This window comes from Methanofollis ethanolicus (genome assembly GCF_001571385.1).
GTDB classification, from domain to species: Archaea; Halobacteriota; Methanomicrobia; order Methanomicrobiales; family Methanofollaceae; genus Methanofollis; species Methanofollis ethanolicus.
In genome coordinates this window covers 388,047-441,289 of sequence record NZ_BCNW01000001.1, presented here as the reverse complement: position 1 = coordinate 441,289, position 53,243 = coordinate 388,047, and the positions used below count along the sequence as shown (strand labels likewise).

Genomic DNA, 53,243 nt, shown 5'->3' with positions numbered 1-53,243 from the left:
ATATAGTAATTAAGAGCATTCACGGTGTACCCGCAACCCCATTCCCGCGGGCGAGATGAAAACATGCCCTGCCAGAGGGAAAAATCCCCACAAACATCTCCTGCTTCCGCTTCAGCGTACGGCGCCTGCGAAAGGGTCCATGACCAGAACAGAGGAGAAGAAAAAGACCCGGACAGACACTGCCCCAACCGTGCGAACCCGGAAAGCCTTCTCATGTCCGTAGCCGGGACAGAGAACCTGCACACCTTTCTTCGGTCGGCCCTGACGTCGGCCCTCAGCACACTGGACCTCTCGATGGGATGGGTCTCCCTCATCAATGGAGAGGAGAGTACGGTCAGGGTGGTCTGCAGTTCCGGCATCCCGGCGACATGGCTCAGGGACGTCGAAGAGATCGAAACCGACAACCCGGTTTATACTGCCACAGTCAGCGAAGGAAGGCCGATCTTCACCACGGACTGTGCCATGACATGCCCGGAAAAGGTCCAAACATCCGGGTTCGCCTCCCTTGCCAGCATCCCCCTTTGCATGGGGGACCGGGTGATCGGGGCGCTCAATCTGGCCAGCACGGAAAGGCATGAATTCACACAGGAAGAACGTTCAGTCCTCATAACCATCGGAAAGGGGATGGACGGCACCATCAGGGAGATGACCGCTGAGATCATCTCCCTCGGTCCCGCCGGGCGCGGACCTGGCAACGAGACATCAGAATACCAGACATCTGTCGAAACATATGGGCACACCCCGACAATATCCGTCATTCCAGGCTGCGGTGCTGCAGGGCGAGGCGGCAAGGGAGAGTCCCCCGCCCCGGCATGCAGGACACGGGGAGACGCCGCGGAAATGGCACTGATAAGGAGAGAACAGATACTGGAAGCGGTCAACTATGCCGCGGAAAGGTTCCTGGGCGCTTCGGCATGGGAAGACGAGATACCGGGCGTCCTCAGGCGACTTGGCCAGGCAACCGGAGCAAGCAGGGTCTATATATTCAAGAACACAATCGACCCGGTCACCGGCGAGGTTCTGATGAACCAGTGGCAGGAGTGGACAGGAGAGAGGACGTCACGAGAGATCGAAAACCCTGCCCTGCAGGGGTTGCCGTATCGCACCGAGGCCCCGCGGTGGCAGGAGGTCCTCTCAGGCGGGGGCGTCGTCGCCGGGCCTGTCCGGACCTTCCCCGCAATCGAACGTGCATATCTTGAGCCGCAGGGGATCCTCTCCCTTGTGGCGGCGCCGATCTTTGTGGAGAGGCAATGGTGGGGATTCATCGGCATGGACTACTGCACCGAAGAAAATCTCTGGTCACCTGCAGAACTGGATGCAATCCCTGCAGTGGGACGGCTTATCGGGGCGGCCATCCAGAGGACGAGAGCAGAGGAGATATACCGCAAGCCTGTCGAGAAATCTCTTGCAGGAGTCTTTGTTGTCCAGGACGACCTCCTGAAACGGGTCAACCCACGCTTCTGCGAGATCTTCGGTTTTAGAGGAGAAGAACTCGTTGAAAATATCAGGCTCAGTTCTTTCCTCTCCTTGAAGGGCAGGGGGGAGTGGGACCTCCTGATGAAGGATCCGGACGCGTCTATTCATGCAGAACTCCCAGGAAAGACACACGATGGGTGTCCTATCATCGTCGAGGTCTTCTGCTCGTCCCATCTCTACGAGGGGAAACCGGCAGTGGTCGGCACCCTCGTCGACATCACCGCACGGAAACAGGCAGAATACACCCTGGCAAAGAGCGAGGAAAAGTACAGGGAGTTCTTCAAAAACGTGACCGACGCGATCATCGTCACCGAGATACCGACACCGGAGAGAGAGGTCAGGATCCTTGAGGCAAACGACGCCGCCGTCGCGATGCTCGGGTATCCCTACGACGAACTGCTCCGGGTTCCCCTCACGAACATCGTTGACGCCGACATACGGGAACGTGTCGGCGAGATAACCCGGACCCTCCTCTCCACCAGACACTTCAGGGTCGAGGGGACGTACCTCAGCAGGGACGGGCGGGCCGTTCCCGTTGAGGTCAACCTCCACCTCTTCGCCCAGGACGGCCAGGACGTCATCCTCTCCATCGCACGGGAGATCACCGAGAGGAAGAGAATAGAGGAGGAGGCGCGGGAGGCCTATCAACAGATCGAAAAGAACATGGGGCAGTTCGCCGTCCTGAACGACGAGATCAGGAACCCCCTCCAGGGGATCATCGGAATTGCCGCACTTGAGGAATCGCCGATGTCCCCGAAGATCATCGAACTCGCGCGCGAGATCGACAGGATCGTCTCCGAACTCGACCGGGGATGGATCGAGTCTGACAAGGTGAGGGACGTGCTCAAAAGGCAATATGGCCTCTTCGATGAGGGGAGGGGACGGTGAGAGGGGAGAGGGGCATCACTCCCTGATCTCCATCTCGATCCCGCCGATCCACCCGGCGGTGAGATTGTAGAGCCAGGCAAAGAGCCCGCCGAAGACGAAGCCGATGACACCGTAGAAGACGGCGATGAAGAGCGCCATGATCAGGATGGCGACCCCTTCAAAACCTGCCGTGGCCATGCCGGCACCGGCGGGTGCGGCCAGGTTGAGGAGGGAGAGCAGGGCGACGAAAAGGCCGGCGATCAACCCGATGATCAGGTAGAGTACGCCGGAGACCTTAGCAACAGAGAAGACACCGAGATGTTTTAGTTCTGCCATTGCAGGACGATGGTTCGCGTCAGCGGAAAAAGGTTGTTTTTCGACTCTGGAAAAGTCCGCGCCTGAACGTGGCGGTGGGGGGACCGATAATTATCCTCGATGTGAGGAATATCTCACAAAGTCTATATGCGAAGTAGGGGATACCTAACATAAAGTGTGGTATTTCACACAAGGTCGTTGCATGAAAAGACGATACCTCCTCCAGATATATGCCGGCGCCGTGGTGGCGGCGGCAGGCATCGCCCTCCCCATCACCGGCGCCGTCACTGACACAACCATCGCCTCCGCTCTTGTCGCAGTCGGGGCGGTGATGATCACTCTCGGCATCCTCAGGCACCGCCGCTTCGGCGACGGGATCGAGTCTGACGAGATGACGGAGAGCATCGGCGCAAAGGCCGCGGCGAGGTCGTGGTTCGTCACCCTCCTCTTCCTCTGCGTCCTCTTCTGGGTCGACGAACTCAACCTCATCGCCCTCGATATCAGGGGCGCCATTCTCGCGACGGTCCTCGTCATGGCCCTCTCGATGACGTTCTTCTCCTGGCACCTCGCCGGAGGGGCCGATGCCTGAGGTGATGGAGATGAAGAACAGAACGCGCTATTTCCTCTGGACCGCCTTCGGCGTCCTCTTTCTCATCCTCGGGATCGCCAGGGCGGTCCGCGGAGAGGGGAGCAACGACACGACGGCCGGGATGTTCATCACCTCCGGGATCATCGTCCTCCTCTTCGCGGGTACGCGGGCGATGCGGCAGGAGGAGGGGCCGGAGCAGGACGAAAGGACGAGGAAGATCGGGGCCTACGGGATCACGTACGCCTGGTTCCTCACCCTGGTGTACCTCTTCGCCCTCTTCTGGCTGGAGAACATGGGGATCCTTGCGCTCTCGTCGACGGACGTGATCCTCTCCACGATCCTGTTGACGACGATCCCGGCGAAGGTCTTCCAGTGGTGGCTCTTCAGGAAGGGTGACGTGGAATGAAAAAAGCTGACGTTCTCATTCTCTTCGGCGGGATCATGCTGGCAGCCGGACTCCTGATCCTCGGAACCTGGCAGGGGTCCGAGAAGTCGTGGCCGTCCATACTGATGATCATCGTCGCCGGCGCAGGATTTCTGGCGGCAGGGCTGTTCATGAATCAGAAAAAAAACGATGAGCCCGAACAGGACGAAAGAACCGAAAAGATCACCAGCCTGGGATTCAGGTACTCCTGGTATTGCACCTTTGCAGGGATGCTCGTCCTCGCATATATCACGCCTTTCATCCCGCTTAATCCCGGACTGAATCTCTACATCGCCCTATGCTGGATGGTGGCAACTGCCATTCTCTTCCAGGGATATTATTCGCTGCGGGGGGATGCCGAATGACCCTCACGCGAAAGGACTTCATCGTCACTCTCGCCAGCCTCTTTGTGGCATGGCTCGGTCTCACCCTGGTCTGGCTCGGCGTCGTCGACGAGACGAGCCCGGTCGCTCTGGTCCTGGTCCTCGGCGGCATGATCGGGATCTTTTTCCCGGCACTGCAACAGACGTACCAGGATGATCTGGCGACGTTCCCAGCAGACATCGTCAGGAGGGCATGGTACGTGGGGGTTGTCACGGGAGCGGTGACAATCGTCGTCTTCGTCGCCCTGAGGGAGGCAATGGCAGGCGACCCGAAACTGCATGCCCTCCTCTCCCTCCCTGTCGCGGTGATCGCCGGCATTTTCGTTCTTATGGTGACGGAAAAGGGCGTGCTCAGAATCTCCCGAAAAAAGAATAGATCGTAGTGACTGAACACACCATCAAAAAGGGAGCACTATGAGTATCATTGACGTTAAAAACCTGAAAAAGACCTTCAACGGGAGAGAAGTCCTGACAGGGATCACCTTCTCCGTGGAGAAGGGCGAGGTCTTCGGTTTCCTCGGCCCGAACGGCGCCGGGAAGACGACGACCATGCGGTGCATCCTCGGCCTCCTGCGGCCGACGGATGGAGAGGCGCTCGTCTTCGGCGAGTCCCTCGCCGTGAACGACCGGACACGCGGGCGGGTCGGAGTCCTCCTCGACAAAAACGGGATCTCCGACAGCCTCAGCGCACGGGAGAACCTGGAGTACTATGCACGCCTGTACGGCGTCCCCGACCCCGCGGGGCGGGCGACGGAGATCCTGGAGTTCACCGGACTTGCAGAGAGACAGAACAGTCTCGTCGGCACCTTCTCGACAGGCATGAAGCGGAAACTCGGCCTCGGGCGGGCGATCCTCCACGACCCGGAGGTGCTCTTCCTCGACGAACCCTCGGCAGGCCTCGACCCCGAGGCGCAGAGGATGGTCAGGGACCTGATCCTGGACCTCTCCCGCAAGGAGGGGATGACCGTCTTCGTCAACTCCCACAACCTGGACGAGGTCCAGAGGGTCTGCTCGAAGGTCGCCATCCTCCATCAGGGGAAGGTCAGGGCCTTCGACACCGTCGAGAGGCTGCGGGGCGGCAGGGAGGGGACGCACCTCCGGGTCGTCCTCTCGGACGCCGCCTCGGCGGATCGGGCCGTCGCGGCCCTCGGGAGGGTGGCCGGGATAGGCGGTCTCTCCCGCGAGGGGGAGGCCGTCAGCGCCACCCTTGCAGGTGAGAGCGCCGCGGAGGTCGTCCGCATGCTCGTCGGCGCCGGGTGCGGCATCGAGGAGGTCACGCGGGAGCGCCGGTCTCTGGAAGATATCTATCTTGCCGCGGTGCGGCAGGCGGAGGGGTCGGCATGAACAGCGTCCTCACTGTCGCGAGAAAGGAGGCAGGCCAGATCCTCAGGTCGCGCCAGCTTCTGGTCTCGGCGGCCCTGGTCACCCTCGTCTTCTCCGCGACCGCAATCCCGGCCGTGCTCGCCACCGGCGGCTATGCCGCCCTCGACCGCGTCGGGTTCATGCTCCTCGTCGTGATCGGGATCTTCATCGGCTACATCTTCTCGGGACAGGCCTTCCTGCGGGAGAAGACAGAGGGGACGATCGAGACCCTCCTCTGTTCGCCCCTCTCCCTGCGGGAGATCTGGCTCGGCAAGGTGATCGGCGTCACCCTCCCGGCCTATGCCCTCACCCTCGGCGGTGCAGCTGTCCTCGTCGCCGGGCCCTCGGCCGTGACAGGGGCGCTGATTCTCCCGTCCGGCCCCATGGTCTTCCATCTCCTCGTCGTCGTCCCGGCCTTCATCGCCGTGGCCGTCGGCATGCTCGGGCTTGTCCAGCTCCTTCTCGGGATGCGGGAGAACCAGATCATCAACATGGCCGTGGTCTTCCTGGTCATCTTCTTCTTCTCGGCCTCGGCCGGGCTGATGGGGGCCGACTTCCAGGTGACCTGGACGGTGGAGGGGATGTTCCTTGCCGTCGCCCTCTTCCTCCTCCTCCTCCTCAGGGGGGCGACGCGGTTCCTGGACCGCGAGCGGATCGTGACCACCATCCCCTGAGGCCCCATGCAGACGAAAATGCGCGAATACCGGGCAAAGACCGGGCTCACCCAGGAGGAACTCGCCACACGGGTCGGCGTCAGGAGGGAGACGATCGTCTTCCTGGAGAAGGGGAAGTACAACCCCTCCCTCAGGCTTGCCTGGCGGGTCGCCCGCGAACTCGGCGCCGGGATCGAGGAGGTCTTCATCTTCGGTGAGGAGGACCTGGAGAAATGAATATTTGATGTGGCCGTGCCGGGAGACGACAGCGAAACCTTCGGTCTCTTGACCTCACTGCGTTCGGACCTCGAAGACTTCGGTCCGCGGCAGATCTCAGATGTGCACGCACAGGAAAATCTCCGATTTTCCATACTTGACAGATGAAACATTTGCCTGCCCGGAAGATCGCTGGTCTCCTCCTCTCACTTCCCCCGTCCAATCCTGGGATCAAAGATCATGATCGGGTCGATATCTTCCTGAATTCCCTGAAGAATCATGCGAAACCACCGCCTTCCCCAACCTCTTCGCCGGGGGACTACCTCGAAAACCCACAGTTTTCTCGACTCCCTCCGGTCGTTCCCCCGGACCCCGAAACAGGATAGGGTCAGGGAAGAGAGAGATCCTGATGAAGGAGATTGCCCTCCACCCCTATCGCAATGAGAGGGGGATCGGGGGGTGAAACCCCCCGGACAAGACGCCAGAACAGGATTTTTCAGAACAAAATGTGCGTCCTTTCATCGGCGTGCATGAAGGTTCGGATCCGTTTTGGGATGACCTCCATGAAAACCGCCGGGTGGTTTTCAAAGAACCGCCTGAAACTTCGTTTCATGAGCGATTCTACAGAACCGACAAAATCGGACATCGACCCCGGGGAACTCTCATCCCCGAAGAACGATCACCATATCCCGAGCGCGTACGCCGCCGCACCGAGGAGGGGCGCCCTGCCCCCGAGGGGACTGACCGCAAGCCGCGGGAGGGGGAGGTAGCGGTCGACATGCGGGAGCATGTGCCTGATCAGGAGGTCGCCGTGGTGCTGCGCCAGGGGACCGTCGAGGACGACCACCTCGGGTTCGTAGGCGACGACGATGTCGGAGAGGGCGCGGGCGTTGATCCTGCCGAGGGCGTCCATGAAGGAGAGGGCGAGGGTTTCGCCCCTCTCCGCGGCACCGAGGATGCCGGCGCTCGTCGCTGCGTCGAAGGACGGCGCCGACCCCTGCCCTTCCAGCCAGGCCGAAAAGAAACGGGGCATCCCTGTCCCCGAAGCATAGGCCTCCCAGTGGCCGGGGTGGCCGCAGCCGCAGACGCAGCCGTAGGCCGTGTCCACGAAGAGGTGGCCGACCTCCCCCGCGTTCCCCGACCGCCCGAGGAGCAGGCGGCCGTTCACCACCGCACCGCCGCCGACCCCTGTCGAGAGGGTGACATAGACGAGGTTCTCGACACCCCGCCCGGCCCCCTGCCACCTCTCACCGAGGGCTCCGGCCCGGCAGTCGTTGAGAAGAAAGACAGGGAGACCGAAACGCCCCTCCAGGGGTCCGCGGAGCGGCACCTCGGGGAAGGCCATGTTCGGCGAGCGGACGATCACGCCCGCGGCACAGTCGAGGGGACCTGCCGAGGCGATCCCGATCGCCGACGGCGAGGCGTCGCCGGTCACCGCCTCGACCGCGTCCGCGACCGCACGGGTCACAACCAGTCCCGACTCCCCGACCCGCGGCGTGTCCCCGGTTTCAAGCCTGACAATAGACCCGTCATCCGCCACAAGCCCGGCCCGGTAGTGGGTGGCGCCGATATCGACGGCGACCACTGTCCTCCTCTCCATCACCCACCCGGTCGGTGCGGCGGCATATGGGCCTTGCCCTCGCCAGCAAGGGACGCCGCCTCCAGGCGGAGCACAGGCAGCAGGGCGTCCCTGTTCGCCTCCGTCACGGCGACAAGGCGCACGTCCGGCCTCTCCTTCAACCCCTCGATAAAAGAGTCGCCCCTGAGGGCGACCGTCGCCACCACCGGGAGGGGGCCGTCGAGGAGAGTGACCATCAGGTCCCTGAAGCAAGGGGAGAGGCACTCCATCTTCCCTATCTCGTCGACGACGACAAGACGCACCCCTTCGCCCGAAAATCGGGTGGCGGCAAGGAAGGCCTCGAACGCGGCGACGTCCACGCCATACCTCCCCACGCGATGCCGGCCCCGGATCCCGGTATGCGCAAGCAGGGCCCGCCTGCCGTCGAAACCCACCAGTTCAAAACCTGTCCGTCTCCCCTGCTCCCGGATCTCGGCCGTGTAAAAACCGGCGACGCTGGCCATCCCCTCAGCGACCCGGCGGATGAGAGTCGTCTTCCCTGTCCCCGGCGCCCCGGTGATCAGGATGTTCCCGGCCGTCAGGACTCCTCCCCCCCCTCCTTCCTCCGGACCGTCATCTCGCACTGTGCCTCGCCCATACACCGGGCGCGGACAAAACGGAGGGTGAAGGCCGGGTTGAGGTGCTCGACCGCCGATATGGCAAAGGGGAGACACCAGGAAAAAGCGGTGTCGGCGTCGCACCCGGCCCCGGCCAGATACCGGGTGTACGGGCATCCCTTCAGCACGATCGTCGCCGAATCAGGCGAGGTGGCAAGGATGGAGAACCTGAAGTCAGGGCCGAAGAGCACGACAGACCCCGCCCTGAAGACCTCGCAGATCTCCTCCGCGGTCTCTATCGGGAATCCGAAGGCCTCCGCGATCCCCCGCACCTCGCGGCCGACCTCGTACCAGACCGCCTGCTCCCTCTCCTCGGGCGTGCCCTCGCCCTCCCGCAGGGCCCGCGAGTACAAGGCCGGGAGGAGGGAGGCCGCCCGCGTCGCAAACCGCCACCTGGCCAGGGGTGGGATCTCCTCGATCAGGTCTTTCGGCATGACACCACACACTCCAGAAAAAGGGATGTGGCCGGTGAGAGAAAACCTTACCTCTTCGGCTCGACCCTCATCCGGCACGTCTCCCCGCCCAGGCACATCCGGTCCTCGAACACGATGCCGTAGGCAGGGTTGAGACTCTCGACCGCCGCGGTGCAGTAGGCCCTGCACTCCGGGCAGACGGTCTCCAGGCCCTCCTCCATCTCCCTCGCCCGCGAGAGATACGGGCAGGACGTCGTGACCACGCGGGCAGAGTCGCGGTCCCGCTCGACCTGCACCTCCCCTTTCAGTTCGGGCCCGAGCACCACCGTCGAGAGGGTGCTGAAGGCCCGGGTCACGTCCTCCGCAGTCTTCAGGGGCATGTTGAAGGCGCGGGCCAGCGCCCCCTGCGTCTTTCCGGCCTCGGTCCAGATCGCCCCCGAGATCTCGCCGAGTTCGCCCCCATGCCTCTCGCGGTACACCTTTGCGTACGCCAGGGGGAGAGCACTCGCCCCCCGCGTCGCCAGACTCCACCGCACCTCGGCAGGGATGTCATTGATCTCCACCATCTTTTCTCTCCTTACGGCACCCTCGCGGTGCCGGGCAGAAATATGCGGGAACGCATATAAAAAGTGTCCGCGCAGAGAGATATGGGAGACCATGAGAGAGATCAGGGGCGTCCTCCTCGACATCGACGGCGTCCTCTATGTCGGCGGGCAGGCGGTTGCAGGGGGGAGGGAGGCAGTCGCATGGCTCAGGGACAACGGCATCCCCTTCAGGTGCGTCTCGAACACGACAAGCAGGTCGCGCCGCTCGATCGCGGAAAAGTTGCAGGGCTATGGCTACGAGATCGACGAAAGCCTCGTCTTCAACCCGCCGGTCGCCGCGATCCATCATATTGCAGGAAAAAGGACCTTCCTCCTCACGCGGGGCAGTGTCAGGGATGACTTTGAGGCGGCAGGCATACCCATCGTCGAGGACGGCGCGGATGCCGTCGTCGTCGGCGACGCGGGAGACGGGTTCTCCTATGCCGCGATGAACCGGACCTTCAGGATGGTCCTGGACGGCGCCGCGATCATCGCCCTCGAAAAGGACAGGTACTGGATGGGCGACGGCGGCCTGATGCTCTCCGCAGGCCCCTTCGTCGCCGCCCTCGAATATGCCACAGGGAAGACGGCGACGGTCGTCGGAAAACCCTCGGCCGCATTCTTCTCCCTTGCCCTCGCCGACATGGGAGTGTCCCCTGCACAGGCGCTGATGGTCGGCGACGACATCAGGACCGACATCGGCGGGGCGCAAGGAGCAGGGATGAAGACAGCCCTCGTCATGACAGGAAAGTTCAGAAAAGATATTTTTGACACCTCGCCGTACAGGCCCGACCACCTCCTCGATTCTGTCGCTGACCTGCCGGGGACCATCGAAGCAACATATATATAGAGGCAACTGCGACTCTCGCCGGGACTGCGGGGAAAGGAGAGAATGAGCGAACAGATACGGAGGGCATTCTTCATCGGGATCACGATAGTGTGCGCATGCATCATCGTGGCATCAGGAGTCATGCCGTTTCTGAGGCCCGCGGCAATCTATCCGTCCATCACACCGGCCTCGGAGACCGACGAAACCGGAGACTCGGAGTTTCTTTTCTCCTTCGAGGACAGCACCTACCGCCTCTGCATGCCTGTGGACATGGCCGTCTACAGCGGCGCCCGCGGAGGATCGAAGAACGCCATTCTCTACGAAAACCTCTCCGACGATATCTGGATGACAGGGTATTACCGCGCCTTCATCGACGACCCCCACCAGGAGGCCCTGTACGGCAAACTCCTCCACGCCTTCTCTGACCTCAGGGACAAAAAAGCCCTCGACTCGGACCGTTATGTCGAACTGGTCACCGCCTTCGTGCAGGCGATCCCGTACGAACACCACCCGAACGGCACGCCCCCAAAGTTTCCGGTCGAGACCGTCGCCGAAGGCACGGGGGACTGCGACGACAAGAGCCTCCTCCTTGCCGCCCTCCTCTCTCAGGCAGGATATGACGTCGCCCTCCTCAACTTCGTGAACGACTCCCACATGGCCGCCGGCATCGCAGGCGACCACAACACCTTCGGGTCGACCGGCTACATCTACATCGAGACGACAGAGATCGGGTTCGTCGGATCTGTCCCCGAAGTCCTTGCAAACGGTGCAAGGCTCTCCGAAGAACCGCTGGTCATCAGCATCGGCAACGGCACGGCGAGGTACACGAGCGGGGACGAGACCGCATATATCAAGATGCGGGAGAAGGAGGCGGAGGAGATCACTGCACGTCTCGGCATGACCCTCGATCAAGAGATGACGGCGTTGCGGGCCGAAGAGTTGAGGCTTATCGAGACCAGGGATCACCTGGAAGAGATGCTCGGAGGAGGGGAGACCGCAGGCTACAATGCCGGCATCCTCTCGTTCAACGACGATGCCGCAGCCTACAACGCCGCCCTGCAGGCCCACGACAGGGAGAGAAAACGGTTCGACGAGGCCCGGGAGGTCTCGGCCTATATTCTCGGCCACCGATCTGATCGGGCCGCGACCTACCGCTGGCTCCGCGACCATCCCCTGACTCAGACCACGATGCAGACAGGGGAGGGGACTGAAGACGGCATATCCTGAGAGAGGGTCTTCCTCGCCAGAAAGGCAGCCTTTGAGATCTGGTTCCTCCTCTGGACGGCCGGATAGGCCTGTGCACGCTCGGCGATCGCGGAGAAGGTTATGTCTGTCATGATCATGGGGTCGGCAGGGAGGTATTCAATGGCAGGCCGTGCGGGGGGTGAAAGTGATGGCCATGCCGATAACTGTTTATCCCCATTTTCTGATATACTCTGGAGGGTTATTCATGCTCAAGATTGAGAACCTGAAGGTCAGGATCGGGGACCGCGAGGTCCTGCACGGGATAGACCTCCAGATCAACGACGGGGAGACGCATGTCCTGATGGGCCCGAATGGTTCAGGCAAGAGCACCCTGCTGATGACGATCATGGGGTTTGGCAACTACCAGGTGACCGAGGGACGTATCCTTTACAATAACAGGGACATCACCCACATGCCCATCGACGAGCGTGCAAAACTCGGGATCGGCATGCTCTTCCAGCGGCCTCCGACGATCTCCGGTCTCAAGCTCGGCAAACTCCTCACCGCCGTTGCAGGCGGCAAGACCGGTGACATACCGGGGTACGCCAGGTCTGTGAACATGGAAGGGTTCCTTGAGCGGGACATCAACAAGGGCTTTTCCGGCGGGGAGATCAAGCGGAGCGAGGTACTCCAGTTGATGGTCCAGAGGCCCGACTTCGTCATGGCCGACGAGCCTGAAAGCGGCGTCGACCTGGAGAACATCTCCCTGATGGGCAACGCTATCGCCCGTCTTCTCCAGAAGGATCTGCATATCATGAACCGCCAGAAGAGCGGGCTTATCATCACCCACACCGGCCATATCCTCAATTATCTTGAGGCCGATTCTGGTCACGTCATGATCGACGGGCTGATCCGGTGCCACGGCAACCCCCGCGAGATCCTCAACGTGATCAAGGAGAAAGGATACAAGGAGTGCCTCGCATGCCAGCAGATATGAACGAGTTCTATACCCTCCCGGAGGCTGAACAGGAGCGTCTCACCCAGACCGGCCTCGACGTCGGCATGGAGAACAGGTGCGGGAGTTTCTTCCAGATGGACCAGAAGATCCTCCAGACCACCTGCTCGGCCCAGGGAGTCGAAGTCCTCTCCCTTCAGGAGGCCCTCGAGAAATACGACTGGATGGCCGACAGGTACTGGAACGCCGTCAGGAAGGACAAGGACAAGTACACGACGTTCGTCGCGAAGCAGGAGCAGCCGAAGGGGGTCGTCGTCATCGCCCACAAGGGCACCCGCGCCGTCTTCCCGGTGCAGGCCTGCCTGTACCTCTCCGCGGCGCCTGTCCAGACGGTGCACAACATCATGATCGCCGAGGAAGGGGCAGAACTCCACGTCATATCCGGTTGCGCCAGCGCCGAAGGGGCAAAGAGGGGCTCGCACCTCGGTGTCACCGAGTTCTATGTCGGTAAGAACGCCCACCTCACCTCGACGATGATCCACAACTGGAACCCGCACATCTCGGTCTATCCGCGGAGCGCCGCGATCGTCGAGGAGAACGGCGTCTTCATCTCCAACTATGTCTGCATGCACCCTGTCTCCCGCGTCCAGATGTACCCCGAGGCGACCCTTGCCGAAAATGCGACGGCACGTTTCTCCTCCATTGTCGTCGCCCACCCGGGTGCCCACCTTGACCTCGGCTCCCGCGCGGTCCTCCAGGGGAAGGGGAGCAGTGCCGAACTCGTGACCCGCGCCATCACCCGGGGCGGGACCATCATCTCCCGCGGCCAGATCGTCGGTGCCACCGAGGGGACAAAGGGGCACATCGAGTGCCGGGGCCTCATCCTCACCGACGGCAGGATCCACGCGATCCCCGAGATCGACGGACGGGTCACCGGCACCGAACTCTCCCACGAGGCAGCGGTCGGTAAGATCGCACAGGACGAGATCGAGTACCTGATGGCCCGCGGCCTCTCCGAGGAGGAGGCGACATCGACGATCATCCGCGGCTTCCTTGACGTGAAGATCGAGGGCCTGCCGCCGGTGCTCCAGAAACAGATCGACGCGGCGATCGACGCCTCAGAAGCAGGCTACTGAGAGATGGAGAGGGACTATACAGAGGAGCGCCGCCGCATGGTGGACCAGCAGATCCGGGCGCGGGGTGTCAGGAGCGCCCGGGTCGCCGCCGCGATGCTCGATGTCCCCCGCCACCTGTTTGTCCCGCCCGGACTGCAGGGTGCGGCCTATGGCGACCATCCTCTCCCTATCGGGAGCGGGCAGACGATCTCCCAGCCCTATATCGTCGCGGTGATGACCGAACTCCTGGCGGTGGAGGCCGGCGACCGCATCCTTGAGATCGGGGCGGGGAGCGGATACCAGGCGGCGATCCTGGGCCGTCTTGCCGCGGAGGTCTGGACTATCGAGCGCCTGCCAGAACTTGCCGACCTGGCGGAGAGGAACCTTGCCGGCATCGGGGCGGAGAACGTCCATGTCGTCACCGCGGACGGCACCCTCGGCCTGCCCGAGCACGCTCCCTACGACGGGATCATCGTGACCGCGGCGACCCCCTCCGTCCCGCAGCCCCTCTTCGACCAGCTCGCCGACGGCGGGAGGCTTGTCGCACCGGTCGGCAGCCGGGGACTCCAGTACCTGATGTGCTACACCCGCAAGGGCGACGAGATCGTCCCGGCTTCGTGGGGGGCGGTCTGCTTCGTCCCCCTGATCGGGGAGCACGGCTGGGAGGAGTGAGGGCCATGTTCCATGACATCACGCGTGAGCTCTCCGAAGAGATCCTCGTCTTTCCCGGCGGCGACCCGGCGCCGTCGTTCACGAGAGAGGAGCATGAGGACTATGTCATCACCCTTCTCTCCCTCTGCACCCACACAGGCACGCACATCGACGCCCCTTCCCACTACCGGAAGGATGCGGGAGGAACGGTCGACGCCATCTCCCTTGAAAGGCTCGTCGGGAGGTGCCGGGTCGTCGACCTCGGGACACAAACCGCAATCACGCGGGAAGATCTCGAAGAGCGGATCGGCGATGCAAAAAAAGTTCTCCTGAAGACGTGGTTCTCCGAAAAGACTGCGTTCGATCCTGGTTACCCGCACCTGACCGCGGACGCCGCGGCCTTCCTCGCGGACGCCGGAGTCGCCTGCATCGGGATCGATTCCCCCTCCATCGAGGCCTTCGACGGCGACGGCACCGTCCACCGCACCCTCCTCGGGAACGGGATCGCCATCGTCGAACTCCTCGACCTTTCGGCTGTGAGGGAGGGTGACTATTATATGATCGCCCTCCCTCTCCGTCTCAAAGGGCTCGACGGGGCACCGGCGAGGGTGATCCTCTCGGACAGGCCCATATCCTGAGGTGACCATGAACCTGATTGCAACTGCCGTACAGCGGCTCGAAGAGATTATGAAAGACGGAGGCTGCGAGGAGGGGACCGTCTCGCTCGCGCAGAACCCGAAACTCCCTCTCTGCCCGTACCCGCGGGGGGTCTGCACCGATGCCTGCTTCGGCGATAGGCACGGCCATGTGGTGACGGCCGATCCCATCCAGGCCTGCACGAAGGTCTCGTTCATGTTCGGCGCTCCGCTCAAAAGCCCGGTGGAGAGGACGGCGGCCTGCGCGATCATCAACGCGGTCACCGGCTTTTTCTGCATCAATAGAAAGTTGAACGCCTGCGACGGGGCGCATCATGCCCCCTGCCTCGGGGATCTCATGGCAGAGGTCGCGGGAAAGAAGGTCGCCGTCGTCGGCGAGGCAAAGAATCTTCCCGCCGCCCTTGGCGCGGCCCTTGTCTCAGACCCGGCCGACGCCGACGTCCTCCTGGTCACCGGCCCCGGTCTCGTCTCCGACGAAGGACTTGCCGCAATCGAGGCCGCCCTCGGCACAAAGAGGGTGATCTTCCTCGGTCCCTCCACCGCGGGCGTCGCCCTCCTCCAGAAGATCGAGCACTGGTGCCCGTACGGGCATTGAAAGGATCGGCCCTCCTTTTTTTATCCACACGCGAGAAGAAGACTTTCAAAACAGGCAGTATCCAATTTTTCGGCTCTGGAGAAACTCTCGCGGGCCGATGTCGCCCCCGGTTTCCATGACGAGTGGTGTGGATCAAATGCCTTCCCCCACCTCTCCGCCGGGGGACTACTCGAAGACCTGACGGTCTTCTCCTGCTCACTTCGTTCGCATCTCGAAAGCCCGAGGGCTTTCTCGTTGCCCCCCGAAATTAGGATAGGGCCGGGGAAGTCCGAAGAGGAGATCTGGAGGAAGATTGCCCTATCCACGCCTATCCTGCACCGGGGGGCCGGGGGCGGTAGTCCCCCGGCATGAAATACAGATCAATCGGCTTTGTTGAAACCCTCATACCATGTTTGATGTCTCCCCTGTGATCCCGGGGAGGGAGCACAGATCCCTCGCCTTCCCTCGCCTTCCCTCTCCTTTCTGCCGGGGGTTCCATCGAAAATCAAAGATTTTCTCAAGTTCCCTTTGGTCGCATTCCCCGGACCCCTATTACGATGGGCTCGGGAAGAGTGAACAGGACATTCAGAGGGGGAGAGCACCATATCCCCACCTATCCTGAGCGGGGGTCCGGGGGCAACGAGCGATAGCGAGTTCGAGAAAGCCGTAGGTTTTCGAGGAGCCCCCGGCAAAATGCATGGGGAAGGCAGTGGATCTATACGCCACATGAGATTACGGGGGAGAGACCATCCTCGGTGAAAAACCCTCCAATCTCTGTCATGAATAGGAATGGGGAGACAAAGTAGGAAATTCCGAAGAGAAAATTACCATCCCCCTCGATCCGGAGCAGGGACACAAGAGAGTCGAAGACCTTCGAAGGCGGCGAATGAGATCTCGGCAAAGAGCCCCATCACACACTCTCCCCCAACCAGAGACCAGTACCTCCCGGACCGACATCTCCGGGGCGGCCGCACACATCGCGATTATAATAATCCTGATACCTTGAAAAGATCCCCGCGGCCCAATCCCCAAACCTCATATCCTGTGAGGGTGCAGACGTACTCATGCTTTTCGGCTCTTCAGGGATCAGAAGAGAATATTCCGGAGGATTCGCCGACCTGGCCATCCGTGTCGGGGCTGCGGCCGCATCCCGCGGCGGGAATGCGGTCGTCGGCAGGGACGCCCGGACGACCGGGCAGGTCCTCGCGGACAGCGTCAGTGCCGGCCTCCTCTCGGTCGGATGCGACGTCTATAGTTGCGGCATCGCCCCCACCCCGACGGTCGCCTGTGCCGCACGGGTCCACGACCTCGGCGTGATGATCACCGCCTCGCACAACCCGGAGGAGTACAATGGGATCAAACTCCTCAACCCGGACGGTTCCTCCTTCACCGCGGCCCAGCAGACCGCCATGGAAGAGGCGCTCGCACAGGACCACTGGGCCGGGTGGGAATCCCAGGGGCATGTCCACGATCTCGACGCCGTTTCCATCCACAAAGACGTCATCCTCAGCACCCTCACCCTCCCGGAAGGACTCGATGTCGTCGTGGACTGCGGGAACGGCGCCGGGAGCATGATCACCCCATCCCTCCTTGCCGACGGGGGCGTGCGCCCCCTCGCCCTCAATGCCAACCCGAATGGCCGCTTTGTCCGGCCTTCCGAACCCCTGGAAACAAACCTCCCGTACATGCCCGCAATGGTGCGGAAGGCAAACGCCGCCTGCGGGATCGTCCACGACGGCGACGCCGACAGGATGATGGCCTTCGACGGGAAGGGTCGGTACATCGGCGGGGACCACCTGTTGATGCTCTTTGCGAAATATCTCGGCGCACGCCGCGTCGTCACGACCGCAGACGCCTCGATGGCGATCGAGGAGGTCGCGGAGGTGAGACGAACACCAGTCGGAGACACCTACGTCTCCGAGGAACTCCTCCGCTGGGGAGACTTCGGCGGAGAACCATCAGGGGCATGGATCTTCCCGAAAAATTCCCTCTGTCCTGACGGCATCTATGCCGCCGCCCTCCTCTGTGAGATCGCCGGGGAATGGGACATCGCCGACGAGGTGGCACTGATGCCCACCTACCCGATCCTGAGAGACTCGGTCCGCCTCGAGAATGCCCGCGACCTGATGGACGCACTCGGCGCCGCCGTCCCGACAGACGGCATCAGGATCGAGGAGGAGGATGGGTGGTGCCTGATCCGTGCAAGCGGGACAGAGCCGAAGATCCGTTTCACCGCCGAGGGGAAGGACGCCGCCGCCGCACAGAAGATGATGGAGCAGGGAAAGGCGCGTGTATCCGCGGCCCGCCACGGGAGGGATCTCGCATGAAGTGCGTGATCCTTGCCGCGGGCGAGGGAAAGAGGATGCGCCCTCTCACCGCGGAGAGGCCGAAGGTGATGCTCCCCGTCGCCAACAGGCCGATGCTCGAACACCTGATCGCCGCCGTGCGGGACGCCGGGATCACCGAGATCATTCTTGTCGTCGGCTATGGCGAGAGAGAGGTGCGGGAGTGGTTCGGCGACGGCGAGCGCCTCGGCGTCTCCATCAGGTACGTGCCGCAGCGCCACCAGCTCGGCACGGCCGACGCCCTCAGGTCCACAAAAGGGCTCGTGACCGGGAGGTTCCTGATGCTCAACGGCGACATGATCGTGGAGACCCGCGACCTTGCCGCCCTCTGCCGGATGGACGCCCCCGCCATGGCAGTCTATGAGTCGGAACATCCCCAGGACTACGGCGTCGTCACCACGGACGGCGACCGCATCACCGGCCTCGAAGAGAAATCGCCGAACCCGAAGAGCAGAACCATCAACGCGGGAGTGTACCTCTTCGACGCCGGGATCTACGACCTCCTCGAAGAGGTCTCCCTCTCGGGCCGCGGCGAGTACGAACTGACCGACGCCCTCGCCGAGTACATCGGAGAGGGACGACTGCGGGCATACCGCCTGGCGACCTGGATGGACGTCGGGTCCCCCTGGGACCTCCTCGACGCCAGCGCCACCCTCCTTGCCGCGATGAAGCCGACCTCGGAAGGCGAGATCGAAGACGGCGTCGTCATCCACGGGAAACTCATCCTCGGGAAGGGATCGGTCATCAAGGCCGGCACATACATCGAAGGGGACTGCATCATCGGGGAGGGGTGCACCATCGGCCCCCACGCCTACCTCCGCGGCTCGACCGCGATCGGCGACCGCTGCCACATCGGCCACGCCGTCGAGATCAAAAACTCGATCATCTTCCCTGAAACCAAAGTCCCGCACTTCAACTATATCGGCGACTCGGTCATCGGGAGCGGCTGCAACTTCGGCGCCGGCACCAAGATCGCGAACCTCCGGCACGACCACGGCACCGTCACGGCCAGCGGCAGGTCAACGGGCAGAAAGAAGTTCGGGGCGATCGTCGGCGACCACGTCCTCTTCGGGATCAACTGCTCCGTCAACGTGGGGAGCGTCATCGGGAGTTACTCCCTCATCGGCCCCCACTGTCTCGTCGAAGGGACCGTTGCCGAGAGGACCATCATCAGGTAGGTGAAGAGAAATGCAGGCAGTCATTCTCGCAGCAGGCGAAGGAAAAAGGCTCAGGCCTCTCACTCACGCAATGCCCAAGGCGATGGTGCCGGTGGCGAACCGGCCGATCCTGGAGCACATCATCAGGGCCCTGGAGAAGAACGGGATCAGGGAGATCATCGTCGTCGTCGGGTACAAGAAGGAGCACGTGATCCGCCACCTCAACACCCTGGACATCCCGGTCAGGGTCGTCGTGCAGGAGAAACAACTCGGCACCGCCCATGCCCTGGCATGCGCCGCACCCCTGATCACCGGCGACTTCCTCCTCCTGCCGGGCGACAACTATGTCGACACCGCCTCCATCGCCAGGATCATGCGGGAGAAGAACGCGGTGCTCACCTGGGAGCACCCGCACCCCTCGAACTTCGGCGTCCTGGTCATCAAGGACGGTCTGGTGAAGGAGGTGATCGAGAAACCCCAGGACGCTCCGGGATTCACCGTCTCGACCGGTATCTTTTCCTTCGACCCATCTTTCCTCCGGTACCTCGAGGAGACGGAGATCCCGGACGCAGTCAACAGGATGATCCGGGCAGGCACGCCCCTGAAGGCCGTCGCCGCCGCGGACTGGCAGGACGCGGTCTACCCCTGGGACCTCCTCAAACTGAACGCCGCCCTGCTCCGGGACGTCAGGCAGGAGCGGGCAGGCAGGAGCGGCCCCGGCGTCGTGATCCGGGGCAGAGTCTCGATCGGGAAGGGAACGACCATCGGCCCGAACACCTCCATCCTCGGCCCTGCGATCATCGGGGACGACTGCGACATCGGCGCAAACTGTGTCATCACGTCCGAGACGAGCATCGGGGCCAGGGCACGGGTCGAACCCTTCACCATGATCGGCCAGTCTGTCCTCCTCGACGACGTGAGCATCGGGTCCCATTCCCGGATCGTCGAGGCAGTCGTCGGGACAGGGTCGCACCTCGGCGACCACGCCACCACCTTCCCCACAAAGACGATCTTCTCGATAGAGAGGGAGATGATCGGGGCGAAATTCGGGGCGGTCATCGGCGACCACATCTGTTCGGCCCCGTTCTGTATCTTCAGGAACTGCATCGTCGGGAACGACGTGGTCATCGATGACGGGAAAACCATTTACGGGGAGATCCCCGATGGTGCAAAACTATTATAGGATCACAGGAGATTAGCAGAGTTAGCCGGATTTGTGAAGACCATGTGCGGGATAGTAGGATATATCGGCTGGAGGGACGCGGCGCCCCTGATCGTCGAAGGCCTCAAGCGCCTGGAGTACCGGGGCTATGACTCCTTCGGTGTCGCAACAGAGAACGGGGACATCAGGGTCGTCAAAAGAAACGGGAGGATCTCGGATAACCACCTCGACCTCTCGGCGCTCAGCGGGACCATCGGCATCGGCCACACCCGGTGGGCGACGCACGGCGTCCCCAACGAGCAGAACGCCCACCCCCACACCGACTGTAGCGGTTCGATCGCCGTCGTCCACAACGGCATCATCGAGAACTACGCGTTGCTCAGGAGAAAACTCACCGAGAAAGGGCACCACTTCAGGAGCGAGACCGACACCGAGGTGATCGCACACCTGATCGAGGAGTATTACACAGGCGACCTCCTCGCCGCGGTCACGGAGACCGTCCGTCACCTCGAAGGGTCGTACGCGATCCTGGCCCTCGCAAAGAATGACCCCCGGATCGTCGCCGCCCGCAGAAGCAGTCCCCTTGTCCTCGGCATCGGTGACGGCGAGATGCTCTGCGCCTCAGACATCACCCCCCTTCTCGACCACACAGAAAGGGCCGTCTACCTGGAAGACGGGGACATCGCCGCCCTCACGCCCGCACGGATCGACGTCTACCATGACGGAATGCCTGTCGAGAGGCAGGTCGATCATATCACCTGGAGCGTGGACGACGCGAAGAAAGGAGGGTTCCCCCATTATATGCTCAAGGAGATCTACGAGCAGCCCCAGGCCTTCTACAACACCATCAAGGGCCTCGAAGGGGACAGTCGCCTTGCCATGGTCAGGGTCGCACCCGAACTGACAGTGGCGGCCTGCGGGACGTCATACCACGCCGCCCTCATCTTCCGCTATCTTGCCGAGGACTACGGGAAAAAGAGGGTCAATGTCGAACTCGCCTCCGAGTTCAAATATTATGCCCCGCCCATCCGCGAACTCGTCATCGCCGTCTCCCAGTCTGGAGAGACCGCGGACACCCTTGCGGCGATCGACCAGGCAAAGGCCCACAACTGCCCGGCCCTTGCGATCACGAACATTCTCGGGAGTTCGATCACACGGAAGGCGGACTGGACCCTCTTCATGTGCGCCGGCCCCGAGATCAGCGTCGCCGCCACCAAGTCGTTCACCGCGCAACTCGCGGTCTTCATGGCGATGGTGAACGCAATGTGCGACAGGGAGTTCGATGACGTCCTCGCCCATGCCAACTGCTCTATCGAGCGTGTGCTCTCCTGCACCCTCGGAAAAGCGGTCGCATTAATATCTGAGGCGCAGGAGATGTTCTATGTCGGGCGGGGCGTCTTCTACCCGGTCGCCCTCGAAGGGGCGCTGAAGATGAAGGAGATCTCGTACATCCATGCCGAGGGTTATGCCGCAGGCGAACTCAAGCACGGGCCTTTCGCGCTGCTCTCGCCGGAAACGCCGGTCGTCGCCATCTGCGTGCCGGGCAGGACCTACGGCGTGATGCTCTCCAACGTCAAGGAGATGAAGGCAAGGGGGGCACCGATCATCGGCATCGGCATCGAAGGAGACACCGAGGTGGAACAGGTCGTCGACGTCTTCATCCCTGTGCCCGACGACCACCAGATGGTCCAGGTGCTCACTGTCTCGGTCGTCCTCCAGCTCCTCGCATACCACACCGCATGTGCTTTAAACAGGGACATCGACAAACCAAGAAATCTGGCAAAGAGTGTGACTGTCGAATGATAGAATATGGCATAAACAGAATGGGAGAGGGCGCACGCGTCTTCGAGCCGGTGACTCTCGGTTTCCCCTCACGGGACAGGTTAGACCAGAAGGAGTATCCCGGCACCGTCATCGGGAAGAACGCCGTCCTCAGGTCGGGGACGATCATCTACTGCGACGTCGAGATCGGGGACGAGTTTTCGAGCGGGCATAACGTGTTGATCAGGGAGAGGACAAAGATCGGGGACCATGTCGCCGTCGGCACGTCGGCCGTGATCGAGGGCGACTGCGTCCTCGGGAGCCATGTCTCCCTCCAGAGCATGGTCTATATCCCGACAAACACGATGATCGGGAACAATGTCTTCATCGGCCCGAACGCGGTGCTGACGAACGACCGCTACCCGCCGCGGGGCAGGCCACCCCTCCAGGGGCCGGTGGTGAGGGACGGCGTCTCGATCGGGGCCGGCGCGGTGATCCTCCCGGGCATCACGATCGGCGAGGGGGCGCTCGTCGCCGCGGGCGCGGTCGTCACCCATGACGTCCCCGCCAGGATGATGGCGATCGGGTCGCCGGCACGCTTTGTCGATCTTCCTGCAGGGATGCGCGACTGATATGACGATCCCGATCGCACGCCCCCTTCTCGGGGCTGAGGAAGCGGACGCCGTGACGGCGGTCCTTGCATCAGGCATGATCGCACAGGGCGGCCGCACGGCTATGTTCGAAGAACAGTTCGCCAGATATTGCGGGGCCAGGCACGCCGTCGCCGTCAACTCAGGCACGGCCGCCCTCCATGCCGCCCTGCTCGCGGCAGGCGTCGGCCCGGGCGACGAGGTGATCGTCCCGGCCTTCACCTTCTTTGCGACGGCGTCGTCCGTCTTGATGTGCGGCGCAACGCCCGTCTTCGCCGACGTCGACCCCGCACTCTTCACCATCGACCCGGCCTCCGTTGAAGATCTCGTCACGCCGCGGACAAAGGCCGTGATCGGCGTCCACCTGTACGGCCAGCCCTGCGACGTCGGGGCTATCCGGGAGGTCTGCGACGACCGCCACCTCGTCTTCATCGAGGACGCCGCCCAGGCCCATGGCGCCGAATACCGTGGACAGAGGGCCGGGTCGCTCGGCGACCTCGCCTGTTTCTCCTTCTATGCAACGAAGAACATGGCGACAGGCGAGGGTGGCATGGTCACGACGTCCTCGGACGACTACGACGCCCGCCTCCGCCGGGTCATCAACCACGGCCAGTCAGACAAGTACCTCCACACCGAACTCGGCTACAACTACCGTCTCACCGACATAGCCGCTGCGATCGGCCTCGTGCAACTCTCGAAACTCGACGGTTTCAACAGGCGCCGGCAGGAGACCGCCGCATACTATGACGGTCACATCCGCGCACCCGGCATCCTCACCCCGCCCGTGGCAGAGGGCATGACCCATGTCTACCACCAGTACGTGTTGCGGGTGACCGAAGAGGCGGCCCTCTCACGGGACGCGTTCATGGCCCGTCTCCGGGAGAAGGGGATCGGGACCGCAGTCCACTACCCTGTCCCGCTCAACCGCCAGCCCGTCTTTGCAGGCCTGAATGCCTCCTGCCCGGTCGCCGAGTCGCTTGCAGCATCCGTCTTCTCCATCCCCGTCCACCCGGCAGTGACCGACGAGGAGAGGGCGTACATCTGCGATGCGATCAACGAGGTGATCTAGATGGACGCAGGCGTCATCGGCACCGGCACGATGGGCAGGAACCATGTGCGGGTCTACACCGAGTTGAAAGAGGTCGGCACGACCTATGTCTACGACCTCGATGCGGCGGCCGCAGAGAGAGTCGCAGCCGCGAACGACGCCGAGGTCTGCCACTCGATGGACGAACTCCTGCGGAAGGCCGAGTGCATCTCGGTCTGCGTCCCGACGCCGTACCACTTTTCGACGGCAGGACAGGTCATCGGGGCCGGGGTGCACACCCTCATCGAAAAGCCGATCTGCCTCACCGCCGAGGAGGGGAAGCAACTCCTCGGCCTGATCCCGGACGACATCACCGTCGGCGTCGGCCACATCGAGCGCTTCAACCCGGTCGTCGACGAGGTGAAAAGGCTCGTCAAAGATCCCCTCTATGTCCAGATCTCACGGCACAACCCGGCATCGGCACGGGTGACCGGGTCCTCTGTCGTCGAGGACCTGATGATCCACGACATCGACATCGTCTTCCACGCCCTCTTCAACGGCCCGTACACCCTCAGGAGCAGCGGCACCGCCGACATCGCAGGGGCGCTCCTCACCTTCGGGACGACGCCGGTCTATCTCTCCGCAAGCAGGAAGTCCTCGAAGAAGGTCAGGACGATCTATGTCGAGGAGGAGGACCTGACGATCGAGGGCGACTTCATGACCCAGGAGGTCTATGTCTACCGGAAACCCGGCGCATACGGCCAGGAAAACGGGCTGTACCGCCAGGAGAACATCATCGAGAAGGTGCTCGTGAACAAGGTCGAGCCCCTGAAGATCGAACTCCAGACTTTTGTCAGGGCGGCACGCGACGGCACGCCCTTCCCGGTATCGCCGGCAGAGGGGCTTGAAAACCTCAGGATCTGCGAGGAGATCAGGGGCAGCCTCTCCATCTGATCCCTTTTTTCCTCGACCGCTGGCTACTTTATCCCTGCACGCACATATTCATTCAGGTTCCGGGATCACCATGAAAGACAGACTCTCATCGATCATAGCACGGAAAGGCCCGATCCGGCGGGTCGGCGTCATCGGCATGGGCTATGTGGGCATCCCCGCGGCGGTGCTCTTCGCCGATGCCCCGGCATTCGAGCATGTCTACGGCTTCCAGAGAGACTCCCCCTCGTCTGGCTACAAAATTGAGATGCTGAACCGGGGCGAGTCGCCCCTGAAGGGCGAGGAGCCCGGGCTCGAAGACCTCCTCCAGAAGGTCGTCTCAGCCGGAAAATTTGAGTGTACCCCCGACTTCTCGAAGATCGCCGAGTGCGACGCGGTGACGCTCGCCATCCAGACGCCGTTTGCGGACAAGAAAGACCTCCTCCCCGACTTCACCCCTCTCATCGCGGGGATCAGGAATGTCGGGAGATACCTCACGCCCGGCACCCTCGTCGTGCTCGAATCGACGATCACGCCGGGGACGACTGCAGGAATGGCCCGCGAGATCCTGGAAGAGGAGTCGGGCCTCGTCGCAGGCGAGGACTTCGCCCTCGCCCACGCACCCGAGAGGGTGATGGTCGGAAGGTTGCTCAAGAACATCCGCGAGCACGACCGCATCGTCGGCGGCATCGACGACGTTTCCACCCGCCGGGCCGTCGAACTCTACTCGCCCGTCCTCACCACAGGACACGTCATCCCGATGACCGCCACCGCCGCCGAGGTGACGAAGACCGCGGAGAACACTTTCCGCGACCTCCAGATCGCCGCCGTCAACCAGCTCGCTCTGTACTGCGAGGCGATGGGCATCAATGTCTACGACGTGCGTGCCGGCGTCGCCTCCCTCAAGGGCGAGGGGATCACCCGCGCCGTCCTCTGGCCGGGCGCAGGCGTCGGCGGTCACTGCCTCACCAAGGACACCTACCATCTCGAACGCGGCGTGCAACAACTCGGGCCGGATGCACTCGACTTCCCCGAGGGCCGAGAGTCCCTGTACACCCTCGCCCGCGGCATCAACGACTTCATGCCGACGCACATGCTCCATCTTACAGAGTCTGCACTCAAACAGGCGGGCAAGACCCTGAAGGGCGCGAAGATCGCCCTCCTCGGCTGGGCCTTCATCAACGACTCGGACGACGCGAGGAACACACCGGCAGAACCCTTCTACGAGGCGGCGACGGCCGCAGGCGCGGAGGTCCGCGTCCACGACCCCTGGGTCGACCCGGAAACCGCACCCGACGTGCCGCCGGGATTGTCGAAGGATCTTGAAGCGGTACTCAGCGGCGCGGATGCGGTCGCCATCTTTGCCGGACACAAGGAGTACAGGAGACTCGTGCCGGCAGAAGTAAAGGCGCTCTGCGCCTGCCCCCACCCGGCGGTCGTCGACGGCCGGAATGTCGTCGAGCCGGATGCCTGGATCGACGCGGGTTTCACGTACCGCAGCATCGGCAGGGGCGACAAAAACGGCCACGACCTCCGGGACTGAGGAGAGACCATGAAGATCCTCCTCGTCTCCACACAGGACTACATCCACCACCCGGTCCCCTCCCGCCACCACTACATCTTCGAGGAACTGGCAAAAAGACACGAGGTGCATGTTCCCCACTTTCACGTGAGCGACGGCAAGGAGAGAGAGACACGCCTCCATGTCCATGAGGCGACGATGTTCCCCCTCAAAAGCCCGCTCCTCCACTACACCCTCAACGCCCCGTATCATGCCACCGTGATGAGGAGGATCATCAGAGACGAGGGGATCGACGTTGTCGTCGCCGCTCAGGTGCTCGCCGGCACCGCAGTGATCAGGGAGGCAAAGAAGGCAGGGGTTCCTGTGCTTTTCGACCTGAAGGACTGGTTCCCTGACTCTGCCGCAGCCTATTATACGAACCCCCTTGCCAGACGCGTCATCCGCGACGGGGTCTGGGCGATCACACGCTACAACCTCGACCACAGTGACCGGATCACGACCGTCTCCCCCTCCCTGGCCCGACAACTCCAGGGCCATGGCTACGAGGCCGGAGTGATCACGAACGGTGTCAACACCGAGATCTTCAGGCCGATGGACGGTTCGAAGATGCGAAAGCGCCTCGGCATCGGGGAAGAGGAGTTCGTCATTGGTTTTGCCGGGTCTGTCGAACGCTGGTACGCTATCGACAACCTCATCAGGCTCCTCCCTGCGATCCGTAGCCGTCACGGCAACGTCCACCTCCTTGTCGTCGGAGGATCTCTCTTCACCGGGTACCTCGATGACCTGAAAACCGGGGCCATCTCCCTCGGCCTCAGAGACCACGTCACCTTCACCGGGACAGTGGAGCACACAGACCTGCCCGGCTACATCGCGGCCATGGACGTCTGCACCATCCCCCTGTCTCCCCCGCAGTGGGCAAACATCGCCCTCCCGAACAAGTTCTTCGAGTATTCAGCCTGCGCGAAACCGATCCTCTCCCGGCCCATCCCGGATATGGAACAGATCGGGGGGGACCACCTCTCCATCTACCGCAACAACGAAGAGTTCATCAGTCTCGTCGAGGAGAAGATCGATCACTGTACCTCATTCTCCATCGACGCCGAACAGTTCAGCTGGAAGAGGCGGGCGGCAGAGATGGAAAAAGTGCTGAAGGAACTTGTCGGCTGAAAATCACGAGCAGCATAAATATTCCAGAACCATATCGACTCAATATATTAATCATCCACAGTGAAACAGACATAACAGGAGTGTGTAATGCCATCATTTGATCTCAAGGACAGAAATACCTGGCTTATAGCAGGATTCATCATCATCTTCTCTCTCTTTGCACTCTGGGTCCGCCTCATCCCGATGGCGGGCCTGACTGCCGGGGGAGAGGTTGACCTCCAGGGAATCGACCCCTGGTATAACATGAGGCAGGTCGAGGCGCTCACCGCCAACGGCCTCGCCTATGCATGGTTCGACCCCATGACCCTGTACCCCCAGGGAGATATCATCTACTGGGGTCCCCTCTTCCCGACGATCATCGCAGCCCTCGCGATCCTTGTCGGGGCGACGACGCGGCCAGAGATCATGTTCGTCGGCGCCATCGTCCCCCCGTTGATGGGTGCCGCCATGGTCCCCCTGGTCTACCTTCTCGGGAGGAGGCTTTCTGACTGGAAGACCGGCCTCCTTGCTGCGGGCTTTACGGCTGTCGTATCGGGGCACTTCCTGTACCGATCTCTCTTCGGCTTCGTCGACCATCACATCGCGGAGGTGCTCTTCTCGACCCTCTTCGTGCTCGCGTATATCGTCGCCATTAAAGCAGTGCATGCCGAAAAGATCGACCTCTCCTCTCCGAATGGCCTGAAGAAGCCGGCGATACTGGGAATCTTTGCCGGTGTCGCCTATCTCCTCGGCCTCTTCGTGATGCCGACGATGATCCTGCTTGCGATGATCGTCGCCGTCTACACACTCTTCCAGTACCTCATCGACACATGGGAGAAGAAGGAGACCTGGAACCTCGCCGTCATCAACACCGTGGTCTTTGCCGTCGCGATCATCGGGCTCTTCCTCTTCGGGTTCCAGCATGAAGGCCTCGGTCTCGCCCGGTACACGCCGGGGCACGTGCTCGCCTATCTTGCAATCATCATCGGGAGCTGGGCGCTCTATGCCCTGGCACGGGCGACGCGGGACAAACCGGCATACATCTACCCGGTCATCCTCGCCACCATCGGCATGGTTGTCGCCATTCTCCTCAAGGTCGCAGCCCCGGCACTCTTCGACGTCCTCATCGGGAACTTCTTCGCCTTCTTCGGCCAGTCGGCCGAGGCCAACACAGTCGAGGAGGCGATGCCCTGGAGCATCGAGGCCGCCTGGTATACCTTCAATGTCGGGTTGCTCCTGATGGCCGGCGGTTTTGCCGTCCTCCTCTATGGAATATTCCAGAAACACCGGGTCGATTACCTTTTCGTCCTGATCTGGTCGGCGATCATCCTCCTCTCCACCTGGCAGCACAACAGGTACGAGTATTATCTTTCGGTGAACATCGCCCTCCTTGCCGGCCTTTTCGCCGGGTTCGTCCTTGAGCGCGGATGGCAGGAGGTTGCCGCACACCGTGTCTCCGAGGTCGCAGCACCTCTCGATAAAAAAACAGGGAAGAACAGGAAAGAAGAGAAAAAACCATCCGGAGGGAGCGACCCCGTGGTGCTCCTCGGCAGCGTCATCGTCGTCATTCTCTCGGTCTTCTTCATCATCTCCTCCCTTCAGGTAGGCCTTGCCATGGCGGAGGGGTCTGCCTACGGCGGCATGCACCCGCAGTGGCGCGAGACACTCGAATGGATGGGGAGCAATACCCCTGATACAGGCGTTGACTATTACAAGAGTTATGAAAAGGACTCGTTCCAGTACCCGGCCGAGTCGTATGGCGTGATGACCTGGTGGGACTATGGCCATTTCATTACTTTCCTCGCCAAGCGCATCCCGAACTGCAATCCCTTCCAGCACGGGGTCACCGGTCCGAACGGTTCGGCGGCATTCTTCATGGCGCAGAACGAGGATACGGCGGCTGAGATCCTGACACACGACGGGACCAGGTACGTGATCACCGACACCATGATGGACACCGGAAAGTTCTGGGCGATGGCAACCTGGTTCGACCCGAAGGCCGGGCCACAGCCCTACCAGCAGACCTGGCTTGTCCCTGCCGACCAGGACACACTCGTACAGCACAGAATCTACACCCCCGCGTACTTCCAGACGATGACCTCACGCCTCCATAACTTCGACGGCTCGATGTCCGCATCAGACCGGGTCTACTACACCGAGTACGCCGATGCCGCCGCGGCCGGTTACGGCCTGCCCGTGATGACGAATCTCTCGATCCTGGACGCGGACACCGCACAGGCGAAGGTGGAGGCCTACAACGCGAAGGCGCAGGCAGGGATGCACGCCGGGACCATCGGCCTCGAGAACAACCTTACCATGGCCGGGAGCGAGGCACCGGCACTTCAGCACTTCAGGCTCGTCCATGAGTCAAGCCAGAACTCATACTCCTCAAAGACCCCGGACATCAGATATGTCAAGGTCTTCGAGTTCGTCCCGGGCGCTCATATCAAAGGGGAGGGGACGATCGAGGTGAGCCTGACCGCAAACACGGGAAGGACCTTCACCTACAGGCAGGAGAGCATCAACGGCGAGTTCGTGGTGCCGTATTCCACCTCGGGCACGCCCTATGACGTGCGTGCGGCCGGGCCGTACCGGATCGTCGGGACCGGCCAGACCTTTGACGTGTCCGAGGACGCCGTCATGCAGGGATTAACCATCAACTGATGAAAGCGTCCGCGATCACCGGCAGGGTGTTTGCGAAACACGATATGGAGGGAGGCGCCGAGACAGGCGCCCGCCTGCGGGAGGTCCTCGAAGGCCTCCCCCCAGACATCCCTGTCCGCCCCCCTGTCGCGGCCGACCCGGCCGAGATCGAGATCGTCCATGACCCGGCCTATGTGCGGTGGATCAGGGAGATGGGCAGGGGATGCTGTTTTCTCGATGACAATACCTATATCACCCCCTCGACCCTGGAGGTCGCTCTCACCGCCGCGGGGTCGGCCGCCGCCGCGGCTGAGCGCGCCCTCGATGGCGAGAACTGTTTTGCCCTGGTCCGCCCGCCCGGCCACCATGCCAGACCCGCACGGCAGATGGGCTTCTGCATCTTCAACAATGCCGCCTTTGCCGCGGCAAAGGCCCTCCAGGAGGTGGACCGCGTTGCGATTCTGGACTGGGACCTGCACCACGGGAACGGCACCCAGGAGATCTTTCTCGCCTCCGACCGCGTGCTCTACCTCTCTGTCCACCAGAAGGGCGGGTTTCCGGGAACCGGATGGCCTGAGGAGGTCGGCACCGGCGCAGGCAGGGGGTTCAGCCTCAACGCGCCCATCGCGCCGGGCGGCGGGATCGCGGACTATGCCTTCCTCTTTGCCGGGGTCTTTCTCCCCGCGGTCCGGGCGCACCGCCCTGACCTCTTGATCATCTCAGCCGGGCAGGACGCCCTCGCCGACGACCCGCACGGAGAGATGCGCCTGTCTCCGGACGACTACGGGCTCCTGACAAACCTCGCCCTCTCTCTTGACCTGCCTACGGCCCTCGTCCTCGAAGGCGGGTACGGCCCGTCGCACGGGAAGGCGATCGCCGCGATCTTCGCCGCTCTGCGTGGAAAGAAGTTTGAGGAGGAGACCGCACCCCCGCGGCCCGGCACGGTGGCTCTGGTCTCGCGGCTCAGAAAATTGATGATGTACTAAGTCGGGCTCTGGAGATGTCTTCATACTGCGGGTCAGGAGAGACCCCTCAGGGCTCCAGAAGAGAGGTGCAGGCCGACCACCGTCCTCATAATCGAGACCGGGGGACTACCTCGAAAATCAAAGATTTTCTCATGCTCGCTACGTTCGTCGCCCCTGCCATCAAGATAGAGCAGAGATCCTGAGGAGAGAGATTGCCATCCCGTCCCTATCCTAAAGATGGGGGGATCGGGGGGTGAAACCCCCCGGGGAGGGCAACGATCCACTATCTTCCCGAAAGAGTGTACCGGGGGTTTCACCCCTGCCTGCGGGGGACCCGGTCGCAGTTCATGTGCGAGACCTCGAAGCCCGGCACGATCACCCGGACGACCGGGACGGCAGTCCTCGTGAGGTCGCAGAGAAGGACGCGGTCGGCCGAGGTCGCCACCTCGTCGAGAACGACTCTGATGTCGTCGTCGAAATACGCGGTTGCACGGTTAGGGATCTCCTCGATCGGAACCGACGGGGCCTCTCGGAACCACGCACCATTGATCCGCTTCATCCTCTCGTAGCCAGCCCGTTCGATCAGGTGCTGCCGGCCCTCGTTGACCCGGCCGCCCTGGAGCTGGCTCGCACGGCTCTGCGCCACCTCGGTGAGGGCGCGGAGGGCCGCGATCGTCGGGTCGGGATGGGTTCCGGCGCCCATCACCAGGAGGGCGGGGTCCTTCGTGACCGTGTCGTCGGCAGCCGCGGCGACCGTCGGGATGCCGGTCCGCCCCTCCAGGAGCCAGAGGTGGACAGCGATGCCGTGCCCCTCAAAGAGATCGACGACCTCCCGCACCGGGCCGTCGGCGCCGACCGCAAGGCGCCGCCCCATATTCCGCAGCCTTTCGGCCCGCGAGAGGGCGTCGCGCTCGATCACTTCGAGGAGTGCATGGAGGACGGCCTCCTCCATGATATTCCCCGCGGCAAGGCCGTTCGTGTCCGAGGTGAAGAGGGGAACGGTCATGCCCAGGCAGTCGTACGGATGGAAGACGGCATTCGAGGGCACGAGGAGCTCTTCGTCGTTCAGGATGTCTGTGGCCGGGCTCCAGTGGATCTTCTCGTCCTTCTCCAGGGGCCGCGGCAGGATGAGGTCGGCCGGGTCGAGGGCCCGTATCGGCCCGAGTTCCTCGAAACTCGCGTACTCCATACGGTCGCCATGATACTCGCCGGAGTAGCGTTCGACCGCCTCCATCATCGCGGAGACCTCGGCCTGCAGGGGCCCCTTCCCCTTGCCGGCATGATATTTTGCCGCACCGATGGCGGCACGCGGGCGGAAGGCCGAGAAACAGGGGATGCCCAGGCGGTCGAGAGAGGTGACGTCCTCGACCGAGACGACGCCGATCTCGTCCATCATGGGCCCGATGACCTGCAGAGTCTCCTCAGGGGAGCATGAACGGTGGGTGCCGTCGAAAAAACATTTTTTGACGTGGTTGAAGGTGAAGGACATTATCAGGGGATTGGCCGGGCGATATTTTATATCTTCACGCTCTATTCTCCTGCATGGAGACCGCGGAGATCGCTGTCGGGATGGCGGTACGCTACCCGCGGACCGGCACGGCCGGGAAGGTGACGAGGATCGAGGAGGTCAGGGGGGAAACCTTTGCCGAGATCGATACCACAGGCCTGCTGTACCGGGTCGACACGCTGGAACCTGCCGCACAGCCGGGACGCACCCGGGAAGAGAGAGAGGAGAGCGCCGACGACCTCATCAGGAGAGAGAGGGAGTTCGGCAAAGACCTCGGAGACGCCTGGAAGAACATCGACAATGCCTGTGAGGGAGGGGGTTAATCCTCCTTCTCAATCGGTATCGTCGTCAATTTTACCGATTCCACACCCTTCTGGGACATGAGCCGCTCGGCAATCGTCTTGAGGGCCGCACCGTCGCCGCGGAGGAGGATCACTTCCATGCACTGGTCATGGCTGAGATGGGCATGCATCGATGCCTGGATGGTATGGATGTACTCGTGCTGGATGTCGGTGATCGTCTGGAGGAGGCCGCGCTGCTCGTGGTCATAGACCATCGTGATCACGCCCTGCCTCTCGCCCTTGACGTCGGACATCCACTGGTAGTAGGTGATGTAACTCCGGATCGCATCCCTGATACCCTCGGAACGTGAGGAGTAGCCCCGTGCGCTGATGATGCCGTCGAACTTGTCGAGCAGGTTCTTCGGCAGCGAGATGCCGATCCTGGAGAGTTCGCTCTCTGGGTTCATACGATCCTGTAGTACGCGTAAAAATATAAAGCATGGCATTGCGCGTAACACCAATTCATTGCCTCTGCCGAAACAGAAACATACATCGTATGCAACGCCCGGCCCTCCCCGGGATTTTCCGGCCCCCGTGTCCGGCACCGATTTATCTATAAAGAGTGCGATATATATAGGAAGGGAGGTTTGAATCAGTTTGCATGATGCTATGATACCCAACGTCAATATCGGACTTGTCGGGCACGTGGACCACGGCAAGACGACCCTCGTCTCCGGACTCACCGGGATGTGGACCGACCGCCACAGTGAGGAGATGAAGCGGGGGATCTCGATCAGGCTCGGCTATGCCGACGCCACCTTCTACCGCTGTGAAAACCATGAGGGGAGCGAAGCCTATTCCACGAAGGACGTCTGCCCGATCTGCGGGGCCGCCTGCACCCCGTTCAGGACCGTCTCCTTCGTGGACGCACCCGGCCACGAGACCCTGATGGCAACGATGCTCTCGGGCTCGGCCCTGATGGACGGCGCAATGCTTGTCATCGCCGCAAACGAGCCCTGCCCACAGCCTCAGACGAAGGAACACCTTTCGGCTCTCGAACTGGTGGGGATCAAGAATATCGTCATCGTTCAGAACAAGATCGACGTCGTCTCCCAGGCAGACGCCCTCAAACACTATAGCCAGATAAAAAAGTTCGTGAAGGGAACAATCGCTGAGAACGCACCCATTATCCCGGTTTCTGCCCAGAAAGGGATCAATATCGGGGCCCTCATCGATGCACTCGACAAAAATATCCCGATCCCTGAGCGCGACCCCGAGGCACCGGCCAGGATGCTCATCGCCCGCTCCTTCGACATCAACAAGCCGGGAGCGAACTGGCGCGACCTGAAGGGCGGCGTGATCGGCGGGTCTCTGACAAGCGGCGTCATCAAAGACGGCGAAGAGATCGAGATCAGGCCGGGCATCCAGACCCAGACCGAGAACAAGACGGTCTGGGAACCGATCATCACCAAGGTCGTCGCGATCCACACCGGCGACAAGAAAGTGAGTGAGGCGGCGCCTGGTGGGCTGATGGCACTCGGCACGAAGCTCGACCCCGCGATCACGAAGAGCGACACCCTTGTCGGCCAGGTCGCAGGGCATGTCGGTGACCTCCCGCCGATCCACGACCACCTTACCTTCACCGTGAAGTTGATGGACAGGGTCGTCGGTTCAGGGAGCGAACTGGATATCACGCCGCTGAAGCACAAGGAACCGCTGATGCTCTCGGTGGGCACGGCAGTGACCGTCGGCGTGGTGACGAACACGAAGAAGGACCAGGCAGAAGTGGTCCTGAAGAGGCCGGTATGTGCGGATGCGGGAGCGAGGATTGCGATCAGCCGCCAGGTCGAAGGGCGGTGGCGTCTGATCGGCATGGGGATCCTTGCCGAGTGAAGGTGCTCCTGGACACCAACGCCCTGATGATGCCCGTGCAGTTCCGCATCGATCTCTTCGAGGAACTCAGATCCCTCCTCGGGAAGTATGAACCGCTCGTGCTCGCCGACGTGAAGCGTGAGCTGGAGGGGCTTGCCCGGGGCGGTGGAAACAACGCCGCCGCGGCACGGGCCGGGCTGATGTTCGCAGAGCGCTGCCGCGAGGTCGAGAGCCAGAGTAGTGCCCGGGCGGTCGACGACCGCGTGGAGGCGTACGCGGCCGCAGAGGGGTGCATGGTGGCGACGAACGACCGCCGCCTGAGGAATGCCCTTCTCGCGGCGGGCGTCCCTGTAATCTCATTGAGAAACCAGAAAAAATTGGAAATTTTAAGGGGATAGCATGTATTATCGTGTGACGCTCGAGGACAAGGTCAGGGTGCCGCCGCACCGCCTTGGCGAGGACCTGGAAACTGTTATCCTGGACGAACTCCAGAAACAGCTCGAAGGGAGCATAGACAAAGAGATCGGCATCTTCATTGCCGTGACCACGATCGACAGGGTCGGCGAGGGAGAGATCGTCCCCGGCGATGGGGCAGTTTATTATGACGTCACCTTCGAGGCTCTGGTGCTCAGGATCGCCCTTCAGGAAGTGATCGAAGGGGAGGTCGTGGAAACGACGAGTTTCGGGGCGTTCATCTCTCTGGGGCCGATCGACGCGATGCTCCACGTGAGCCAGATCTCCGACGACTTCATCACCTACGACGAGAAGAACAACACCCTCAACTGCCAGGAGTCAGGCCGGGCCATCCAGGTCGGGGACGGGATCCGCTGCCGGGTGGTGACCCTGAGCCTCAACGAGCGCGAGCCCCGCGAGAGCAAGATCGGGCTGACGATGCGGCAGGCCGGTCTCGGCACGGAAAAATGGCTTGTCGAAGAGCGCACAAAGGAGCAGGAGAGCCATGGCGCCAGCGCGTAAGAAGAAGATGGTGAAGGTCTGCCGCGACTGCCACAAGGTCGTCGAGGGAGAGTCCTGTGTGACCTGCGGGTCGACGAACCTCACCGAGGACTGGGCAGGGTACCTCATTATCATCAACCCGGAAGGATCGGAGATTGCACGGCGGATGAACCTCGAAATGCCCGGCAGGTACGCTCTGAAGGTCCGTTGATGCTCCGCCTCCCTGACGAGTACAGAGACCGTTTCAAAAAGCCAATCGGCAGGCTCTTTCCCGAACTTGTCGACGCTCTCCCCCTGCTTGCAGGCAGAACCGTCTATACGGTGGGGGACGTGGTGACGCACAACCTGCTGGCGGCAGGGGGGTCGACTGAGATCGCCGTCATCGACGGATATACGATGCGGGCGCCCTGTGCAAAGACTCCCCTCTGTGCCCACCGCCGGGTGCAGGTGAAGAATCCGGCAGGCACCCTCACTGAGGAACTGGTCAGGGCCCTCGAAGATGCCGTGGAGCACCCGCCTGTCCTTATCATCGTCGACGGGGAGGAGGATCTGGCGGTGATCCCGCTCGCCCGTCTCGCCCCCGAGGGATCGGTGATCCTGTACGGGCAGCCAGGAGAGGGGCTGGTGGCCTGCATCGTCACAGAAGACCTGAAAACTCTTGCAAACGATCTATATTCCCAATTTGTCCCGGTATAACCCGGGATCCGGATCAACCCCCATGCTTTAAATAAATATGTAGACAATATTTGAGGGATATCGATGGAATTTGAGATCACCCGTGACTACCGGAATGAACTTCTGAGCCGGAGGGAAGTGCATTTTACCCTTACCTACGACGGCGCAACACCTTCGAGGGCACAGATCCTCGGAAAAATGGCTGCCCTCCTGAATGTCAAGGAAAACCTGACGGTGCTCGACTCAACGAAGAAGCAGTTCGGCATGATGGAACTCCGGGGCGTCGCCAGGATCTATGACGACGAGGAGAACCTGAAGATGACCGAGCGCGAGTACCTCCTCAAGAGGAGCGCCCCGAAGGCAGCAGAGGGGGCCGAGTAAAATGGCGGCGGCGAAGAAGGCTGCACCGGCTGCAGTAAAGCGCAGCGCCTATTTCTCGGTCGAGGGTGACAAGGCAGTGCCACAGCGGAAGTACTGTCCCCGTTGCGGGGTGGGCGTCTTCATGGCCCAGCACAAGGGTCGCCTTGCCTGCGGGAAGTGCGGCTATACTGAGTTTTCAGAATAAGGATGCAGAAGGGCGGAAAGGTACTGGGTATTGAGGGGACGGCCTGGAACCTCAGTGCCGCTATTTTCGGTGAGGATCTTGTTTCCCTCTACTCCAGTCCGTATCAGCCTCTGAGCGGCGGGATTCACCCGCGGGAGGCCGCCCAGCACCATGCCTCCGCGATGCGGGAGGTCGTCTCCCGCGTGCTTACGGATCCGGACGAGATCACGGCGGTGGCCTTCTCGCAGGGGCCGGGGCTCGGCCCCTGCCTGCGGACTGTGGCGACGGCGGCGAGAGCCCTTGCCCTCGCCCTCGACGTGCCCCTGATCGGGGTAAACCACTGTGTCGCGCATGTCGAGATCGGCCAGTGGGCGACAGGGTGCAGGGACCCGATCACCCTGTACGTCTCAGGGGCGAACACCCAGGTGCTCGGCTACCTGAATGGCCGGTACCGCATCTTCGGCGAGACCCTGGATATCGGACTCGGAAACGGGCTGGACAAGTTTGCCCGGAGCAAGGACTTCCCCCACCCGGGCGGGCCGAAGATCGAGGCACTCGCCCGCGGCGGGCGGTATATCGACCTGCCCTATACGGTGAAAGGAATGGACCTCGCCTTTTCCGGCCTGATATCCGCCGCCCAGGAGAGCAGGGCGGACATCGAAGACGTCTGCCACTCTCTCCAGGAGACGGCCTTCGGGATGTGTGTCGAGGTGACCGAACGGGCCCTCGCCCAGGCAGGCAAGGACGAGGTACTCCTGGTCGGCGGTGTCGCCGCAAATGGGCGGCTCCGCGAGATGCTGAAGACGATGTGCGAGGAGAGGGGCGCCGAACTCTTCGTGCCCGAGCGGCAGTTCTGCGGCGATAATGGTGCGATGATCGCCTACACAGGCCGCATCATGCTGGAGAGCGGGGCGACGGTCCCGGTCGAGGCGTCGCGGGCGAACTCCCACTACCGCGCCAATGAGGTGGACGTGGTCTGGCGGCACGGCGAGGTGCTGCGCCCGGCCGAGGAGGGGCCGCGCCGGGGCGCGGAGGCGGTCGTAACGATCGACGATGATACGGTGATGAAGAGGCGGGTCTCGAAGTCCTATCGGGCCGCGGCCCTGGATACCCGCCTGATCACAGAGAGGACGCGGGCCGAGGCGCGGCTGATCGCCGCAGCCAGGAAGGCCGGGGTGTCGACGCCGATCCTCTTTGATGTCACCGGCGACACGATCATGATGGAGAGGGTCGAGGGGACGATCCTGCGGGACGCCACGACGCCGGAGAACCTGGAGCGCGCCGGTGTCGCGGTCGGTCGTCTCCATGCCGCCGGGATCGTCCACGGCGACCTGACGACCTCGAACATGATCGAGCGGGGCGGCAGGTGCGTGCTCATCGACTTCGGGCTTGCTCATTCGTCCTCCGAGATCGAGGACAGGGGCGTGGACCTCCATGTGCTCTTCCAGACCCTGGAGAGCACGACAGAGAACCCCGACAAGTTAAGGGAGGCCTTCCTCCGCGGCTATGCCACGGCCCTCCCCGGGGCAGAGGGTGTCAGGACGCGCGAAGAGGAGATCGAAAGGCGGGGGCGGTACCTCTGAGGATCGCGGTCGTGACCTCCAACAGGCACAAGGCCGAGGAGGTGGCGAGTTTCTTTGCAGGCGTCGCCGAGGTGGAGCATATCAGTCTCGATATCCCGGAGTACAGGGACAACGATGTCAGGAACATCGCCCGCGAGAAGGCGCGATACGCCTGGGAGCAGGTGCGGCGGCCGTTGATCGTCGACGACACGGCCTTCTCGATCGATGCCCTGAACGGTTTTCCTGGCCCGTACGCCGCGTATGTCCAGGGGACGATCGGGAACGAGGGAGTCCTCAGGTTGATGGCAGGGAGGGAGGACAGGCAGGCCCACTTCGAGACGGCGATCGCCTACGCGGACGAGGCCGGCGAGGTCAGGGTCTTCTCCGGCATCGTCAAGGGCGAGGTGGCCGACGCACCGAGGGGGGGCGTGGGGTTCGGGTACGACCCGATCTTCGCGGTCGGCAGCAGGACATTCGCCGAGATCCCGCTCGCGGAGAAGAACCTGATCTCCCACAGGGCGCGGGCGCTCGCGGCCTTTCGGGCCTGGCTGGAGGATCAATATCCTTAAGTGGACAAACGTCGTTGTACTTAGAACGAATAGTGGTGAGATAAGATATGGCACGGTTCCCTGAAGCAGAAGCAAGGTTGCTCAACGTCATGGTTTGCATGCGCTGCAACGCACGGAATGCACTGAGAGCAACACAGTGCCGCAAGTGCGGCTACAAGCACCTCCGCCCCAAGAACAAGGAACGCAAGGCGTAAACAGGATAGAGAGGGACGTGCGACCGGCCGCACGGCAGGTACCCTCACCATACTTTTCTGTGTTCTTGCCCGGAGAGTATCTGCGGTCGTCTGCACGTCCCCTCCCGAGCGGTCCGGACGTTTGAACAAGTGTTCTGTTGAGATCGTCATACGAGAGTGGTCTCTTCTCCAGATATCAGGAGAGGAAGCGCTGATCCCCCTCCTCTTCCAATACAATTCCCGGGGGCAGCAGTCCTCCGCCACCGGCATCCGGGAACAGGAATTCTCCCGCGATCTCTTCTGGAAACTTTCACTCCACATGAGGGTTTTCAAAAAAAACTAAAAAAAAGGCACTGTAGAAACCCTCCCGCGAGAGTACTTTCTGGAATGATAACTGGAGATATCCTGTTCTTGCGTGCTGGTTCTAGGAGGCTGCCGCTCGAAAATCTTTGATTTTTGGCGTAGTCCCCCGGCGCGAGCGTGCGGGAAGGCACGTCGACCAGACGATCTCCTCAGAACAATTTTCATGCGATATGCTTGAGTCTCCCTCCTGGACTCATGCTCGATTCTACAAAACCAAAAAAAAGGAATATTCAGGCGCTGTAGTACGTGACCTTCTTGCCCTCTTCCGCGTACTCCCCGGCAAAGGTCTCGAGGTTGCGCTTGTAGCCTATCCTCTGCTCGACGCCGAGGGCCCTGAGCGCCGACCTGACCCGCATGACGTCGGCCTCGTCGCTCCAGTCGCGGGTATAGACGTAGACCACTTTCCTCTCGTCCCGGGAGTCGGGATTGGGGCGTGCGGTGCTCACTTTTGCGGAGACGCCGAGGTCGCCGGCGACGGTAGCGTCCCTGATCTTTTTCCAGAGGGCGTCGACCTCCGCGGTCTCGCAGAAGATGAGCCATTTGCCGGCCTGCTCACCGTAGGGTTCGACGTCCCCGGCCCCGGGGTCGTCGGCGATGATCCAGTAGGTCTCCGTCGTCTTCGAGGGGGTGACGCCCTCGCCCCCTGAGATGAGATGGTAGATGGCGGCCGCGCTCCCGAAGCGCCCGACGAGGGCGGCGGCGAGGGGCGGGTACTCGGCCTGGAAGTCGGCGAAGATCGCCAGGAAGTCGTCCTGGAAGTCGACCCCTCCTTCGACGCGGGCAAAGAGGGGGTCGCCGCGTGCAAGGAGTCCTCTGTTCAGCAGGATCTCGAAGATGCCGTAGGCGGCATCGGCAAGTGCCTCGGAATCGACTTCGTCCATGATCATCTCGTTGGAGAGGCGATCAAAAAAGGTTATCATTCCTGGCCGGAGGGTCAGGTCCTGAGCGCGGCGGCGACGAGGGCGGCGGCCCTCTCGCCGGAGAGGAGCATGCCGCCGAAGATCGGGCCCATACGGCACTCGCCGCCGACGGCGTTCGCGGCCATGCCGCAGACGAAGAGACCAGGGAAGACTTCCTTCGTGTGGTCCAGGATGTTGCCCTCGGCCCTGTCGGCCCACATATAGCCCTCGCCGCGGATGGGGAGGTCGCCGCCCTTCTTCGCGACCATGTGACAGATGGTGGCGTCGTGGCCGGTGGCGTCGACGACGGCGCGGCACCTGATGGTGAGGGGGTCGACGTGGAGGCCGGCCATCTCGACCGGGCTCCAGTTGATGACGAGGCCCGAGACCCGGCCGTCGGCCTTGACGACGACGTCCTCGACGGCGATGAGGTTGAAGAACTCGGCACCCGCGGTGCAGGCGGCGGCAGTGAGTTTGGAGACGGACTCGACAGACTTCGCGACATAATAGCCGGGTTCGGCCTCGGTCGAGGCGATGCCGAAGCGGTCGAGGAGGCGCTTTGCCGCTGCCTGGACGACGATCCGCGGGAACATCATGCCGCCGCCCCACATGCCGCCACCGATGGAGAGTTTCTTCTCAATAAGACCGACTTTCAGTCCTTTCTCTGCAAGCAGGGCGGCGCAGGTGATGCCGGACGGGCCGCCGCCGATAACGGCGACATCGAGGTCGAGGTACTCGACCATCGTCTCCATCTGGGTTTTCAGGATGGCCCTGCTGATTGTCACTTCATCGAGTTCCATCTGGTTCATGTCGATGCATTATTGGGAAGCGCACATAGAAATAGGGATTCTTCAACTGTTCGTAGTTTCACAGGTATTATAGGGTGAGAGAGGATACTTCATAGTAATATGCAGTGGAAACGTGACTTCGGGCTCACAATGAGGCAGCTCATGACCTGGGCACTCCTGCTCCTGGTCTACCTGATCTTCCTCACGATACTCGGGAGCCTGTTCGGCATCGGTCCGTGGAGTCTTGTCGCCATCGCCGCGGTGATGGCCTTCGCGCAGTACTTCTTCTCCGACAGGCTGGTGCTCATGAGCACGGGCGCCCAGGAAGTGAGCGAGGAGGAGTACCCGGAGCTTCACAGGATCGTGGAGAAACTCGCCGCAGAGGCAGGGATCCCCAAGCCCCGCGTGGCCATCATGCCCTCCCCGGTGCCCAATGCCTTCGCGACCGGCAGGAGCCCCTCCCACGCGGTGGTGGCGGCGACCGACTCGATCATGCGTCTCCTCACCCGCGACGAACTTGAGGCGGTGCTCGCCCACGAGATCGCACACGTGAAGAACAGGGACGTCATGACCCTGACCATCGCCTCGTTCCTGGCAATGGTGGCGGCGATCATCATGCAGAACGCCTGGCTCTTCTCCCTCGGCGACCGCCGGGAGGGGGGCGCCTGGATGGCCGCCTGGGTCGTCTCGATCGTTGTCTGGATCGTTGCCACCCTGCTGATCCGCACTCTCTCCCGCTATCGGGAGTTCGCGGCCGACGCGGGCAGTGCGTACATCACGGGCAAGCCCCGCGCCCTCATCTCCGCGCTCAACAAGATCAGCGGGAGGATGGACATGATCCCGCCGGAGAAGAAGCAGGAGGTCTCAGGGGCGAATGCCTTCTTCATCATCCCGGCTCTCTCGGGGAACACCATCATGGAGCTCTTCTCCACCCACCCGGCCCTGGAGAAGCGGGTCGCTGCCCTCGAGGCCCTCGAAGAAGAGATCGGGTATATGCCGCGGTAAACCCCCGGCAATACCATTTTATGTCATCGGTGCGAATATCGTACGGTACCCCTGCATCGATGGTCTAGTGGCATGACTTTGGCCTTCCAAGCCAATAGCCCGGGTTCAATTCCCGGTCGATGCATTTCCTTCTGAGGCTGTTTTCTCATCCACCCTTCCTGCGCCCTCCTCATCGTCCCGAAGCGGTCACGCCGTCACCGGCACGGAGGGAGGAAGAAGGTTTATTACGCATCTCCTCCAATGATGTACGAACACGGGCTCGTGGTCTAGCTGGCTATGACGTCGCCTTCACACGGCGGAGGTCGGGCGTTCGAATCGCCCCGGGCCCATTCTTTTTCCTTGTTTTGTGAAATTAAGACCAGATTGTGGTGCCTTAGTTTTCGGAGTTCAGAAACAGCGCTATCGAGCAATTGGCCCACGTTTAGAGCAGTTTCTTTCAGATAATCATACGTTTCCGGGGATACCGTTGTGTGCATCCGTTTCCTAATCCGGTGGATTATCGTCGGCTTTGCTTTTTCTCCTTTTTTCATTTCTCTTTTCTCCTGTCCGGACATGTCCGGACACATGCGGACATATTTGTGTATCTGAGACTCTGCTTAGACCACCATAAAGAGAGGGTGCCACAGGTCAAGGGGGGGTCAACGGGGGCGACGCGTGGCACCCGCTCTTTAAGAGGCAATACCCGCCACGTACTGGCTATGAAGCGAATCAATGCAAAGGGAGAGGTATTTCAGCAGACTTCCATCTACATCCGCGAGAACGTCTACCTCCTGGCGAAGGAAGCGAGCATCCCGATGTCTGAGGCGGCAGAACAGGGCGTGATCGCCGCACTGCGTGCACGAGGCATCGAGGTCTGAGGGATGTATGACGAAATACGAGATCACATACACAGAGACGGCAAAAAAACATCTTCAGGCAATCAAGCGCGGAGATAACGAGTATGTCAAAAAAATCATCCAGAAAATAGAGTTTTGCCTGGGCGAACACCTGTTGACTTCGATCAAACAGTGCAACAAGAAGAAACTGAAAGGGAAGGAGAACACTCACCGGCTACATATTCAGAGGAAATACACGGTGTTTTATAAGGTGATGAAAGCAGAGCAAAAAACATCTGTGGAAATCCACGAGGTTATGGGTTTCGAGGCGGCGCACAAGAAGTACTCACACGTCGATTTATAGCCCCAGCATCTTTTTTATCTCATCGTGAGTATATTTCCGACCCTCCCCCCATTTCCGCATGTCTGCATCCAGTCTATCGATACTGGCTTGGATTTCAGCCTGAGTAAGGGTTCTCTTAGTCTTCGGGGTTGCTGCCTTCTTCCGCTCGACTACCGTCTTCGTCGGCATACGCGATGATGTCGGTATCTGGAAAGATATAGTTTTGGACGAGGATCACTTTCACGCTGGGACGCTATGCAGACCCGCAATGCAGACCCGATAGGCAGTCCAACAAAGTTGCGTTAACACATTTTCACTTTCACACCGCGCGGTAACAGGGTTAACGGTGAGCACCGCCCCACCCTCTTGATGGGTTTGCCTATGGACCTACAAGCAACATCAGAACGATGTGCGGACGCGATCCCGGAACCCGATGAACATAGGCCCGAAAAGGGTGTGGCGAAGGAGAGCCATAGGCAGTACTCCGGAGCACGGGAAAGCAGAGAGGCACAAAGGATAGACTACAGCGACCCCTTCGTCCGGGCGCTGTTGTCCCCGACTATTATCGGACGGATCAAAGAGATTCTGCTGAATGACCCTGCCTGATGGCCGGGCCTCAGTATACTCACGCATGTATTTTGTACCATGTACAATGTACAAACTTCGATTTCGTGAAAAAGATGTATGGGGGGTACTCCAGCAGGTTCACACCCACTTCAGAAGAAGAGTGTGTTATTCACACCGTGTTGTAGGATATGTCTTTTCTTGTATATATTATCTCTTAAATAGCAACAGAGGGTCTGTTGGAATGGGGGGGTGTTCCCTAGGAAAAGAAATCGAAGTTTGTACATTGTACATGGTACAAAATACATGCTTACGATCTAATGGCAGAAAGCCCACGACTGAAGTCGGGGGAGCAGTCACTTCAGAAGGCGCTTGATCTCTGCTTGGATCTCAGGTTTTTTCAGGAGATCCAGTAACTGATAGGTTGCTACGTCAGCACCCATTTCTCGGCGTCCCAGGTCTGCCACGATGAGACTATAGAGATATTCGCTGACGCTCTCAAAAGGGGGGTCATCTCCCTGAGTCAGAGCCTTTACCTTATCGAATATTTCTCTACTCACGCGACATGCAACTTGAGATTTCTTAGATTCTATCCCCATTCTCACTCTACACATATCTGAGGTTGAAGCGGTATAAAACAGCATCTATAAATACGGGCACCACGTATCCATGTATGCAGTGCTGTAACAGCACTGATAACATAGTGGAGGAACGATGAAACTTGGCTGAGAACGTAACACTCTCTGTTGGGCAGAAGGACAAAGAGACCTGGTCAAAATTTAAGGCCCGGCACCCCCGTGATGCCAGCCCTACGATCATGGCCCTCATCAGGAGCCACGTGGATGAAAACCCGGAGAAGTACAGATGAGTGAAAAAACGGTGCACTTCGTCGCGGCCGATCACGATCTCACCACCCTCGACGAACAGATCCCGTACATGGGGTTCACTTCCCGCTCGGAGTATCTGCGCGCCTGCATCACTGTCACCGTTCACGGTGCGGCATGTGCAGACGCAGCCGGGAAACTTGACCCCGTAACGCGTGACTGGATCGAGCAGATGCGCGAGCACGGCGACCGGCGGCACGACGACGAAAAGGTACTGCTGGAGTACATCGGGAAGGTCGGCCTCCCCCTCATCGCCATGAAGGGCCTCAGAACTGCCTTCAAGGTTCTGAAGAATGACCTGAACGCGGAAGTGCTCCGGCAAACCGGGCGGACCTTCAGCGAGGACGAGATCTGGCAGATCCTGAGAACATACGCAGCGTATCACAAGGTTGAGATTGAAGAACACCGGTCGAAAGTGGCCCTGGCACACTACGCAGGGGTGAAAGCAGAATGATCAAGACAGTGTTTGAACTCTCGGATTTCAAGAGGATAGCGGACTTCGGACGAGGAGAGATCTTCTACTCGTCGGAGACTCAGAACATCGGGGACAACACGTTCCCGCGCATAGAAGTTACACAGAAGATGAGTGTAGAGGGCGAACCCCTCGTTGTGTATGAACGGCTGTCAACTGTTTCCATACGCGACGCGGGGGACAACCCCAACATTTACGCCGGCATCAACGAGGCGATACGCACCCGCATAGCATCCTTTGAGAAGGAGGTTACACGGCTGGCTGTGTTTCACGGTTGCCGGGCTGTGCCTGGCACCTTGATACCCACCCCGACTGATGCGACGCTTAGTTCTATCCTCACCCGGAGACTTGAAGCTATCGAACGGCGGGTAGTGGAGATGGAGAACACCCACGGCCGACTGTTTGCGTCGATGGATGGCCGGCTTTTCGACCTGGAAGATAAGGTGTATCCCCCGCTGAAATTCGTGGGCGAAACGCCGAAAGACCACGAAAGCCGGTTACGGCGACTTGAGAAGACGATCGCACCGATCATCGAGGTGCCGTAATGTCGCAGATCTCGGAAATCACCACAATCCTCGAAAAACACCAGAAATGGTTGAACGGCGGGGAGGTGGAGTGATGACCGACTCCAGCACCATCCCCTACCTCTCTGATCTCGTTGCATCGCAGAAGTTCCTGCGGGGAGACTGGTACGTTGTCCCACACGAAGGCACAATCTACAACCGCTTTCACGCAGAGGTGAAAGGCACCCTATCAAACGGCTACCTGGTAATCGGGACGAAGTGGAACGGGATGGCCGTCGCAATCATGCACCACCGGGCCGTCTGGATCGGCGCCCACGGCGGGACCGTCCCGGAGGAACGGGACCAGCAGATCGACCACATCAACGGTAACAAAACCGACAACCGGATTTCAAACCTTCGACTGGTGTCACCCCTGGAGAATTGCCACAACCCGAACGCACCCGGTGGCGGCAAATGGGGAGAGGAGCACCCTCGTGCGAAACTCACGAACCTACAGGCCGAGGAGATCCGGCGGCGGTGGGTTGAAACGCGACACCTCCCGAAGGGGCATGGCCGGCTGACGCAACGACAGTTGGCGCGTGAGTACGGATTACCTCAGCAACAGATATCAAACATCATCCGGGGGAAGGCATACCCGCCGGTGGTTCCTGAAGCGGGAAAGGGGGCGGTGTGAATGGCTCCTGGTATCACTCTGCCGGCCGGGTCCGGACTGAACGCGGCTGTAGTGGAGTATCGGCACATCCACATCTCCGAAGACCCCGACAGCATCGAGGTAGGGACACCCGGGAAGGGCGGCTGCATCAAGGTCTATGGAAACTTCCGGGACCCGGAAGGTTTCAGAGCGAAGATCAAGGCAGCCTATGAACTCCGGAAACTTGCGGCTGAACTCCTCGCAGGGGGCGGTCAGTGATGACTGATGAGAACATACGGATCGGCTCCCCTGTGGACGATCTCGACATTGACTCAATCGACGACCTGATCGACTGGTTGGAGTGCGCCGAAGAGGACTGCCGGCAGTTGTCGGTGAAAGTCATCCGCATGACGGATCGGGAGTATCTTCGTGGCCGGGCTGAAGCCTTCGGGCTGGCTGCCGGGTTCCTGAGGGACGTGCAATACCGGCACGATGTGCTGGCGAGGAAGGCGGTATGACAACCGATATCGCCGTTGCCGGGGAGTATTCCCCCCACCAGCGGGAGATCCTGCTGGAGACCGTGGCGAAGGGCTGCAGTCCGGAGCAGTTCATGCTCATGCTGGAACTGGCGAAGCGGTACAAGTTGGACCCGTTCGCCCGTCAGATCTGGGCGACGCCGGCGGGGATCTTCGTCGGCCGGGATGGGTTTCTGATGCTCGCGCACCGGTCCGGGGACTTCGACGGAATGGAAACAACCTTCGAGGAGCGGAACGGGAAACTCTTCAGCGCGACCTGCACGGTCTGGCACAAGAAAATGAACCACCCGTTCCGGGTAACGGTCCGGCTGGAGGAGTTCTTCCGGCCGACCCCTCCGGGCAAGAAACCGGGGGCCTGGGAGAAGATGCCGTACGTCATGCTGCAGAAATGCGCGGAAAGTCACGCACTCCGGCGAGCGTTCTGTATCACCGGGTTGTACGACGAAGCGGAGTTTGAGCCGACAGAGTATGAACCGACGACGACAACGGCCACCATCAACGGTGAGCCGGCGGAAGTAATGCGGCCGCCTGGGAAGTGCTCCCGCTGCGGGAAGCACGACCCGATGGTCCCGGCATACCGGGAGAAATACCAGGCGGCATTTGAACAGGCGGGATTGACCCTCCCGGGAGGCATCTGCGACGAGTGCGCAAACGAGTTATGGAGACAGGACCATGGCAAAGGATCTTAATTGCCCGGAACTCTCCGATCGGGAGTGGATCATCGAGCAGAAACGGGCAGGACTGCATAACCCCGATATCGCGGAAAAATTGGGTGTGAGCGAGTCTGCCGTTCAAGCCGCATGCAAGCGGCTGAACATCAAACTGCCTCTGGTGTTCGTCCACAACCCTGAACTCAAGGCGTTCATGCCCCGGGAAAAACAATCCTAACTCCCCGGACCCCCCCTATTTTGGTGGCGTGGAACCCGCCATTTTTCTCCTCGACTTCTCCTATTTTCTCCTGGAGAAAAGGAGAAATGGTAGGAGAAAATGAGGAGAATTCTCCTGGAGAAAAGGAGAAATCGCAGGAGAAATCGCAGGAGAAATCAGGCCGGGTTGCCCATTGCCTCAACTGTACGAACGAATGGATACCCCGAGATCAGGCCGATAAGAAACGGAAATGCCCTGTGTGCGGCAAATATCGGGTTGTCTGGAAAGACGACCTCCCGGAAAACAAGCCCGATTCTTCGACTTCTCCGGGAGAAAAGAAGGAGAAATCAGGAGAAAATGAGGAGAATTCTCCTGGAGAAAAGGAGAAAAGAGAGGAGAAAACAGAGGAGAAATCCGAAGTACCCGAAGACGATGAATTTCTCCTGATTTCTCCTGGAGAAAACGAGGAGAAAAACAAGGAGGAGAAATTGCAGGAGGCCATGAAGAAGGTCGGCGGTATCCCTCCTCTCGCAGTCGTGGGCATCATCGCGGTACTGGGGGTTCTGGCTTTCTTCCTCTGGTTTCTACCAGGACGTACTCACCGCAAAGATCGTCAGCAGACTCCGGCAGCACCGCCGATAAGCGGAAGAGTCCAGAACGCAATGCGGAGGCTGTATTAAATGGGATTTGCAGATATTGCCGGTTTTGGCGACGCAATCAAGGCGATAACCCGACTCACGAGCATTGCCGACCGGGTCATCAACGACGCCGGCCTGAAAGAGAAGTTCGAGCAGACCGGCAAGATCACCGGGGCCTTCTCCCTGGAAGGATACCGGATTAAGTTTGAGGTAGAGAAGGAGATCAAAGAGGTTCAGGCGGTGACGGAATGACGGAAGCAGAGGCGATCAACCGGAAGGACATCACCCCGGAAATCACGGGCCTGGACATCGACTTCGACAAGGTCCTCGACGAAGATACTCATCGTCCGGACGAACCCAACGAACCGGAAAAAGAAGAGTTGAACGCCTTCGTCGGCGTGCTCGACATGCTCATAGGATCGTCCGGGGATCTGCTGAAAGAGTACGACCTTCCGCCACCGAACCTCAAAGTATGGGAGACCTGGGGGAAGGAGAACCTCAGCAGGGCCCTCAACGCCTACATGCCGGAGACCGCAGGGTATGAAGTCAGTTCACCGGCAATGGCAGGGGTGATAGGGGCCGGCGCCCTGGTCCTCACGTTCCTTCCGGCGATCCTGAAGGTCATCTCCGATCAGAGGGCGGCGGCTGAAGAGTTGCCGGAGCCAGCCACACCCGAGCACGAGAGTGAACCGGCGAAAGAGCATGCCGATGCGTACGAAGAACCGGTCCCGACGAAGCCGAGCAGCACCGCACCGATCAGCGAACACGCGCTATCAGCGCTGGAAAGGCTGGAAAGGTTGGACTGATGGACATCGATCTTCACCTGGACGATGCAGCACATCGGATGATTGCCGCGCCTACCAGGGCTGGCAAATCGTATTTCGTCGGCGCCTGCGTCGAGCAACTCTATGACGCCGAAGAACCGTTCATCGTCCTCGATACCAAGACCAGCAACCATATCGGGTTGCAGGAACTCCCGAACGTGAAGAAGATCCAGATGAAACCCGGCTTAAAATACAACTGGGACAAACTGACGGATTACGATTATCTGCTCTGCGTCCCGACGCTCCGGACGAAGACCGCGGACCTGATCGACCTGTACCGGGACCTGGTCGATGCCGTATTCACGGAACCGGGAGAACGGCATATTATCGTAGAAGAGGCGCACAACTGGAACAGGAACAGCAGCGTTCCCGACTCGCTTCTGGAACTCGTAGCGCGGGAGGGGGCAGGAAGGAGAAAACTCCTCTGGTTCGTGACGCAGCGGTTGCAGGACTTCCCGAAATTGCTGTGGAGTCAGTGCGGGTACACCTACCTCTTCAAACACTCCATCCCGCAGGATATCCGGTATATCGAGCAGATGATACCGGATTTCACGCAGATTAACCGCAAACTGAACAAGCACGACGTCTTAATCTGGGATCACGGGAGTCAGGATTTGGAGGGGCAGATCGTCCCGGCGGCAGACGTCACCCGGAGAACACCGCACAGGGGGTAGACGATGATGCACAAAAAAGGGACATACAAAATCAGCGTTAGCAAAATCACAGACGGCAGGCTGCAGAACGTCAAAAAGCAGATGGCAACGGAAGACCCGGAGAAATACCCGGACCCATCGGGGATATCGTACAACGTTGCCGTCAGTTGGATGATCGACAGGTTGCGGGAGTGCCGGGTTCTGCCGTAAGCGGTTCCATTTTCGGCACCCGCCTTTTTTGAGACCCTATTCCGATTCTCTGACCGTATGGATACGAACATTCTGTATCTGGCCGGGATCGGGCTGATAGCCTTCTGCGTCCCGTGGATTTTGTGGGCTCACGCCCTGCATGTGCGTGCGTCTACGGCAATGTTCGGCGAAGAGGAAGACTGATTTGAGGTGCAAAAAACATGGCAGATGTTATGAATGCTGCGATTAACGCAGCGAAGGGTAAGTTCGTGGATTACGCTCTCCCGCTCATCATCGGAGGCGTGATCATCGCGGTCGTGTCGGTCCTGCTCGCAAAGAAGTGAGAGGTGCGGACGTATGGCAAGAATCAAACTGAACACGCTTTCTGAGAAGATCAACAAGAGCGTTCCGGCGATCCAACTCCCGCGGACGAGCATCCACGACGCCTATTGCCTGGACTTCAAGATCACGATCCAGAACGCTGGAACGGCGGCAGCAACCCCCGCCATCGCAGATGTCCTGGCAGCCGTCGATCAGATCGTTCTGACGTCGGACAGCACCCGGGTGCACTACTCACTCAACGGTCTGGATGTTGCGCGCAGGAACGCCCTGTTTGGGGCCTCGGACGTCGATAAGGTCATCGAAAAGACCCTTTCGTCAATCGCTGCAAGTGCCAGCGCCGACGTTGAGTTCACGCTCTTCCTGGACGAGGGGGACATCGTCGCGGTTGCACACGACAGTCTTGAACTGAAGGTCACCTTCGGCTCGACCGCCGGCACCAACCTGAACGTCACCGCGGCAGATGTGACGACCACGATCGTCGAGAAGATCCCGACCGGCACCGAACTCATCCAGATGTACGGTCAGAACTTCGAGTACGTCGCGGAGCCGAAGGTGTACGCCATCACAACCACCATCCCGGCGAACACGGAGTTTACCGGGGTGCTCGACCTTCCGACCGGAACCCTGCTCACCGGGGCGATGCTGTACTTCAGCGCGGCACCGCAGCAGGTGGGTATCCTGCAGACCGTGCCGGACAGGTCGGAACTGATCAAGATCAACTGGCGCACGATGCGAGCCATCGACGAGCGGAAGTACAAGACCGCGATGCCGGCGGGCATGGTGACGCTCGAGTACGGCGTCCAGTGGTACGACAACGGCCTGGGTGTTCCGGCCTGGACGTACAACAAGGGCGACCGGCAGGTCGGAGTGAAATCCCCCGCACAGACCACGCTCCGGTACGTCTCGTTTGAACGGATGGTCGATACGGCCACCTATACGAAGACCGGGATCGTAAACATCGGCGGGTCGTTCGTTTAAGGTGGGCTGATGGATGGCAGGATTGTTCAGCGCAATAGGGTCGGTACTGTCCGGCGCCTCTAAGGCCATCTCACGTGCATCTTCCTCCGTAACGCGCAGCGCATCCAGAGCCATTTCCAGCACGGCCTCCTCCGCATCACGGACACTATCCGGTGCTGCACGCACGGCGGCAAGGACCGTGAGCGGTTCGGCAGCAACCGCAGCAAGGACCACGGCAACAGCGGCAAAAGCAGCGGCAAAGTCCGCTGCTTCAAACCCTCTTGTTAAAACCGCAGCAGCCGCGACGGGTGCAGCGGCAGCCGGTGCGGCTGTCCTCTCTTCTCAGAATGAAACCGCGAAAAACGCGATACTGCGCGGGATAAAAACGAATCCGGTACTGCTCCCGGCATCCATAGCCCTCAATGCTGTTTCGGGCCTGAAATCGTCGGCGGTATCCTCGTCGACGGGCGGCGGCACGACGACAACGAGCACGCTCACGACCCTCCCAGACTTCAGTTATTCGGCTGTCCTGAAGAGGATATCCAGCGCCTGGGACCCGGAGACCGGGAGCGTCGAGGCTGCGGCAGGATTCATGGCAGAGTCGCCGGGGGTAACCGAACGGCAGGTGATTGCAAACACCCTGGGAGTCGGGAACGCTGGAAACACGCTGTACAAGACGATCTATACCGATGGTGGATATGAAATTCGGTCCGCAAACGGTCAGATCGTTTCGTCCGGTTCCGCCGGGGCAGCATACGCACAGACGCCCGATGAGAAAGCGGCAGCGACGGCAGCGTATCAGGCGAAGAATCAGGCGATGATGCAGGCGCGGGCGGACAAGGGAGACGGGGCTGCAAAAGCCTGGCTGAAGAGGTACGGCAATCCAGACGGCGGGATGTACGACTATGCACATACGAAGGTCATGCCCGGCCAGACGGACAGCACGACGAAGATCCTGTACCGGCAGTCTGCGAATGCGGCACCGGAAAGCCGCGGCAGCGACAGCGGGGACGTCTTATCCGGCATTATGGGCGCTATCGGGAGTTTCCTGAGCGGCGGCAGCGGATCGGAAGAGAAAGTGAGCAGCAGCCCGGCAAGCCAGAGCAAAGGCACAACGTACTCGTACGGTATCCTGGGCGGATCGCTGGCGGCTGCATCCGGCGGCTACGATGAGTTCTACCGGGCGAAGAGCAGCCTGTATGATACTGCATTTGAAAGCGCGGAACGCGGGGACTACGCAAAAACTGCGGCGGCAGGTATCCCGGCAGTGGCGGTCGATGTTGTTGCACCCCTGGGACTGATGCAGGTCGGCAACAAGATCCTGTCTGGCCGGGCAGGAGAAATCACACAGGACGAACTGCTGGACGGGGGTATGGATGCGGCGTTGCTGGCTTTCGGTGCCTTCACGGGCGGAACGGGATACTTCGCAGGAAAAGCACTGAAAACGGCGATTAAAACCGGAGCACTGGGAGCAGCCGCGTACGGCACAAGCAAGGTGATCTAATAATGGCAGGAATATTCAGCGCTCTTACCCGGATCGGGTCCGGCGTTCTGAAAACGGTTACCCGGGCCGGGACTCCGGCGAAAGTGGCAAAAAACGCGGCGGAAACCGCAGCAAAAAACGCGGCAAATGCTGCACGGGCGGCCGAAACGGTGGCGGAGACTGTAAGAAACACCGGGAAAGTAACGGCTCGGCAGGCAAGGGTGATCGAAGCAGCAGCCGCGGCACAGAAAGAGGCAAATGCGGCAGTAGAAGCAGCGACAGCAGCGTCAAAAACAAAAGTAACGAGTCAGATAGCGCAAACTCTCACCAGCAAAACCGTGTTGGGGACGACCCTGTTGGGGGGGTCGGCCCTGGCAATTTCAAAGATCCTGAGTGGCGACGGCACCACACCGCAGGCAGCACCGGACGACGCGCCGAAAGATACGACCCCGACAGGGGGGCAGGAGAACCCCTACGCGCCCGGTGGGGGGGGCACGTCCGGGGATGATTTCGACTGGCAGGCGTGGTATGATTCGCTC

68 protein-coding genes and 2 tRNA genes (1 of these 70 only partly in view) are annotated in these 53,243 nt (G+C 61.0%); 59 read left to right on the top strand and 11 right to left on the bottom strand.

Annotation, left to right across the window (positions count from 1 at the left end; genetic code table 11):
• Positions 1-63: 63 nt before the first annotated feature.
• Positions 64-2,364 carry a PAS domain S-box protein gene (locus MEFOE_RS02330; protein ID WP_083523289.1) on the top strand — a complete coding sequence of 767 codons (2,301 nt, stop codon included), beginning with the start codon at positions 64-66 and terminating at the stop codon, positions 2,362-2,364.
• A 15-nt stretch (positions 2,365-2,379) separates the two neighbouring features.
• Here the strand turns inward: MEFOE_RS02330 and MEFOE_RS02325 are convergent, their stop codons facing one another.
• Positions 2,380-2,679 carry a hypothetical protein gene (locus MEFOE_RS02325; protein WP_067047708.1) on the bottom strand — a complete coding sequence of 100 codons (300 nt, stop codon included), beginning with the start codon at positions 2,677-2,679 and terminating at the stop codon, positions 2,380-2,382.
• A gap of 181 nt (positions 2,680-2,860) precedes the next feature.
• On the opposite strand from MEFOE_RS02325, the gene MEFOE_RS02320 reads away from it, so the two are divergent.
• The 7 genes from MEFOE_RS02320 to MEFOE_RS02290 are packed head-to-tail and all read left to right on the top strand — an operon-like array spanning position 2,861 to position 6,306.
• Complete coding sequence (locus MEFOE_RS02320) at positions 2,861-3,247, top strand: hypothetical protein (protein ID WP_067047706.1); 387 nt, start codon at positions 2,861-2,863, stop codon at positions 3,245-3,247.
• A gap of 10 nt (positions 3,248-3,257) precedes the next feature.
• Positions 3,258-3,653 carry a hypothetical protein gene (locus MEFOE_RS02315; protein WP_153015843.1) on the top strand — a complete coding sequence of 132 codons (396 nt, stop codon included), beginning with the start codon at positions 3,258-3,260 and terminating at the stop codon, positions 3,651-3,653.
• Entirely contained in the window at positions 3,650-4,036 is a 387-nt protein-coding gene (locus tag MEFOE_RS02310) for a hypothetical protein (RefSeq protein WP_067047700.1), read from the top strand. Before MEFOE_RS02315 ends, MEFOE_RS02310 begins: the two co-directional genes overlap by 4 nt.
• Positions 4,033-4,437 carry a hypothetical protein gene (locus MEFOE_RS02305; protein WP_067047698.1) on the top strand — a complete coding sequence of 135 codons (405 nt, stop codon included), beginning with the start codon at positions 4,033-4,035 and terminating at the stop codon, positions 4,435-4,437. The genes MEFOE_RS02310 and MEFOE_RS02305 overlap by 4 nt, the downstream gene beginning before the upstream one ends.
• Positions 4,438-4,468: 31 nt before the next feature.
• Entirely contained in the window at positions 4,469-5,398 is a 930-nt protein-coding gene (locus MEFOE_RS02300; protein WP_201785165.1) for an ABC transporter ATP-binding protein, read from the top strand.
• Entirely contained in the window at positions 5,395-6,090 is a 696-nt protein-coding gene (locus MEFOE_RS02295) for an ABC transporter permease (RefSeq protein ID WP_067047696.1), read from the top strand. Before MEFOE_RS02300 ends, MEFOE_RS02295 begins: the two co-directional genes overlap by 4 nt.
• Positions 6,091-6,096: 6 nt before the next feature.
• Entirely contained in the window at positions 6,097-6,306 is a 210-nt protein-coding gene (locus tag MEFOE_RS02290; RefSeq protein ID WP_067047695.1) for a helix-turn-helix transcriptional regulator, read from the top strand.
• 658 nt (positions 6,307-6,964) lie between these two features.
• Here MEFOE_RS02290 and MEFOE_RS02285 read toward each other — a convergent pair.
• Genes MEFOE_RS02285 through MEFOE_RS02270 form a run of 4 tightly spaced genes read right to left on the bottom strand, consistent with a single transcriptional unit; the run spans position 6,965 to position 9,499 of the window.
• Positions 6,965-7,885 (bottom strand): ROK family protein, encoded by a 921-nt coding sequence (locus MEFOE_RS02285; protein WP_067047694.1) that lies wholly within the window; start codon positions 7,883-7,885, stop codon positions 6,965-6,967.
• Complete coding sequence (locus MEFOE_RS02280) at positions 7,885-8,487, bottom strand: nucleoside-triphosphatase (RefSeq protein WP_160329473.1); 603 nt, start codon at positions 8,485-8,487, stop codon at positions 7,885-7,887. The genes MEFOE_RS02285 and MEFOE_RS02280 overlap by 1 nt, the downstream gene beginning before the upstream one ends.
• Positions 8,442-8,954 carry a hypothetical protein gene (locus MEFOE_RS13935; protein ID WP_067047691.1) on the bottom strand — a complete coding sequence of 171 codons (513 nt, stop codon included), beginning with the start codon at positions 8,952-8,954 and terminating at the stop codon, positions 8,442-8,444. The genes MEFOE_RS02280 and MEFOE_RS13935 overlap by 46 nt, the downstream gene beginning before the upstream one ends.
• 47 nt (positions 8,955-9,001) lie before the next feature.
• On the bottom strand, positions 9,002-9,499 hold the full coding sequence (locus MEFOE_RS02270; protein WP_153015841.1) for a hypothetical protein: 498 nt from the start codon (positions 9,497-9,499) through the stop codon (positions 9,002-9,004).
• Positions 9,500-9,590: 91 nt separating this feature from the next.
• Here MEFOE_RS02270 and MEFOE_RS02265 point away from each other — a divergent pair, with 91 nt between their 5' ends.
• From MEFOE_RS02265 to MEFOE_RS02180, 18 genes are all read left to right on the top strand, one after another.
• Positions 9,591-10,367 carry a TIGR01458 family HAD-type hydrolase gene (locus tag MEFOE_RS02265; protein ID WP_067047688.1) on the top strand — a complete coding sequence of 259 codons (777 nt, stop codon included), beginning with the start codon at positions 9,591-9,593 and terminating at the stop codon, positions 10,365-10,367.
• Between the two features lie 42 nt (positions 10,368-10,409).
• Positions 10,410-11,573, top strand: coding sequence for a hypothetical protein (locus MEFOE_RS02260; RefSeq protein ID WP_067047687.1), 1,164 nt, complete (start codon positions 10,410-10,412; stop codon positions 11,571-11,573).
• A 223-nt stretch (positions 11,574-11,796) separates the two neighbouring features.
• The gene (locus MEFOE_RS02255; RefSeq protein WP_067047685.1) at positions 11,797-12,528 is read left to right on the top strand and encodes an ABC transporter ATP-binding protein; all 732 of its coding nucleotides are present in this window, start codon (positions 11,797-11,799) and stop codon (positions 12,526-12,528) included.
• Entirely contained in the window at positions 12,513-13,622 is a 1,110-nt protein-coding gene (locus tag MEFOE_RS02250; protein ID WP_067047683.1) for a SufB/SufD family protein, read from the top strand. Before MEFOE_RS02255 ends, MEFOE_RS02250 begins: the two co-directional genes overlap by 16 nt.
• Before the next feature lie 3 nt (positions 13,623-13,625).
• Entirely contained in the window at positions 13,626-14,273 is a 648-nt protein-coding gene (locus MEFOE_RS02245; RefSeq protein ID WP_067047681.1) for a protein-L-isoaspartate(D-aspartate) O-methyltransferase, read from the top strand.
• A gap of 5 nt (positions 14,274-14,278) precedes the next feature.
• On the top strand, positions 14,279-14,890 hold the full coding sequence (locus MEFOE_RS02240; protein ID WP_067047678.1) for a cyclase family protein: 612 nt from the start codon (positions 14,279-14,281) through the stop codon (positions 14,888-14,890).
• Positions 14,891-14,897: 7 nt separating this feature from the next.
• Positions 14,898-15,503 (top strand): hypothetical protein, encoded by a 606-nt coding sequence (locus tag MEFOE_RS02235; protein ID WP_153015840.1) that lies wholly within the window; start codon positions 14,898-14,900, stop codon positions 15,501-15,503.
• 1,043 nt (positions 15,504-16,546) lie between these two features.
• The gene (locus MEFOE_RS02230; RefSeq protein ID WP_067047672.1) at positions 16,547-17,809 is read left to right on the top strand and encodes a phosphopentomutase/phosphoglucosamine mutase; all 1,263 of its coding nucleotides are present in this window, start codon (positions 16,547-16,549) and stop codon (positions 17,807-17,809) included.
• Positions 17,806-19,005, top strand: coding sequence for a bifunctional sugar-1-phosphate nucleotidylyltransferase/acetyltransferase (gene glmU, locus MEFOE_RS02225; protein ID WP_067047669.1), 1,200 nt, complete (start codon positions 17,806-17,808; stop codon positions 19,003-19,005). The genes MEFOE_RS02230 and glmU (MEFOE_RS02225) overlap by 4 nt, the downstream gene beginning before the upstream one ends.
• Before the next feature lie 10 nt (positions 19,006-19,015).
• Positions 19,016-20,167: a bifunctional sugar-1-phosphate nucleotidylyltransferase/acetyltransferase gene (gene glmU, locus MEFOE_RS02220; RefSeq protein ID WP_067047666.1), complete on the top strand. Its 1,152-nt coding sequence runs from the start codon at positions 19,016-19,018 to the stop codon at positions 20,165-20,167.
• 42 nt (positions 20,168-20,209) lie between these two features.
• Positions 20,210-21,949: a glutamine--fructose-6-phosphate transaminase (isomerizing) gene (glmS, locus tag MEFOE_RS02215; protein WP_067052844.1), complete on the top strand. Its 1,740-nt coding sequence runs from the start codon at positions 20,210-20,212 to the stop codon at positions 21,947-21,949.
• Positions 21,946-22,539 carry an acyltransferase gene (locus MEFOE_RS02210; RefSeq protein WP_067047663.1) on the top strand — a complete coding sequence of 198 codons (594 nt, stop codon included), beginning with the start codon at positions 21,946-21,948 and terminating at the stop codon, positions 22,537-22,539. The genes glmS and MEFOE_RS02210 overlap by 4 nt, the downstream gene beginning before the upstream one ends.
• Position 22,540: 1 nt before the next feature.
• Positions 22,541-23,626: a DegT/DnrJ/EryC1/StrS family aminotransferase gene (locus tag MEFOE_RS02205; RefSeq protein WP_067047660.1), complete on the top strand. Its 1,086-nt coding sequence runs from the start codon at positions 22,541-22,543 to the stop codon at positions 23,624-23,626.
• Positions 23,627-24,538 (top strand): Gfo/Idh/MocA family protein, encoded by a 912-nt coding sequence (locus MEFOE_RS02200; RefSeq protein WP_067047658.1) that lies wholly within the window; start codon positions 23,627-23,629, stop codon positions 24,536-24,538.
• A 70-nt stretch (positions 24,539-24,608) separates the two neighbouring features.
• The gene (locus MEFOE_RS02195) at positions 24,609-26,057 is read left to right on the top strand and encodes a nucleotide sugar dehydrogenase (protein WP_067047655.1); all 1,449 of its coding nucleotides are present in this window, start codon (positions 24,609-24,611) and stop codon (positions 26,055-26,057) included.
• A gap of 9 nt (positions 26,058-26,066) precedes the next feature.
• Positions 26,067-27,203 carry a glycosyltransferase gene (locus MEFOE_RS02190; protein WP_067047653.1) on the top strand — a complete coding sequence of 379 codons (1,137 nt, stop codon included), beginning with the start codon at positions 26,067-26,069 and terminating at the stop codon, positions 27,201-27,203.
• Positions 27,204-27,290: 87 nt separating this feature from the next.
• Entirely contained in the window at positions 27,291-29,846 is a 2,556-nt protein-coding gene (locus MEFOE_RS02185; RefSeq protein WP_067047650.1) for an oligosaccharyl transferase, archaeosortase A system-associated, read from the top strand.
• Positions 29,846-30,811, top strand: a complete 966-nt coding sequence (locus MEFOE_RS02180; protein WP_067047647.1) for a histone deacetylase family protein — start codon at positions 29,846-29,848, stop codon at positions 30,809-30,811. The genes MEFOE_RS02185 and MEFOE_RS02180 overlap by 1 nt, the downstream gene beginning before the upstream one ends.
• Before the next feature lie 292 nt (positions 30,812-31,103).
• On the opposite strand, the gene MEFOE_RS02175 is transcribed toward MEFOE_RS02180, so the two are convergent.
• Positions 31,104-32,279, bottom strand: a complete 1,176-nt coding sequence (locus MEFOE_RS02175) for a YcaO-related McrA-glycine thioamidation protein (protein ID WP_067047644.1) — start codon at positions 32,277-32,279, stop codon at positions 31,104-31,106.
• 53 nt (positions 32,280-32,332) lie between these two features.
• Here MEFOE_RS02175 and MEFOE_RS02170 point away from each other — a divergent pair, with 53 nt between their 5' ends.
• Positions 32,333-32,620: a DUF2098 domain-containing protein gene (locus MEFOE_RS02170; protein WP_067047640.1), complete on the top strand. Its 288-nt coding sequence runs from the start codon at positions 32,333-32,335 to the stop codon at positions 32,618-32,620.
• Here MEFOE_RS02170 and nikR read toward each other — a convergent pair.
• Positions 32,617-33,045: a nickel-responsive transcriptional regulator NikR gene (nikR, locus tag MEFOE_RS02165; protein ID WP_067047638.1), complete on the bottom strand. Its 429-nt coding sequence runs from the start codon at positions 33,043-33,045 to the stop codon at positions 32,617-32,619. The genes MEFOE_RS02170 and nikR overlap by 4 nt on opposite strands.
• Positions 33,046-33,247: 202 nt before the next feature.
• Between nikR and MEFOE_RS02160 the strand changes: the two genes are divergently transcribed.
• The 10 genes from MEFOE_RS02160 (at position 33,248) to MEFOE_RS13220 (ending at position 38,948) form a co-directional block, all read left to right on the top strand.
• Positions 33,248-34,471, top strand: a complete 1,224-nt coding sequence (locus MEFOE_RS02160) for a translation initiation factor IF-2 subunit gamma (RefSeq protein ID WP_394326506.1) — start codon at positions 33,248-33,250, stop codon at positions 34,469-34,471.
• Positions 34,468-34,848, top strand: coding sequence for a PIN domain-containing protein (locus MEFOE_RS02155; protein WP_067047632.1), 381 nt, complete (start codon positions 34,468-34,470; stop codon positions 34,846-34,848). Before MEFOE_RS02160 ends, MEFOE_RS02155 begins: the two co-directional genes overlap by 4 nt.
• Before the next feature lies 1 nt (position 34,849).
• Entirely contained in the window at positions 34,850-35,425 is a 576-nt protein-coding gene (locus MEFOE_RS02150; RefSeq protein WP_067047630.1) for a DNA-directed RNA polymerase, read from the top strand.
• The gene (gene spt4, locus MEFOE_RS02145; RefSeq protein WP_067047628.1) at positions 35,409-35,615 is read left to right on the top strand and encodes a transcription elongation factor subunit Spt4; all 207 of its coding nucleotides are present in this window, start codon (positions 35,409-35,411) and stop codon (positions 35,613-35,615) included. The genes MEFOE_RS02150 and spt4 overlap by 17 nt, the downstream gene beginning before the upstream one ends.
• Entirely contained in the window at positions 35,615-36,100 is a 486-nt protein-coding gene (locus MEFOE_RS02140) for a GTP-dependent dephospho-CoA kinase family protein (protein WP_067047627.1), read from the top strand. Before spt4 ends, MEFOE_RS02140 begins: the two co-directional genes overlap by 1 nt.
• Before the next feature lie 63 nt (positions 36,101-36,163).
• Positions 36,164-36,460 (top strand): 30S ribosomal protein S24e, encoded by a 297-nt coding sequence (locus tag MEFOE_RS02135; protein WP_067047626.1) that lies wholly within the window; start codon positions 36,164-36,166, stop codon positions 36,458-36,460.
• A 1-nt stretch (position 36,461) separates the two neighbouring features.
• Positions 36,462-36,644, top strand: coding sequence for a 30S ribosomal protein S27ae (locus tag MEFOE_RS13225; RefSeq protein ID WP_083523287.1), 183 nt, complete (start codon positions 36,462-36,464; stop codon positions 36,642-36,644).
• Positions 36,645-36,646: 2 nt separating this feature from the next.
• Positions 36,647-38,206: a bifunctional N(6)-L-threonylcarbamoyladenine synthase/serine/threonine protein kinase gene (locus tag MEFOE_RS02130; RefSeq protein ID WP_067047625.1), complete on the top strand. Its 1,560-nt coding sequence runs from the start codon at positions 36,647-36,649 to the stop codon at positions 38,204-38,206.
• The gene (gene rdgB / locus MEFOE_RS02125; protein WP_067052842.1) at positions 38,203-38,754 is read left to right on the top strand and encodes an RdgB/HAM1 family non-canonical purine NTP pyrophosphatase; all 552 of its coding nucleotides are present in this window, start codon (positions 38,203-38,205) and stop codon (positions 38,752-38,754) included. The genes MEFOE_RS02130 and rdgB overlap by 4 nt, the downstream gene beginning before the upstream one ends.
• A 47-nt stretch (positions 38,755-38,801) precedes the next feature.
• A complete protein-coding gene (locus tag MEFOE_RS13220) occupies positions 38,802-38,948 on the top strand; it encodes a 50S ribosomal protein L40e (RefSeq protein WP_083523286.1) in 147 nt (48 codons plus the stop codon).
• A 572-nt stretch (positions 38,949-39,520) separates the two neighbouring features.
• On the opposite strand, the gene MEFOE_RS02120 is transcribed toward MEFOE_RS13220, so the two are convergent.
• Positions 39,521-40,171, bottom strand: a complete 651-nt coding sequence (locus tag MEFOE_RS02120) for a putative phosphothreonine lyase domain-containing protein (protein ID WP_067052840.1) — start codon at positions 40,169-40,171, stop codon at positions 39,521-39,523.
• Positions 40,172-40,224: 53 nt separating this feature from the next.
• The gene (locus tag MEFOE_RS02115) at positions 40,225-40,989 is read right to left on the bottom strand and encodes a sulfide-dependent adenosine diphosphate thiazole synthase (protein WP_067052837.1); all 765 of its coding nucleotides are present in this window, start codon (positions 40,987-40,989) and stop codon (positions 40,225-40,227) included.
• Positions 40,990-41,097: 108 nt separating this feature from the next.
• Between MEFOE_RS02115 and htpX the strand changes: the two genes are divergently transcribed.
• The 5 genes from htpX to MEFOE_RS02095 all read left to right on the top strand — a co-directional run bounded on the left by htpX (position 41,098) and on the right by MEFOE_RS02095 (position 43,161).
• Positions 41,098-41,982, top strand: coding sequence for a zinc metalloprotease HtpX (htpX, locus tag MEFOE_RS02110; RefSeq protein WP_067047624.1), 885 nt, complete (start codon positions 41,098-41,100; stop codon positions 41,980-41,982).
• Positions 41,983-42,035: 53 nt separating this feature from the next.
• Positions 42,036-42,106 (top strand) — tRNA-Gly (locus tag MEFOE_RS02105).
• Between the two features lie 131 nt (positions 42,107-42,237).
• Positions 42,238-42,311, top strand: a tRNA-Val gene (locus MEFOE_RS02100).
• Positions 42,312-42,680: 369 nt separating this feature from the next.
• A complete protein-coding gene (locus MEFOE_RS13930) occupies positions 42,681-42,839 on the top strand; it encodes a hypothetical protein (protein WP_160329472.1) in 159 nt (52 codons plus the stop codon).
• Positions 42,840-42,846: 7 nt separating this feature from the next.
• The gene (locus MEFOE_RS02095; protein ID WP_067047623.1) at positions 42,847-43,161 is read left to right on the top strand and encodes a type II toxin-antitoxin system RelE family toxin; all 315 of its coding nucleotides are present in this window, start codon (positions 42,847-42,849) and stop codon (positions 43,159-43,161) included.
• On the opposite strand, the gene MEFOE_RS13925 is transcribed toward MEFOE_RS02095, so the two are convergent.
• Positions 43,156-43,329 carry a hypothetical protein gene (locus tag MEFOE_RS13925; RefSeq protein WP_160329471.1) on the bottom strand — a complete coding sequence of 58 codons (174 nt, stop codon included), beginning with the start codon at positions 43,327-43,329 and terminating at the stop codon, positions 43,156-43,158. The two genes, MEFOE_RS02095 and MEFOE_RS13925, sit on opposite strands and share 6 nt — an antisense overlap.
• 192 nt (positions 43,330-43,521) lie before the next feature.
• Here MEFOE_RS13925 and MEFOE_RS02090 point away from each other — a divergent pair, with 192 nt between their 5' ends.
• A complete protein-coding gene (locus MEFOE_RS02090; protein WP_067047622.1) occupies positions 43,522-43,746 on the top strand; it encodes a hypothetical protein in 225 nt (74 codons plus the stop codon).
• A gap of 314 nt (positions 43,747-44,060) precedes the next feature.
• Here the strand turns inward: MEFOE_RS02090 and MEFOE_RS02085 are convergent, their stop codons facing one another.
• The gene (locus tag MEFOE_RS02085) at positions 44,061-44,348 is read right to left on the bottom strand and encodes a hypothetical protein (protein WP_153015839.1); all 288 of its coding nucleotides are present in this window, start codon (positions 44,346-44,348) and stop codon (positions 44,061-44,063) included.
• 220 nt (positions 44,349-44,568) lie between these two features.
• On the opposite strand from MEFOE_RS02085, the gene MEFOE_RS02080 reads away from it, so the two are divergent.
• From MEFOE_RS02080 to MEFOE_RS02010, 16 genes are all read left to right on the top strand, one after another.
• A complete protein-coding gene (locus MEFOE_RS02080; protein WP_067047618.1) occupies positions 44,569-45,042 on the top strand; it encodes a hypothetical protein in 474 nt (157 codons plus the stop codon).
• A complete protein-coding gene (locus MEFOE_RS02075; protein ID WP_067047615.1) occupies positions 45,039-45,605 on the top strand; it encodes a hypothetical protein in 567 nt (188 codons plus the stop codon). The genes MEFOE_RS02080 and MEFOE_RS02075 overlap by 4 nt, the downstream gene beginning before the upstream one ends.
• 73 nt (positions 45,606-45,678) lie before the next feature.
• Entirely contained in the window at positions 45,679-46,257 is a 579-nt protein-coding gene (locus tag MEFOE_RS02070; protein ID WP_153015838.1) for an HNH endonuclease, read from the top strand.
• On the top strand, positions 46,258-46,494 hold the full coding sequence (locus MEFOE_RS02065) for a hypothetical protein (protein WP_067047609.1): 237 nt from the start codon (positions 46,258-46,260) through the stop codon (positions 46,492-46,494).
• A complete protein-coding gene (locus MEFOE_RS02060; RefSeq protein WP_067047606.1) occupies positions 46,494-46,733 on the top strand; it encodes a hypothetical protein in 240 nt (79 codons plus the stop codon). The genes MEFOE_RS02065 and MEFOE_RS02060 overlap by 1 nt, the downstream gene beginning before the upstream one ends.
• Positions 46,730-47,440, top strand: a complete 711-nt coding sequence (locus MEFOE_RS02055; protein WP_067047603.1) for a RecT family recombinase — start codon at positions 46,730-46,732, stop codon at positions 47,438-47,440. The genes MEFOE_RS02060 and MEFOE_RS02055 overlap by 4 nt, the downstream gene beginning before the upstream one ends.
• On the top strand, positions 47,424-47,639 hold the full coding sequence (locus MEFOE_RS02050; RefSeq protein ID WP_067047601.1) for a winged helix-turn-helix transcriptional regulator: 216 nt from the start codon (positions 47,424-47,426) through the stop codon (positions 47,637-47,639). Before MEFOE_RS02055 ends, MEFOE_RS02050 begins: the two co-directional genes overlap by 17 nt.
• An 86-nt stretch (positions 47,640-47,725) precedes the next feature.
• On the top strand, positions 47,726-48,298 hold the full coding sequence (locus MEFOE_RS02045) for a hypothetical protein (RefSeq protein WP_067047598.1): 573 nt from the start codon (positions 47,726-47,728) through the stop codon (positions 48,296-48,298).
• Positions 48,299-48,508, top strand: a complete 210-nt coding sequence (locus MEFOE_RS02040) for a hypothetical protein (RefSeq protein ID WP_067047596.1) — start codon at positions 48,299-48,301, stop codon at positions 48,506-48,508.
• Positions 48,505-49,062, top strand: coding sequence for a hypothetical protein (locus tag MEFOE_RS02035; protein ID WP_067047592.1), 558 nt, complete (start codon positions 48,505-48,507; stop codon positions 49,060-49,062). Before MEFOE_RS02040 ends, MEFOE_RS02035 begins: the two co-directional genes overlap by 4 nt.
• Positions 49,063-49,100: 38 nt before the next feature.
• On the top strand, positions 49,101-49,754 hold the full coding sequence (locus tag MEFOE_RS02030) for an ATP-binding protein (protein WP_153015837.1): 654 nt from the start codon (positions 49,101-49,103) through the stop codon (positions 49,752-49,754).
• A 3-nt stretch (positions 49,755-49,757) separates the two neighbouring features.
• Positions 49,758-49,943: a hypothetical protein gene (locus MEFOE_RS02025; protein ID WP_153015836.1), complete on the top strand. Its 186-nt coding sequence runs from the start codon at positions 49,758-49,760 to the stop codon at positions 49,941-49,943.
• A gap of 200 nt (positions 49,944-50,143) precedes the next feature.
• Complete coding sequence (locus MEFOE_RS14595; RefSeq protein WP_268872601.1) at positions 50,144-50,266, top strand: hypothetical protein; 123 nt, start codon at positions 50,144-50,146, stop codon at positions 50,264-50,266.
• A gap of 13 nt (positions 50,267-50,279) precedes the next feature.
• Positions 50,280-51,242, top strand: coding sequence for a hypothetical protein (locus MEFOE_RS02020; RefSeq protein WP_067047583.1), 963 nt, complete (start codon positions 50,280-50,282; stop codon positions 51,240-51,242).
• 178 nt (positions 51,243-51,420) lie between these two features.
• Entirely contained in the window at positions 51,421-52,725 is a 1,305-nt protein-coding gene (locus tag MEFOE_RS02015; RefSeq protein WP_067047580.1) for a hypothetical protein, read from the top strand.
• Between the two features lie 2 nt (positions 52,726-52,727).
• A protein-coding gene (locus MEFOE_RS02010; protein WP_067047577.1) for a hypothetical protein crosses the window boundary here: on the top strand, positions 52,728-53,243 show its 5' portion. The gene runs 219 nt beyond the window's last position; 516 of the gene's 735 nt are visible here — the first part of the coding sequence; it begins with the start codon at positions 52,728-52,730; the stop codon falls past the right edge of the window.

Excerpts from the sequence above, each read along its gene's own strand:
- MEFOE_RS02330 (WP_083523289.1), top strand. The coding sequence starts at position 64 with ATGCCCTGCCAGAGGGAAAAATCCCCACAAACATCTCCTGCTTCCGCT.
- MEFOE_RS02325 (WP_067047708.1), bottom strand. The coding sequence starts at position 2,679 with ATGGCAGAACTAAAACATCTCGGTGTCTTCTCTGTTGCTAAGGTCTCC.
- MEFOE_RS02320 (WP_067047706.1), top strand. The coding sequence starts at position 2,861 with ATGAAAAGACGATACCTCCTCCAGATATATGCCGGCGCCGTGGTGGCG.
- MEFOE_RS02315 (WP_153015843.1), top strand. The coding sequence starts at position 3,258 with ATGAAGAACAGAACGCGCTATTTCCTCTGGACCGCCTTCGGCGTCCTC.
- MEFOE_RS02310 (WP_067047700.1), top strand. The coding sequence starts at position 3,650 with ATGAAAAAAGCTGACGTTCTCATTCTCTTCGGCGGGATCATGCTGGCA.
- MEFOE_RS02305 (WP_067047698.1), top strand. The coding sequence starts at position 4,033 with ATGACCCTCACGCGAAAGGACTTCATCGTCACTCTCGCCAGCCTCTTT.
- MEFOE_RS02300 (WP_201785165.1), top strand. The coding sequence starts at position 4,469 with ATGAGTATCATTGACGTTAAAAACCTGAAAAAGACCTTCAACGGGAGA.
- MEFOE_RS02295 (WP_067047696.1), top strand. The coding sequence starts at position 5,395 with ATGAACAGCGTCCTCACTGTCGCGAGAAAGGAGGCAGGCCAGATCCTC.
- MEFOE_RS02290 (WP_067047695.1), top strand. The coding sequence starts at position 6,097 with ATGCAGACGAAAATGCGCGAATACCGGGCAAAGACCGGGCTCACCCAG.
- MEFOE_RS02285 (WP_067047694.1), bottom strand. The coding sequence starts at position 7,885 with ATGGAGAGGAGGACAGTGGTCGCCGTCGATATCGGCGCCACCCACTAC.
- MEFOE_RS13935 (WP_067047691.1), bottom strand. The coding sequence starts at position 8,954 with ATGCCGAAAGACCTGATCGAGGAGATCCCACCCCTGGCCAGGTGGCGG.
- MEFOE_RS02270 (WP_153015841.1), bottom strand. The coding sequence starts at position 9,499 with ATGGTGGAGATCAATGACATCCCTGCCGAGGTGCGGTGGAGTCTGGCG.
- MEFOE_RS02265 (WP_067047688.1), top strand. The coding sequence starts at position 9,591 with ATGAGAGAGATCAGGGGCGTCCTCCTCGACATCGACGGCGTCCTCTAT.
- MEFOE_RS02260 (WP_067047687.1), top strand. The coding sequence starts at position 10,410 with ATGAGCGAACAGATACGGAGGGCATTCTTCATCGGGATCACGATAGTG.
- MEFOE_RS02255 (WP_067047685.1), top strand. The coding sequence starts at position 11,797 with ATGCTCAAGATTGAGAACCTGAAGGTCAGGATCGGGGACCGCGAGGTC.
- MEFOE_RS02250 (WP_067047683.1), top strand. The coding sequence starts at position 12,513 with ATGCCAGCAGATATGAACGAGTTCTATACCCTCCCGGAGGCTGAACAG.
- MEFOE_RS02245 (WP_067047681.1), top strand. The coding sequence starts at position 13,626 with ATGGAGAGGGACTATACAGAGGAGCGCCGCCGCATGGTGGACCAGCAG.
- MEFOE_RS02240 (WP_067047678.1), top strand. The coding sequence starts at position 14,279 with ATGTTCCATGACATCACGCGTGAGCTCTCCGAAGAGATCCTCGTCTTT.
- MEFOE_RS02235 (WP_153015840.1), top strand. The coding sequence starts at position 14,898 with ATGAACCTGATTGCAACTGCCGTACAGCGGCTCGAAGAGATTATGAAA.
- MEFOE_RS02230 (WP_067047672.1), top strand. The coding sequence starts at position 16,547 with ATGCTTTTCGGCTCTTCAGGGATCAGAAGAGAATATTCCGGAGGATTC.
- glmU (WP_067047669.1), top strand. The coding sequence starts at position 17,806 with ATGAAGTGCGTGATCCTTGCCGCGGGCGAGGGAAAGAGGATGCGCCCT.
- glmU (WP_067047666.1), top strand. The coding sequence starts at position 19,016 with ATGCAGGCAGTCATTCTCGCAGCAGGCGAAGGAAAAAGGCTCAGGCCT.
- glmS (WP_067052844.1), top strand. The coding sequence starts at position 20,210 with ATGTGCGGGATAGTAGGATATATCGGCTGGAGGGACGCGGCGCCCCTG.
- MEFOE_RS02210 (WP_067047663.1), top strand. The coding sequence starts at position 21,946 with ATGATAGAATATGGCATAAACAGAATGGGAGAGGGCGCACGCGTCTTC.
- MEFOE_RS02205 (WP_067047660.1), top strand. The coding sequence starts at position 22,541 with ATGACGATCCCGATCGCACGCCCCCTTCTCGGGGCTGAGGAAGCGGAC.
- MEFOE_RS02200 (WP_067047658.1), top strand. The coding sequence starts at position 23,627 with ATGGACGCAGGCGTCATCGGCACCGGCACGATGGGCAGGAACCATGTG.
- MEFOE_RS02195 (WP_067047655.1), top strand. The coding sequence starts at position 24,609 with ATGAAAGACAGACTCTCATCGATCATAGCACGGAAAGGCCCGATCCGG.
- MEFOE_RS02190 (WP_067047653.1), top strand. The coding sequence starts at position 26,067 with ATGAAGATCCTCCTCGTCTCCACACAGGACTACATCCACCACCCGGTC.
- MEFOE_RS02185 (WP_067047650.1), top strand. The coding sequence starts at position 27,291 with ATGCCATCATTTGATCTCAAGGACAGAAATACCTGGCTTATAGCAGGA.
- MEFOE_RS02180 (WP_067047647.1), top strand. The coding sequence starts at position 29,846 with ATGAAAGCGTCCGCGATCACCGGCAGGGTGTTTGCGAAACACGATATG.
- MEFOE_RS02175 (WP_067047644.1), bottom strand. The coding sequence starts at position 32,279 with ATGTCCTTCACCTTCAACCACGTCAAAAAATGTTTTTTCGACGGCACC.
- MEFOE_RS02170 (WP_067047640.1), top strand. The coding sequence starts at position 32,333 with ATGGAGACCGCGGAGATCGCTGTCGGGATGGCGGTACGCTACCCGCGG.
- nikR (WP_067047638.1), bottom strand. The coding sequence starts at position 33,045 with ATGAACCCAGAGAGCGAACTCTCCAGGATCGGCATCTCGCTGCCGAAG.
- MEFOE_RS02160 (WP_394326506.1), top strand. The coding sequence starts at position 33,248 with ATGATACCCAACGTCAATATCGGACTTGTCGGGCACGTGGACCACGGC.
- MEFOE_RS02150 (WP_067047630.1), top strand. The coding sequence starts at position 34,850 with ATGTATTATCGTGTGACGCTCGAGGACAAGGTCAGGGTGCCGCCGCAC.
- spt4 (WP_067047628.1), top strand. The coding sequence starts at position 35,409 with ATGGCGCCAGCGCGTAAGAAGAAGATGGTGAAGGTCTGCCGCGACTGC.
- MEFOE_RS02140 (WP_067047627.1), top strand. The coding sequence starts at position 35,615 with ATGCTCCGCCTCCCTGACGAGTACAGAGACCGTTTCAAAAAGCCAATC.
- MEFOE_RS02135 (WP_067047626.1), top strand. The coding sequence starts at position 36,164 with ATGGAATTTGAGATCACCCGTGACTACCGGAATGAACTTCTGAGCCGG.
- MEFOE_RS13225 (WP_083523287.1), top strand. The coding sequence starts at position 36,462 with ATGGCGGCGGCGAAGAAGGCTGCACCGGCTGCAGTAAAGCGCAGCGCC.
- MEFOE_RS02130 (WP_067047625.1), top strand. The coding sequence starts at position 36,647 with ATGCAGAAGGGCGGAAAGGTACTGGGTATTGAGGGGACGGCCTGGAAC.
- MEFOE_RS13220 (WP_083523286.1), top strand. The coding sequence starts at position 38,802 with ATGGCACGGTTCCCTGAAGCAGAAGCAAGGTTGCTCAACGTCATGGTT.
- MEFOE_RS02120 (WP_067052840.1), bottom strand. The coding sequence starts at position 40,171 with ATGGACGAAGTCGATTCCGAGGCACTTGCCGATGCCGCCTACGGCATC.
- MEFOE_RS02115 (WP_067052837.1), bottom strand. The coding sequence starts at position 40,989 with ATGGAACTCGATGAAGTGACAATCAGCAGGGCCATCCTGAAAACCCAG.
- htpX (WP_067047624.1), top strand. The coding sequence starts at position 41,098 with ATGCAGTGGAAACGTGACTTCGGGCTCACAATGAGGCAGCTCATGACC.
- MEFOE_RS13930 (WP_160329472.1), top strand. The coding sequence starts at position 42,681 with ATGAAGCGAATCAATGCAAAGGGAGAGGTATTTCAGCAGACTTCCATC.
- MEFOE_RS02095 (WP_067047623.1), top strand. The coding sequence starts at position 42,847 with ATGACGAAATACGAGATCACATACACAGAGACGGCAAAAAAACATCTT.
- MEFOE_RS13925 (WP_160329471.1), bottom strand. The coding sequence starts at position 43,329 with ATGCCGACGAAGACGGTAGTCGAGCGGAAGAAGGCAGCAACCCCGAAG.
- MEFOE_RS02090 (WP_067047622.1), top strand. The coding sequence starts at position 43,522 with ATGGACCTACAAGCAACATCAGAACGATGTGCGGACGCGATCCCGGAA.
- MEFOE_RS02085 (WP_153015839.1), bottom strand. The coding sequence starts at position 44,348 with ATGCTGTTTTATACCGCTTCAACCTCAGATATGTGTAGAGTGAGAATG.
- MEFOE_RS02080 (WP_067047618.1), top strand. The coding sequence starts at position 44,569 with ATGAGTGAAAAAACGGTGCACTTCGTCGCGGCCGATCACGATCTCACC.
- MEFOE_RS02075 (WP_067047615.1), top strand. The coding sequence starts at position 45,039 with ATGATCAAGACAGTGTTTGAACTCTCGGATTTCAAGAGGATAGCGGAC.
- MEFOE_RS02070 (WP_153015838.1), top strand. The coding sequence starts at position 45,679 with ATGACCGACTCCAGCACCATCCCCTACCTCTCTGATCTCGTTGCATCG.
- MEFOE_RS02065 (WP_067047609.1), top strand. The coding sequence starts at position 46,258 with ATGGCTCCTGGTATCACTCTGCCGGCCGGGTCCGGACTGAACGCGGCT.
- MEFOE_RS02060 (WP_067047606.1), top strand. The coding sequence starts at position 46,494 with ATGACTGATGAGAACATACGGATCGGCTCCCCTGTGGACGATCTCGAC.
- MEFOE_RS02055 (WP_067047603.1), top strand. The coding sequence starts at position 46,730 with ATGACAACCGATATCGCCGTTGCCGGGGAGTATTCCCCCCACCAGCGG.
- MEFOE_RS02050 (WP_067047601.1), top strand. The coding sequence starts at position 47,424 with ATGGCAAAGGATCTTAATTGCCCGGAACTCTCCGATCGGGAGTGGATC.
- MEFOE_RS02045 (WP_067047598.1), top strand. The coding sequence starts at position 47,726 with ATGGTAGGAGAAAATGAGGAGAATTCTCCTGGAGAAAAGGAGAAATCG.
- MEFOE_RS02040 (WP_067047596.1), top strand. The coding sequence starts at position 48,299 with ATGGGATTTGCAGATATTGCCGGTTTTGGCGACGCAATCAAGGCGATA.
- MEFOE_RS02035 (WP_067047592.1), top strand. The coding sequence starts at position 48,505 with ATGACGGAAGCAGAGGCGATCAACCGGAAGGACATCACCCCGGAAATC.
- MEFOE_RS02030 (WP_153015837.1), top strand. The coding sequence starts at position 49,101 with ATGATTGCCGCGCCTACCAGGGCTGGCAAATCGTATTTCGTCGGCGCC.
- MEFOE_RS02025 (WP_153015836.1), top strand. The coding sequence starts at position 49,758 with ATGATGCACAAAAAAGGGACATACAAAATCAGCGTTAGCAAAATCACA.
- MEFOE_RS14595 (WP_268872601.1), top strand. The coding sequence starts at position 50,144 with ATGGCAGATGTTATGAATGCTGCGATTAACGCAGCGAAGGGTAAGTTC.
- MEFOE_RS02020 (WP_067047583.1), top strand. The coding sequence starts at position 50,280 with ATGGCAAGAATCAAACTGAACACGCTTTCTGAGAAGATCAACAAGAGC.